Source organism: Aeromonas sp. FDAARGOS 1407 (assembly GCF_019048725.1).
In the GTDB taxonomy this organism is placed as follows: domain Bacteria; phylum Pseudomonadota; class Gammaproteobacteria; order Enterobacterales; family Aeromonadaceae; genus Aeromonas; species Aeromonas enteropelogenes.
In genome coordinates this window covers 2859702-2917248 of the sequence record NZ_CP077399.1, presented here as the reverse complement: position 1 = coordinate 2917248, position 57547 = coordinate 2859702, and the positions used below count along the sequence as shown (strand labels likewise).

The 57547-nt window shown below is 61.8% G+C and carries 48 protein-coding genes, 3 tRNA genes and 1 riboswitch (2 of these 52 only partly in view); of the genes, 26 read left to right on the top strand and 25 right to left on the bottom strand.

Translation table 11 applies throughout. The features are described 5' to 3' along the window. Positions 1-535: the final stretch of an MFS transporter gene (locus tag I6L37_RS13860; RefSeq protein WP_216992151.1), read on the top strand. It extends 683 nt beyond the left edge of the window; only the last 535 of its 1218 coding nucleotides appear in the window; its start codon lies beyond the left edge, outside the window; the stop codon is at positions 533-535. Positions 536-691: 156 nt separating this feature from the next. On the opposite strand, the gene I6L37_RS13855 is transcribed toward I6L37_RS13860, so the two are convergent. Then, positions 692-779 (bottom strand) — tRNA-Ser (locus I6L37_RS13855). Positions 780-962: 183 nt separating this feature from the next. Further along, complete coding sequence (gene dauA, locus I6L37_RS13850) at positions 963-2699, bottom strand: C4-dicarboxylic acid transporter DauA (RefSeq protein WP_216992150.1); 1737 nt, start codon at positions 2697-2699, stop codon at positions 963-965. A 485-nt stretch (positions 2700-3184) separates the two neighbouring features. Between dauA and I6L37_RS13845 the strand changes: the two genes are divergently transcribed. From I6L37_RS13845 to I6L37_RS13800, 10 genes are all read left to right on the top strand, one after another. After that, positions 3185-3260: transfer RNA gene (locus I6L37_RS13845), tRNA-Asn, on the top strand. A 2-nt stretch (positions 3261-3262) separates the two neighbouring features. Beyond that, positions 3263-3338: transfer RNA gene (locus I6L37_RS13840), tRNA-Asn, on the top strand. A gap of 289 nt (positions 3339-3627) precedes the next feature. Continuing rightward, positions 3628-4077 carry a hypothetical protein gene (locus I6L37_RS13835; RefSeq protein ID WP_026457379.1) on the top strand — a complete coding sequence of 150 codons (450 nt, stop codon included), beginning with the start codon at positions 3628-3630 and terminating at the stop codon, positions 4075-4077. Between the two features lie 4 nt (positions 4078-4081). Continuing rightward, positions 4082-7081 (top strand): YncE family protein, encoded by a 3000-nt coding sequence (locus I6L37_RS13830; RefSeq protein ID WP_216992149.1) that lies wholly within the window; start codon positions 4082-4084, stop codon positions 7079-7081. Further along, a complete protein-coding gene (locus I6L37_RS13825; RefSeq protein WP_042026019.1) occupies positions 7081-7926 on the top strand; it encodes an FTR1 family protein in 846 nt (281 codons plus the stop codon). The genes I6L37_RS13830 and I6L37_RS13825 overlap by 1 nt, the downstream gene beginning before the upstream one ends. Positions 7927-8022: 96 nt before the next feature. After that, positions 8023-9447, top strand: a complete 1425-nt coding sequence (locus tag I6L37_RS13820) for an FAD-dependent oxidoreductase (RefSeq protein ID WP_216992148.1) — start codon at positions 8023-8025, stop codon at positions 9445-9447. A 129-nt stretch (positions 9448-9576) separates the two neighbouring features. Next, positions 9577-10149 (top strand): hypothetical protein, encoded by a 573-nt coding sequence (locus I6L37_RS13815; RefSeq protein ID WP_216992147.1) that lies wholly within the window; start codon positions 9577-9579, stop codon positions 10147-10149. Positions 10150-10328: 179 nt separating this feature from the next. Continuing rightward, the gene (locus I6L37_RS13810; RefSeq protein ID WP_216994172.1) at positions 10329-11639 is read left to right on the top strand and encodes a hypothetical protein; all 1311 of its coding nucleotides are present in this window, start codon (positions 10329-10331) and stop codon (positions 11637-11639) included. Positions 11640-11714: 75 nt separating this feature from the next. Next, positions 11715-13433, top strand: coding sequence for a hypothetical protein (locus I6L37_RS13805; RefSeq protein WP_254203490.1), 1719 nt, complete (start codon positions 11715-11717; stop codon positions 13431-13433). 58 nt (positions 13434-13491) lie between these two features. Beyond that, positions 13492-14706, top strand: coding sequence for a Bcr/CflA family multidrug efflux MFS transporter (locus tag I6L37_RS13800; RefSeq protein WP_216992146.1), 1215 nt, complete (start codon positions 13492-13494; stop codon positions 14704-14706). A gap of 106 nt (positions 14707-14812) precedes the next feature. Here I6L37_RS13800 and I6L37_RS13795 read toward each other — a convergent pair whose 3' ends face one another. The 3 genes from I6L37_RS13795 to I6L37_RS13785 form a co-directional block, all read right to left on the bottom strand. After that, positions 14813-15379, bottom strand: coding sequence for a pyridoxamine 5'-phosphate oxidase family protein (locus tag I6L37_RS13795; protein WP_216992145.1), 567 nt, complete (start codon positions 15377-15379; stop codon positions 14813-14815). 27 nt (positions 15380-15406) lie between these two features. Next, on the bottom strand, positions 15407-16831 hold the full coding sequence (nhaD, locus tag I6L37_RS13790; RefSeq protein ID WP_026457062.1) for a sodium:proton antiporter NhaD: 1425 nt from the start codon (positions 16829-16831) through the stop codon (positions 15407-15409). Positions 16832-16940: 109 nt separating this feature from the next. Then, the gene (locus tag I6L37_RS13785) at positions 16941-17408 is read right to left on the bottom strand and encodes a DUF4357 domain-containing protein (RefSeq protein WP_026457061.1); all 468 of its coding nucleotides are present in this window, start codon (positions 17406-17408) and stop codon (positions 16941-16943) included. A 152-nt stretch (positions 17409-17560) separates the two neighbouring features. Between I6L37_RS13785 and I6L37_RS13780 the strand changes: the two genes are divergently transcribed. The 3 genes from I6L37_RS13780 to I6L37_RS13770 are packed head-to-tail and all read left to right on the top strand — an operon-like array spanning position 17561 to position 21792. Continuing rightward, positions 17561-18256 (top strand): ABC transporter ATP-binding protein, encoded by a 696-nt coding sequence (locus I6L37_RS13780; protein ID WP_216992144.1) that lies wholly within the window; start codon positions 17561-17563, stop codon positions 18254-18256. A 27-nt stretch (positions 18257-18283) separates the two neighbouring features. Further along, positions 18284-20722, top strand: coding sequence for an FtsX-like permease family protein (locus I6L37_RS13775; protein WP_216992143.1), 2439 nt, complete (start codon positions 18284-18286; stop codon positions 20720-20722). Next, positions 20719-21792 carry a lipocalin-like domain-containing protein gene (locus I6L37_RS13770; protein ID WP_216992142.1) on the top strand — a complete coding sequence of 358 codons (1074 nt, stop codon included), beginning with the start codon at positions 20719-20721 and terminating at the stop codon, positions 21790-21792. Before I6L37_RS13775 ends, I6L37_RS13770 begins: the two co-directional genes overlap by 4 nt. Here I6L37_RS13770 and I6L37_RS13765 read toward each other — a convergent pair. Next, positions 21786-21938, bottom strand: a complete 153-nt coding sequence (locus tag I6L37_RS13765; protein WP_216994229.1) for a hypothetical protein — start codon at positions 21936-21938, stop codon at positions 21786-21788. The genes I6L37_RS13770 and I6L37_RS13765 overlap by 7 nt on opposite strands. 289 nt (positions 21939-22227) lie before the next feature. Next, entirely contained in the window at positions 22228-23325 is a 1098-nt protein-coding gene (locus I6L37_RS13760; protein ID WP_010676219.1) for an ISAs1-like element ISAs1 family transposase, read from the bottom strand. A 382-nt stretch (positions 23326-23707) separates the two neighbouring features. Here I6L37_RS13760 and I6L37_RS13755 point away from each other — a divergent pair, with 382 nt between their 5' ends. Then, positions 23708-24661: a hypothetical protein gene (locus I6L37_RS13755; RefSeq protein WP_216992141.1), complete on the top strand. Its 954-nt coding sequence runs from the start codon at positions 23708-23710 to the stop codon at positions 24659-24661. 312 nt (positions 24662-24973) lie between these two features. Here the strand turns inward: I6L37_RS13755 and I6L37_RS13750 are convergent, their stop codons facing one another. From I6L37_RS13750 to I6L37_RS13730, 5 genes are read right to left on the bottom strand one after another with little or no spacing between them, the layout of a single operon-like run. Beyond that, the gene (locus I6L37_RS13750; RefSeq protein ID WP_216992140.1) at positions 24974-27766 is read right to left on the bottom strand and encodes an FAD-binding and (Fe-S)-binding domain-containing protein; all 2793 of its coding nucleotides are present in this window, start codon (positions 27764-27766) and stop codon (positions 24974-24976) included. Then, the gene (locus tag I6L37_RS13745; RefSeq protein ID WP_216992139.1) at positions 27766-28410 is read right to left on the bottom strand and encodes a lactate utilization protein C; all 645 of its coding nucleotides are present in this window, start codon (positions 28408-28410) and stop codon (positions 27766-27768) included. The genes I6L37_RS13750 and I6L37_RS13745 overlap by 1 nt, the downstream gene beginning before the upstream one ends. Position 28411: 1 nt before the next feature. Then, positions 28412-29848, bottom strand: a complete 1437-nt coding sequence (locus tag I6L37_RS13740; RefSeq protein WP_216992138.1) for a LutB/LldF family L-lactate oxidation iron-sulfur protein — start codon at positions 29846-29848, stop codon at positions 28412-28414. Beyond that, entirely contained in the window at positions 29841-30632 is a 792-nt protein-coding gene (locus tag I6L37_RS13735; RefSeq protein WP_216994171.1) for a (Fe-S)-binding protein, read from the bottom strand. Before I6L37_RS13735 ends, I6L37_RS13740 begins: the two co-directional genes overlap by 8 nt. A gap of 12 nt (positions 30633-30644) precedes the next feature. Beyond that, positions 30645-32342, bottom strand: coding sequence for an L-lactate permease (locus I6L37_RS13730; protein ID WP_216994170.1), 1698 nt, complete (start codon positions 32340-32342; stop codon positions 30645-30647). A 63-nt stretch (positions 32343-32405) separates the two neighbouring features. Here I6L37_RS13730 and I6L37_RS13725 point away from each other — a divergent pair, with 63 nt between their 5' ends. Both I6L37_RS13725 and I6L37_RS13720 read left to right on the top strand, forming a co-directional pair. Then, on the top strand, positions 32406-33383 hold the full coding sequence (locus I6L37_RS13725; RefSeq protein WP_216992137.1) for a LysR family transcriptional regulator: 978 nt from the start codon (positions 32406-32408) through the stop codon (positions 33381-33383). Between the two features lie 76 nt (positions 33384-33459). Next, positions 33460-33744 carry a ribbon-helix-helix domain-containing protein gene (locus tag I6L37_RS13720; RefSeq protein WP_042025999.1) on the top strand — a complete coding sequence of 95 codons (285 nt, stop codon included), beginning with the start codon at positions 33460-33462 and terminating at the stop codon, positions 33742-33744. Between the two features lie 53 nt (positions 33745-33797). Here the strand turns inward: I6L37_RS13720 and I6L37_RS13715 are convergent, their stop codons facing one another. Further along, on the bottom strand, positions 33798-34193 hold the full coding sequence (locus tag I6L37_RS13715; RefSeq protein ID WP_216992136.1) for a glyoxalase superfamily protein: 396 nt from the start codon (positions 34191-34193) through the stop codon (positions 33798-33800). Positions 34194-34292: 99 nt separating this feature from the next. Beyond that, on the bottom strand, positions 34293-35075 hold the full coding sequence (locus tag I6L37_RS13710; protein WP_026456517.1) for an alpha/beta fold hydrolase: 783 nt from the start codon (positions 35073-35075) through the stop codon (positions 34293-34295). A gap of 118 nt (positions 35076-35193) precedes the next feature. Here I6L37_RS13710 and I6L37_RS13705 point away from each other — a divergent pair, with 118 nt between their 5' ends. The 3 genes from I6L37_RS13705 to I6L37_RS13695 are packed head-to-tail and all read left to right on the top strand — an operon-like array spanning position 35194 to position 36422. Beyond that, a complete protein-coding gene (locus I6L37_RS13705; RefSeq protein ID WP_216992135.1) occupies positions 35194-35556 on the top strand; it encodes an MmcQ/YjbR family DNA-binding protein in 363 nt (120 codons plus the stop codon). After that, positions 35553-36029 carry a GNAT family N-acetyltransferase gene (locus I6L37_RS13700; RefSeq protein WP_124238833.1) on the top strand — a complete coding sequence of 159 codons (477 nt, stop codon included), beginning with the start codon at positions 35553-35555 and terminating at the stop codon, positions 36027-36029. The genes I6L37_RS13705 and I6L37_RS13700 overlap by 4 nt, the downstream gene beginning before the upstream one ends. Positions 36030-36086: 57 nt before the next feature. Next, the gene (locus I6L37_RS13695; RefSeq protein WP_201939978.1) at positions 36087-36422 is read left to right on the top strand and encodes a DUF3802 family protein; all 336 of its coding nucleotides are present in this window, start codon (positions 36087-36089) and stop codon (positions 36420-36422) included. A gap of 244 nt (positions 36423-36666) precedes the next feature. Here I6L37_RS13695 and msrA read toward each other — a convergent pair whose 3' ends face one another. After that, complete coding sequence (gene msrA, locus I6L37_RS13690; RefSeq protein WP_201978620.1) at positions 36667-37299, bottom strand: peptide-methionine (S)-S-oxide reductase MsrA; 633 nt, start codon at positions 37297-37299, stop codon at positions 36667-36669. Between the two features lie 269 nt (positions 37300-37568). On the opposite strand from msrA, the gene argA reads away from it, so the two are divergent. Both argA and lysC read left to right on the top strand, forming a co-directional pair. Then, the gene (argA, locus tag I6L37_RS13685; RefSeq protein WP_042071699.1) at positions 37569-38897 is read left to right on the top strand and encodes an amino-acid N-acetyltransferase; all 1329 of its coding nucleotides are present in this window, start codon (positions 37569-37571) and stop codon (positions 38895-38897) included. Between the two features lie 107 nt (positions 38898-39004). Then, positions 39005-39228: riboswitch (Lysine riboswitch) on the top strand. A gap of 89 nt (positions 39229-39317) precedes the next feature. Next, positions 39318-40670: a lysine-sensitive aspartokinase 3 gene (gene lysC / locus I6L37_RS13680; RefSeq protein ID WP_216992134.1), complete on the top strand. Its 1353-nt coding sequence runs from the start codon at positions 39318-39320 to the stop codon at positions 40668-40670. 65 nt (positions 40671-40735) lie between these two features. On the opposite strand, the gene I6L37_RS13675 is transcribed toward lysC, so the two are convergent. After that, entirely contained in the window at positions 40736-41821 is a 1086-nt protein-coding gene (locus I6L37_RS13675; RefSeq protein WP_216992133.1) for a hypothetical protein, read from the bottom strand. 255 nt (positions 41822-42076) lie between these two features. On the opposite strand from I6L37_RS13675, the gene I6L37_RS13670 reads away from it, so the two are divergent. Next, entirely contained in the window at positions 42077-44338 is a 2262-nt protein-coding gene (locus tag I6L37_RS13670) for an LTA synthase family protein (RefSeq protein WP_216992132.1), read from the top strand. Positions 44339-44432: 94 nt separating this feature from the next. Here I6L37_RS13670 and I6L37_RS13665 read toward each other — a convergent pair whose 3' ends face one another. The 8 genes from I6L37_RS13665 to I6L37_RS13630 form a co-directional block, all read right to left on the bottom strand. After that, positions 44433-44750, bottom strand: a complete 318-nt coding sequence (locus tag I6L37_RS13665) for a heavy metal-binding domain-containing protein (RefSeq protein ID WP_216992131.1) — start codon at positions 44748-44750, stop codon at positions 44433-44435. 133 nt (positions 44751-44883) lie between these two features. After that, on the bottom strand, positions 44884-45651 hold the full coding sequence (gene dedD / locus I6L37_RS13660) for a cell division protein DedD (RefSeq protein ID WP_042025986.1): 768 nt from the start codon (positions 45649-45651) through the stop codon (positions 44884-44886). 66 nt (positions 45652-45717) lie between these two features. Then, entirely contained in the window at positions 45718-46977 is a 1260-nt protein-coding gene (gene folC, locus I6L37_RS13655; RefSeq protein WP_216992130.1) for a bifunctional tetrahydrofolate synthase/dihydrofolate synthase, read from the bottom strand. Positions 46978-46979: 2 nt separating this feature from the next. Continuing rightward, a complete protein-coding gene (accD, locus tag I6L37_RS13650) occupies positions 46980-47843 on the bottom strand; it encodes an acetyl-CoA carboxylase, carboxyltransferase subunit beta (RefSeq protein WP_026458562.1) in 864 nt (287 codons plus the stop codon). 119 nt (positions 47844-47962) lie between these two features. Then, positions 47963-48772 (bottom strand): tRNA pseudouridine(38-40) synthase TruA, encoded by an 810-nt coding sequence (gene truA, locus I6L37_RS13645; protein WP_042025983.1) that lies wholly within the window; start codon positions 48770-48772, stop codon positions 47963-47965. 141 nt (positions 48773-48913) lie between these two features. Further along, entirely contained in the window at positions 48914-51118 is a 2205-nt protein-coding gene (locus I6L37_RS13640; RefSeq protein WP_216992129.1) for a FimV/HubP family polar landmark protein, read from the bottom strand. 287 nt (positions 51119-51405) lie between these two features. After that, positions 51406-52422, bottom strand: a complete 1017-nt coding sequence (locus tag I6L37_RS13635; RefSeq protein ID WP_042025981.1) for an aspartate-semialdehyde dehydrogenase — start codon at positions 52420-52422, stop codon at positions 51406-51408. A 155-nt stretch (positions 52423-52577) separates the two neighbouring features. After that, positions 52578-53699, bottom strand: coding sequence for a 4-phosphoerythronate dehydrogenase (locus I6L37_RS13630; protein ID WP_216992128.1), 1122 nt, complete (start codon positions 53697-53699; stop codon positions 52578-52580). Between the two features lie 251 nt (positions 53700-53950). Here I6L37_RS13630 and I6L37_RS13625 point away from each other — a divergent pair, with 251 nt between their 5' ends. From I6L37_RS13625 to I6L37_RS13615, 3 genes are all read left to right on the top strand, one after another. Next, positions 53951-54679 (top strand): phosphatase PAP2 family protein, encoded by a 729-nt coding sequence (locus I6L37_RS13625; protein ID WP_216992127.1) that lies wholly within the window; start codon positions 53951-53953, stop codon positions 54677-54679. Positions 54680-54760: 81 nt separating this feature from the next. Then, complete coding sequence (gene rnt, locus I6L37_RS13620) at positions 54761-55441, top strand: ribonuclease T (protein ID WP_216992126.1); 681 nt, start codon at positions 54761-54763, stop codon at positions 55439-55441. Positions 55442-55684: 243 nt separating this feature from the next. Beyond that, a complete protein-coding gene (locus I6L37_RS13615) occupies positions 55685-57007 on the top strand; it encodes a Na+/H+ antiporter family protein (RefSeq protein WP_042025976.1) in 1323 nt (440 codons plus the stop codon). A 388-nt stretch (positions 57008-57395) separates the two neighbouring features. Here I6L37_RS13615 and purL read toward each other — a convergent pair whose 3' ends face one another. Next, positions 57396-57547, bottom strand: partial view of a phosphoribosylformylglycinamidine synthase gene (gene purL / locus I6L37_RS13610; RefSeq protein ID WP_216992125.1) — the 3' end only. It continues 3754 nt past the right edge of the window; 152 of the gene's 3906 nt are visible here — the last part of the coding sequence; the start codon falls outside the window, past its right edge; the stop codon is at positions 57396-57398.

Sequence of the window (57547 nt, the reverse complement as noted above, 5' to 3'; positions counted from 1 at the left end):
GGTCTTTCTGAACCAGTTCAGCTATCTCACCTTCTTGCTGGCAGCCCCTCCATTCTCCCTGCCGACCCAGTGGCTTGGCATGCTGTTTCTGACCTACCTCTCCGGCACCGTCGCCTCTTCCTTGAGCGGGCGCTGCGCCAATCGCTGGGGAGCCCAGCGCATGTTGCTGACGGGGATTGCCCTGATGGCGCTGGGGAGTATCTGCCTGCTGCTAGGCACCCTGTCCGGGATCCTTACCGCCCTGCTTGTCTCCAGCTTCGGTTTTTTCCTGGCTCACGCCTGCGCCAGCGCCTGGGTGGGTCAGCACGTCGAGCACAACCGGGCGCTCGCCTCCTCCCTCTATCTTGTGACCTACTATCTGGGGGCCAGCCTCGGGGGGCTCTACCTTCACCCGTTCTGGGAACAAGGCAGGCTCGGAGGCCTGGTGGTGGGGATCGAGCTGGTGCTCTGCCTGACGGCAGGCCTGGGGATCTGGCTGGGGCGCCTGAAACAGCGCCATGAAAAGATGCTCCATCTCCCCTCCTCCCACCATTGATTGGATAAGGGAACTGGGAGCCTTGGGTCCCTTATCGGGAGTGAAAGATCACTGGCGCAGGCAGGGAGAAGGAGGATGCCGGGATCACATCAGTCATTGGTAATGAGAAAGCCCGGAAAAGCAAAAAGCCCGACCATCAGGTCGGGCTTTGCAATTTGGCGGTGAGGGAGGGATTCGAACCCTCGATACGTTGCCGTATACACACTTTCCAGGCGTGCTCCTTCAGCCACTCGGACACCTCACCAAATTTTGGTCTGTTGTTTAACGTGTTCAGCCAACACGCTGTTCGTTGCGCCGTTGCGCTGGAACGGGGCGTAATGTACGGGATACGCAGGCATTTGGTCAATGCAATTTTTTACTTTTTGCGTTCGTTCGCTTGATAGTCGAACAAAATGACCAAAAACATGCCGTTTTGTATCCCTTTTACTCAATTTTCCGCCGCTTCGTGCAAGTGTTCCCCTTTGAGGGCCTCTTCCAGCGAACCGTAGAATTCCAGCTTGCCGGACTGAGGACGCACCTTGGCACGGGCAAGCGTCTTGAGCGGCTGGAACTGCAGCTCGGCGACACGCACCTCGACCCCGGCGGTGGCCATCTGCTTGCCAAAGTGCAGGAAGGCCGACAGCCCGCCCGCATCCAGGATGGAGACTGCCTCCATCTGTAACACCAGCAGACGATGCCCCTTCACCTGGGCTTCCAGCTCACCAAAGACCCGCTCGGCCGCAGCGAAGAAGAGCGGGCCGTTGATCTTGTAGACCAGGCTGTTATCCGGCAGCTCCTTGGCATAGCGCTTATGCTCGGCCAAATCGTGCAAACGGGTCATCTTGGCGATCTCGCGCATAAAGAGCAGGGAAGCCAGGATCACCCCGAAGGTAATGGCAATCACCATGTCGAAGATGACGGTGAGCGACAGACAGACCAGCAGCACCAGCACATCGGATTTGGGGGCACGGCGCACCAGCTCCACCACCTTGTGAGCTTCGCTCATGTTCCAGGCGACGATGAGCAGCAGCGCGGCCATGGCCGACAGCGGTAACCAAGAGAGCCAGGGCGCCAACACCAGAATGGCCGCCAGCACCACCAGGGCATGAACGATGCCGGAAACAGGCGAGGTCGCTCCCGCCCGCACATTGGCGGCGGAGCGGGCGATGGCGGCAGTGGCGGTGATACCGCCAAAGAAGGGCGCCAGTATGTTGCCAAGCCCCTGCCCCACCAGTTCGGCGTTGGAGCTGTGCTTGCGACCTGTCATGCCATCCAGCACCACGGCGCAAAGCAGGGATTCAATGGCCCCCAGCATCGCCATGGAAAACGCAGCCGGCAGCAGGCGCTCGATGGCGGCCAGGTTCCATTCGACAGGGGCACCATCCGGTCCGGGCAGGGCCCATGGCATCACCAGGCTCGGCGCGATGGGCGGGATCCCCATCCCCTGGGTCCCGTCGGCCAGGGTATAGCTGAACTTGCTGCCGATGGTGGCCACATCCACCCCGAACTGATGCAGGCCAAAACCCAGGCCCACCCCCACCAGCACGGCAGGCAGATGGCCCGGCACTGGCAGGCGCAGTCGCGGCCAGAGCAGCAGTACCGCCAGGGTCGCGACCCCGACGAGGGTGTCACCCCACTGCCAGCTGGGCAGGGCATGTACCAGCGCCTCCACCTTGCCGACATAGGTTTCCGGCATCTCGGCCACGTGCAGGCCGAAGAAATCCTTGATCTGCAGGGTCGCAATCACGATGGCGATACCACCGGTAAAGCCCAGAGTCACTGAGGGGGGGATGTATTCGATAAGGCGGCCGAGCCGCGCCATCCCCATGGCCAGCAGGAAGAAGCCGGAGAGCAGGGTCGCCATCAACAGGCCACCCACGCCAAATTGTTGGGCCACCGGATAGAGGATCACCACAAAAGCGGCGGTCGGCCCCGAGATGGAGTAACGGGAGCCACCGGTTACCGCGATCACGATACCGGCGATAATGGCGGTGTAGAGGCCATGTTGTGGCGGCACGCCACTGGCAATCGCCAGCGCCATGGCCAGCGGAATGGCAATAATGCCCACGGTAATGCCGGCGATCAAATCGCGGCCAAAACGGGCAACACTATAGGGTTCATCGATACAGGATTGGCGTAAAGCAACGGCCAGCTTCACGCTATTCAAAGGTGCTTGCTTGTGCATGTATATCGTAATACCAGAAGAGGGAGATAAAGGCCGGATAAATCCGGCGCCCGATCATCATCAAGGGCCGGCAGAACTGTCGACGCGGCGATGGTATCCTGCGTAACCTTACTCCTGCCGCGCCGTTTTTTCGATGGTCAGGATCAATGAATGACACACTCGCCCACCATTTGGCCCATTCGCCACCAAATCCCCGATATTTATCCGGACTCCAGCCCTGTTAACCGCAAAGATTTCCATTTGAGACATCACATCAATTTTGCACGTTCGCAGCCGATAAAGGGAAGTTGCCCTCATCAGCACACCCCCTCTAGTCCCTCTTTGTGACCAGTGAAGCAAGTGCAAGAGACTGATTGTGTTCAAAATAAGCGGCAAAGACCAAGTTTTGGGCAAACAGGTCGAAAATCCGTTTTTAACAAAGATCGCGGGTTGACACCCGCCACCCTGGCCATTAATATCCGCCCCGTCTCAACGAGACAGGCAATTCCTCCTTAGTTCAGTCGGTAGAACAGCGGACTGTTAATCCGTATGTCACTGGTTCAAGTCCAGTAGGAGGAGCCAATTCCCCCGTAGTTCAGTCGGTAGAACGGCGGACTGTTAATCCGTATGTCACAGGTTCAAGTCCTGTCGGGGGAGCCATTTTCAAAACCAAAAAGCCCGGTCAATCGACCGGGCTTTTTGGTTTTATACCTCCCGGTTTTATCCCGTACGCCGCCACATCGCGACAACCCAAGCTCCTGACGCCCCCCCACCTCTCCGGCTTCGGTTCAGCACTTGTTGATATCCCCAACATCTGTCGTTCATCCTTTTTCCGTTCTACACATCATTCAGCCTTTATTCATCACCAATGGAATTGATAACTCTTTTCATTGCCTTTTCTGCGTTATAGACTGCTTCACCCAAACCGACCATCGGTGCCGGAGCATTCATGACAAGCCTTTCCCTCTCAGCACGCCCCTTCTGGCAATGGCTGGCCTATCACCATCAGGCCGCCGAGGGCACCCTCTACCTGATGTTCTTCTCAGGCCTGCTGCTGTGGGAGCCTCTGACTCCGCTCTGGTCGCTGGCGCGCTGGAACCTGTTTCTCCATGTAGTGCTCTCCCTGACCCTGTTTCCGTTGCTGTTCGGGGCGTTCTGGCTCTCCCATCGCAGCTTGCTGAAGAGAAGCCGCAAACCCTTCTTGCGCACCACGGGGCGTATCATTGAGGGCTTACTGCTGGTGTGTCTGGCCAGCGGGCTGCTGCTGGTATTGCACGGCACCCCGGGCGATACCACTGGCAACCTCGCCAGCTGGGCCCACTGGCTGAGCGCTCTAGCATTGACTCCCCTGGTACTGCGCCACGCCTGGCGCTGGACCATTCTCAGATGGCGTTCCTGATCCCATGTTGAAGTTGCTTCTCTCTTCGCTCTTTTCGGCCCTGCTCGCCACCATACTGTTGCCGGGGAACGCCTCGGCCCAGGAGATGGGCGCGGCCATGATTGCCTATGACGAGGGGAAAACCCCTCACCTGCTGGTAACCAACCAGAGTGCAGGCTCGGTCACCCTGCTGGAACGCGAAAGTGGTAAGCGTCTCAAGGAGGCTCGCTTTGGCGGCGATCTGCGCCAGCTGGCCCGTGCAGAGGGCGGCAATCTGCTGGTGACCGACTACAGCGGTGATCGCCTGCTGCTCCTGGACGAGGATCTCGACCTGGACAAGGCAATCCCCACCGGCCATAGACCCTACGGCGTCATCTACGATCCCAAACGCCACTGGTTCTGGGTCACCCTGTTCGAGGCGGGCCGCCTGCAGGCCTATGACACGGATGGCAAGCTGCAGCTGGATATGGCCACTGCAGAGACCCCGCGCGGACTTGCCCTGACCGACGATGATCGCCTGCTGCTCACCCACGCCATGACCGGCCAGCTCGCCATCTACGATCTCGCCAAGCTGGAGGGCGGCGTCAAAAAAGCTGCCCTGCCCACACCGCGCCTGATCACCCTCGCCGAGACCCAGAGCTCCACCCCAAGCGACTCTCAAGGCTTGCCGCGCCTGCTGGACGGCATCGCCCTCTCCCCCGATGGCCGCGAAGCCTGGCTGCCCCACGTGCTGTGGAGTTTCGACCACCCCTTCCAGTTTCAGAGCACCGTTTTCCCAGCGGTCTCCATCATCGATCTCGAGGAAGAGAAAGAAAGGGTCGACGAGCGCAAACAGCTCTTCTTGCAGATCAACTTGCCCAATGTCGGCAACCGCAGTCAAATCGTCTCCAATCCCTTCGCGGCGCGCTTCGCCGCCGACGGCAAGCGGGTCTACCTGACCCTGGCGGGTTCGGAGGATCTGCTGGTGTTCGACCTCTCGCGCAGCGGCAAGTCCAACAACAATCGCCACCGCCGCAAGAAGTTTCAGGGCGGCGCCAAGGCAACCCAGCTGCTGCGCCACCTGCCGGGCCAGAATCCGCGCGATCTTTTGATCGACGGCGACCACATTCTGGTACACAACGTCATGGGGCAGGATCTCACCCGCCTCAACACCGGCGGCAGCGGCCCCTTCGCCCGGGTCACCGTCGATGTGCCCCACTTCGCCAAACTGGTGGCATCCGATCCCCGCCCCAAGCCCCTCAAGCGTGGCGAGCGGCTGTTTAATCTCGGCAACACCGCGGCCAATAGCCGCTTCCCCATGGCGGGGGACAACTGGATGAGCTGCAACTCCTGCCATCTGGACGGGTTCAACTTCACCAACCGCTATCTGATGGCGGCCCATCGCCAGAAAAGCCGCGACAACGCCATCAACGGCCACGCCAACCTCGCCAACATGGTGGCGGGGGACTTTATCGGCGAATACCTGCGCATGACCCAGCAGACCCAGGGGGGCATGGGCCATGACACCCGCGATGGGGCCGAGACAGTCGATCCCGCCAAACCCCAACCCGAGGTAAAGGCGATGATGGAGGATCTGCACGCCTTCGTCACCGCCGATGGCAACCTCCCCTATCTCGCCAACTGGCTGCGACTCGATGCCCCACGCACGGATCCCGCCAAGGCGCCGACCACTCACCCGAAAGAGTGGCTCAACTCCGCCTCCTGCCAGAACTGCCACCAAAAGGCGTTCAAGGATTGGAGCGAGAGCAATCACCGACTGATGGGCAACTCCCACCCCTACTACAAGGTGGTACAGGCGCTGGCGCGCGAAACAGAGGGCGAAGCCTTCGGCCAGTGGTGCCAGGGCTGCCACATGCCCCAGCAGGTGCTGACTGGCCAGACGGAACTGCCCAAGGGTTCGAATATGTTCGAGCAGGGGGGCGCCTCGCTGATTGCCGCCCACCAGAAAGGCGAGCCAGTGGTGGAAGAAGGCACCGGCTGCGTACTCTGCCATCGCATCACCAAGGTAGAAGACGCCGGCGGCAACAGCGCCTTCACCGTGAATTTGAAAGACCGCGAGAGCTATGTGTTCGAGGATGCCCCGGGCGGCAGCCTCCAGCACTGGCTGGCTGAGCGGCAGATCAATGCCCGCCCGGCGGCCCATAAGGCCTCCTACCAGAAGGATTTCTACCAAGACGCGGCCCTGTGCAAATCCTGCCATAACGAGTTCGCCCCGGGCACCGGCGCCAATATCGTCAACACCTGGGACGAGTGGCAGAACTCCAGCTTCGCCAAAGCAGAGGATCCCGCCAAGCGGCGCACCTGTATCGACTGCCATATGAACCCGGAGCCGGGCAACGGCGGCGCGCCGGTGGCCGGCCAGTCCACCGAAAACGGCACTCTGAAAGAACGCCTCTATCGCCACAACTTCACCGGTGCCCAGCACCAACTGGTGGGGCTGCGCAATCCCGCACTCGAGCAGGAGAGCCTGGCGCTTTTGCGCTCCAGCGCCACCCTCTCTGCCCGTATCGAACAGGTGGCCGATTGCCGCCAACTGGTGGTACGGGTCGCCAATACCGGTGCGGGCCATGCCCTGCCCACCGGCGTGGCTGATTTTCGCGAGCTCTGGCTGGAACTGACCGTCACCGATGCTAGAGGCCTAATCGTGCTGCAAAGTGGCCAGCCGGTGGATGGCGCCGTCCCCGACGATGCGCGGCTATTCAGAAAAGTATTTGGCGATGCCGAAGGCAAGCCGGTGGGGCTCAAGTTCTGGCGCTACGCCAAGCTCCTCGAAGACACCCGCATCCCGGCCGATGGCTGGCGCGATGAAGCCTGGCCACTGCCGGCAGATGCCAAAGCCCCCTTCAAGGCCGATATCAGACTCAATTTCCGCACCTACCCCAAGTGGGTCAATGATGCGGTGCGCGCCGCCGAGCCGAGCTTGCCGGAGCCACCCATAGTGCTGCTCACTCGGCTACAACTCAATCGGCTGCAACTCACCTTGCAGCCCACCCCCAACATGTCCGTTACGGAGCCTCAAACCTGATGTTTGCAAGTTTTCTCATTACCCTGCGCGAGGGGCTGGAAGCCTTTCTGCTGGTGGGCATCTGCCTCTCCTACCTCGCCAAGCTGGGGGCGAGCCGCTACAACAAGTTCATCTATCTGGGGGTCGGGCTTGGGCTCGTCACCTCGCTGGTGGTGGCCTTTCTGTTCCAGGTGGTGGTGAGCCAGTTCGAGAGCGAGCGCTACAACCACCTCTTGATGGCGGGGATCCTGATTTTTGCCACCCTGGTGCTGAGCTACATGGCCATCTGGATGCAAAAGCAGGCCAAGTCCCAGGTGGGGGCCATGACGGCGCGCATCGACGCGGCGCTCGATAGTGGCAACCTGTTTGGCCTGGCCCTGCTCGCCTTCCTCGCCGTGATGCGTGAAGGGTTTGAAACCGTGCTCTTCTTCTCCGCCCTGCTCTACTCGGGTCAGGGAGTCGATCTGCAATCCGGCCTTGTCGGCGCGCTGGCAGGCCTGCTGGTATCGGTGGCGCTAGTGTGGGGGCTGCTGCGCTCCACCCGCAAGGTGGCCCTGGCCCCTTTCTTTCGCTGGACCGGCCTGCTTATCATCATCATCGCCGCCGGATTGCTCTCCTCTGCCGTCAACATGCTACAGGCGGCGGGGGTCATTACCCTCTGGACCGAGCCGGTGTTCAACATCAGCCACATTCTCGACGATCAGGGGATCTTCGGTACCTTTCTGCGCGCCCTGTTTGGCTACAATGCCTCGCCGGCCGGCCTACAGCTGCTGACCTGGGCCGTTTATCTGGTGGTCTTCGTTACTCTCTGGCAACGCAGCTACCGCCCCCAGCCACAGCCAGCGGGATCCGGCGCCAAGCCCTGATATGCTGAGGGCCCGATATGGCAAGGCGGCTCACCGGGGTGAGCCGCTTGTTCACCCGCCCCTTTTCTCTTTTGCCAGCCGTTTTGGAACACCGTCATGAGCGACAACAACAAACAACACATTGCGGTACTGGGCGCCGGCCCCGCCGGTCTGATGGCCGCCTGGCGCCTCTGCCAGGCCGGTTTTGCGGTCACCCTGTTCGAGCAGGAGAGCGTGGTGGGCGGCATGTGCGCCACCCAGACCTTCAAGGGGCGCGATGGCGAGTATCGCTTCGACTACGGCGGCCACCGCTTCATCACCAAGAACCCCGAGCTGCTCGCCTTTATCGACGAGCTGATGGGGGACGATCTGCTCCACGCGATGCGCAAGAGCGTGATCCGCTTCGGCGGGCGCACCTATGACTACCCCTTGAACCTGCCGAACCTGCTCAAGACGGCGCCGCTGTCCCTGATGGCCGGGGCGATGAAGGATCTGCTGCTGTTGCCCTTTGCCAAGAAACCCACCGATTTTGCCAGGGCAAGCTTTGCCGAGTGGATCCAGAGCCACTTTGGCCGCACCCTCTATCGCCAGTTTTTCGAGGGCTATACCGCCAAGCTGTGGGGCATCAACCCGGACAAGCTCTCCGCCGACTGGGCCGGCCAGCGCATCAGCCTCATCGACCTTAAAGATGTGGCGCGCCGCCTGCTGCCAAGGCGTAACGGCAGCATTTCTGTGCGCACTTACGCCCGCAAGTACCGCTACCCCAAATATGGCTTCGGCCAGATCTTCACCACCCTGGGCGAGCGACTGGTGGCAGAGGGGGTCGAGCTCAAGACCGGCGCCACCATCACCCGCCTCGAGCAGGTCGATGGCCGCATTGAGCGGGTCTACTGGCGTCAGAATGGCGTTGAGCAAAGCGAACACTTTGATCAGGTGATCTCCACCCTGCCGCTGCCGCTCACCTGCCAGCATCTGGGCTTGCCGTGCGATCTGCACTACCGTTCGCTGCGCTTCGTCAATATGCCGCTCAAACAGGAGAACCTGTCGGACAACACCTGGCAGTACCTCTCCGACCCCCATATCCTGGCCACCCGTTTGCAGGAGCCGCGCCGGCGCAGCCCCTTTATGGCACCCCAGGGCCAGACCTCGGTGATGCTGGAGATCCCCTGCAATCCGGGGGATGCCACCTGGCAGGCACCGCTGGCCGATCTGCGCGGCCGGGTCACCGCTGATCTGGCCAGCCTCGGCGTCGATACCCAGAAGCTTGGCGATGAGACCTTCGAGGCGCGCAGCGAGTACGCCTATCCCCTGATGGATCTGGGTTATCAGACCCGCCGCAATGCCGCCATCCAGGCGCTGATGCCGATAACCAACCTCATCATGACCGGCCGTCAGGGGACGTTTCGCTACATCTTCACCGACACCGCCATGGAGATGGGGCTGATGGCCGCCGACATGGTCATCGACGGGGTGGACAGACGCCACGCCATCTTCAATCATCGCAACGAAAATACCGTGATTGAGACCCAGAGCGTGGCGTGATGACAATTGCAGCTATTTGACAAGGCGAACAGACGCCGCACCGCCTTCAATCATCACAACGAAAATACCGTGATCGAGACCCAGTGCGTTGCGTAACGTCCGCGCTATAAGCAAACCAAGGAGAACAGGATGACCATACGCCACGGTTTTATTGCCCTCGCCCTGCTGGCAGGCCCCGTGTTGACTGGCATGGGACAGGCTCAGGCTTACTCCTATGCAGCGGCCGGCAAGGAGCCGCTGATCGATGCCCGTGAGGCACTGCTGGGCGCCGCCACCGACGGCAAGGATGCCAGCGCCACCTTGAGCGAGATCGCCGAGGAGCTGACCTATCTGGAAGAACACCACAAGGTTGAACTGCAAGCTCCGCTCGCGGCCGCCATCAAGGGCAAAGACGCGGCAGCCACCGCCGCCCTGCTCAATCGCGCCTACAAGGCAGAGATCGAGCGTCGCCTCGATGGAGCAAAGCAAAACCTTGGTGACTACCAGACCGCCAAGGTGCTGGTGGTCAAGAGCAAGCGCTTTCTGGATGTGATCCTCCCTTCCCTCAGTGAAGGGGATCGCCAGGCCGCGGATCAGGCGCTGGCCAAGGTGCTCGACGCCATCGGCAACCCTGGGGTGTTCGGGGTGGGCGCCAAGCCCGCCGATGCCAAGGCCTTCGCCGAGGCGGAAAAAGCGCTGATGGCCGTGCTGGCGCCGCTCTGATGACCTCCAGCCAATCATTGCTCCATCTCGCTGTGACAAACGGTGGGTTTCGCTTCGCTCTATCCACCCTACGCACGGCCTGCCGATAGATGCACCCGAACGCCGGTTTGCCCCCTTCTTCTCTTGTGGGAGAAGGGAGGGGTCACCACGGCCGATTACGCTTTGCTAATCGACCCTACCTGCTGATCCTGCTGCAATTGGCCTGGCTTGGCTGGCTGCTGGCTTTCCCAGTGGCGCTCGATTCAGACGATGCCCTGAACTTTGCCCACGGGGTGACGCGCTTTAGCGTGCTGGAGTTCGCGCCCCACTTTCCGGGTTATCCCGCCTTTATCTGGCTGGCCCGCCTTGTCAATCTGGTGGTGGATAGTCCCGCCGCCGCGGTGCAGTATGCCTGCCTGCTGGGCACCGGCCTGCTGGCGCCGCTCGCAGCCTTGCTTGCAGTCAGACTGTGGCAGCGTCCAAGCCTCCTGGCCCCCGTCTGGCTGCTGGTGCTGGCCCTGCCGCTCACCCCGACGCTCGCCCTCTCCGGCCTCTCTGACGGGCCGGCACTCGCCGCCTGGCTTGGCGCCCTGCTGGCGCTGTCACCCACTCAATCCGCATCCGGACATCAGGCTCGCCACCCGGCGCTGGCCGGTCTGCTGCTGGGCCTGATGCTGGCCCAGCGCCCCTCCTATTTCGTGCTGGCCCTGCTGCCGATCGCTCTGGGGTTGCAATACAGAGGCGAGCGGCTCAGGTTTGTGCTCCCTATCGCCCTGGTAGGACTCGTCAGTCTGTTGTTTGTCTGGCAGGCCGATGGCTGGGCCTATTTCAGCGAAGGGCGGCGCTTTACCGACGGCCACTTTACCTTGTGGGGCAACACGGCAGCGGCCCACGGCGATCGGCTGCTAAGCTGGGCGAATACCTTCAACAAGCAGCTCACCCCGCTTTGGCCTTTGGCTGTCGGGGGATTGCTGGCGCAGCCGCTGTGGCAACGATGCAAGGGCCACGCAGCCGCCCTCTCCCCCTGCTGGTCCCTCTACTGGCTTGCCCTGCTGCTGTGGACCCTGTTTGGCCAGAACCCGGACAATCCCCGCCATCTGGCCCCCATCACCCTGCTCGGCCTGGTGCTGCTGGCAGGCATGCTGCCACGCCGGGGCGAGCTGCCGGCCATGCTGGGGGCCCTAGTGCTGCTGCTCTGCACCCTCACCCCGCCGGCGGCACCAGCCATGACCCGGGCTACCAGACTGGCCGAACAAACGTGCCCGGCGCTTGTGACCCAGTGGGGGGTGAGGCTGCTGCGCGAGACCACGCGGCTTCCGATCACCGATGGCTGGTATGGGGGGGATGCGCGTCTGGTCCTGACGCAGGGCGCCTGTCGTCTCAGTCGGCGCCCTATCGACGCGAGCAGCCTGCCCGCGCCCTACCGGCAGTGGTGGTTTGCTCCGCGCTTTCGCGCCGAGCCCGGCCTCTGGCTTGCCATTCCCGACAGGCAAGCGGATGCTGGGCCCTGACGGCAGGATCAGGATGCAGAGGGAGTCGGCAACTCGACCAGACTCTCCTTGCGACCATAACCAGCGAGTCTCGACATGGTTGGATTGCGGACGCGCTACAGCATTCCTCTGGTATTGCTGATAGCCACAGCGATGATGTTGTTGCCCTTCTGGCTGCGCGGCGGCAGTCAGGGGCATGATCTTTTTCACCATCTGCTCTCCAGCCACTTTTTTGCGGTGCAACTGTGGCAGGGGGAACTCTATCCCCGCTGGCTGATGGCCATGAATGGTTCCTTCGGCAGCCCGGTTTTTTTCTTCTATCCACCGCTCCCCTACTATGTCAACGCCCTCTTCGCCGGCCCCACGCCCCTCGCTCACGAGGCCATGACGCCCCTGCTCTGGAGCAACAGTCTGGCGCTCTGGCTCTCGGGTCTGTTTGCCTATCTCTGGCTGCGTACCTTTGCCTCTCCCCGCCGGGCCATGGGGGCCAGCCTGCTCTATATGGCGCTCCCCTATCATCTGGCTATCGACATCTATGCCCGCTTCGCCCTGGCAGAAAGCTGGGCCTTCGTCTGGGCACCACTGGCGCTGCTGGGGCAGGACAGGCTCAGCAAGCAGGCCCCCTTCGGCCTGCTCCTGCTCGCGTTTGCCGTGGCCATGCTGGCCCTCTCCAACCTGCCGAGCCTGCTGCTCATCCTGGCATTGCTGACGGTTCGCAGCCTGGTGCTGGCCTGGCGCAACCAGACAAGCGACGCCATCTGGCCCACCCTGCTGGCACAGGGATGGGGGTTGGCCATGGCGAGCCTGCTGCTGTTGCCCGCCCTGCTGGATCAGGGAGGGATCTCCATGGAGCAGATGCGCACCGGCATCTTCGAATTCCAGCGCAATTTTCTCGATCGCCTGCCCCAGAGCCTGGATGACTGGCGTTTTCGTGGTCACCTCACCTGGCTGACCATACTGACCCTCGCCCTGCTGCTGGTGGCCTGGGCCGCCACCCGCGAGCCCCATCATCCCGAACTGCGGCGCTGGGGGGTGATCGGTACCCTCTGTTTTCTCATGACCCTCTCCGTGAGCGAGCCGCTCTGGCAGCTCCTCACGCCGCTGCAACTGGTGCAATTTCCCTGGCGCTTCAACCTGATCCTGGTCACCGCCACCGTGGCCGTGGTGGCCCTGGCGCCTCCCGTCCATCGGTTATGGCAGTGGCTCTGGTGGGGGCTGCTCGCCCTTATCATGGCCTCGCAGGCGCTCTATGTGCGTGAATCCCCCCTCACCCAGAGCCCTGACAAGGCAGCGATCGATACACTCTTTGACAGCAAGCGCAGTGCCCGGGAATACCGGCCAAGGCAGGTGCCCCGCGGCAACTTCTCGCCCACCCTGCTGGCCTGGAAGGATGAGTTCCAGCCCGAAATAACCACACAGAGGTCAGGCATCCAGTGGCAGATCCAGAGCTGGCGACCCCGCAACATTGTGCTGACCGTGAACGCCAAGACCCCGGCCACTCTGGTGATGCACCAGTATTACTATCCGGGCTGGCAGGCCTGGCGCGACGATGGCACCGAGTTGCCTGTCAGCAATACCCAGAACGGACTGCTGCAGGTTCAGGTGCCCGCCGGCGACTACCGGCTCACCGTGACCCTGAGTGCCCGCTGGCCTGAGCGCCTCGGCTACGGCCTGTCGCTGGTGACCTGGCTTGCCTGGTGGCTGGCCCTGGCGGGCGCCTTCATCAAGACCCGTTACCAATCGCCCAACACGGCCCGTCACCATGACAAACCGCCGGGCACGCCGGCGCAGGAACGCCATGCCCGGCGTGGTTAAAGCTGATAGACTCGTTATTTCCTCTTATTCGCAACCAAGGTCGACAACCGGACACCCTATGCCCCACGCCCCTGCTCCCCAAGCCGCCGCCCTCTCTCCCCGTTTTCTCTTTATCCTGCTCGGTGCCCTGGCGGGCCTGACGCCGCTCGCGGTGGACATGTACCTGCCCGCCATTCCAGCCATCGCCCGGGATCTGGCCACCAGCATCGACGGTGCCCAGCTCACCATCAGCGCCTTTCTCGGCGGCTTTGCCATCGGCCAGCTGTTCTATGGGCCGCTTGCCGACAATTTTGGCCGCAAACCGGTGATCCTGGCGGGATTGATGATGTTCGCCATCGCCTCGGTGGGCTGCGCCATGGCGGATTCGCTGCCCGAGCTACTGGCCTGGCGGATGCTGCAGGCAGCCGGCGGTGCAGCCGGCTCTGTGGTGGTCAACGCCCTGCTGCGGGATCTTTTCGAGAAGGATGCGTTTTCCCGCGCCATGTCCTTCGTCATCCTGGTGATGACGCTCGCTCCCCTGGTGGCCCCCGTGGTGGGCGGCTACATCAGCGCCCACAGCGACTGGCGGGTGATCTTCTGGCTGCTGGTGGTCATCAGCCTGCTTATCTGCGTGGTGATGCAGTGGAAAATTCAGGAGACCCTCAAGCCCGAGCACAAGCAGCCCCTGAAGATAGGCCAGGTGCTGCGCAACTACTGGGGGGTGCTCACCCATCGTGGCGCCATGGGTTATGTGCTGTGCGGGGCGCTCTCGAGCTCCGGCATGTTCGCCTTCTTAAGCGGCTCCCCTTACGTCTATATCGAGTATTTCAAGGTACCGACCGAGCACTACGGCTGGCTGTTTGGCCTCAATATCCTGCTGATGATGGTGGTCACCTTCGTCAACAGCCGGCTGGTGAAGGGGGTGGGCGCCGAGCGCATGCTGCAATATGGCCTGCTGGTGCTGCCCTGCGCCGGGGTCCTGCTCATCTACAACGCCTGGAGCCAGACCGGGGGTCTGTGGGGCATCGTTATTCCTGTGGTGCTCTTTGTCGGCCACATCAGCCTGGTGGGGGCCAACGCCATGACCGGCCTGATGGGCCACTTCCCGCAATCTGCAGGCACCGCCTCGGCGCTGGCAGGCACCCTGCGTTTTGGCATCGGCGCCCTGGTGGGCATACTGGTGAACCTCAACCCGCCAGCATCACCGCTGCCCATGGCTATCGCCATCGCCAGCTGTGGGGCGGGATCGGCCCTGAGCTACTGGTTGCTGGCAGGCAAGCGCAGCGCCTCCTGACGCTTTTGTCGCCATCACGCATGAGACATATGAAAAAGCCCTGCTTGTATCAGCAGGGCTTTGTGTATCACGGGGCATAGTTCCCTCTTTCACCGTCGCGCCTTCTCTAAGGTGTGGCCTCCAGCCCGCTGCGAGCCAGGATCTCGCTCTCCAGGCCATCCAGGCTCAGCTGATTCTTCTTGCGCCAGTAGGCCTCGATCCCTTCCCTGCCCTGACGCTCGGACCAGTTGGCAAGATCCGCCCTGTCCCCCTGGTACTCATACAGAGGCACCGACATACCGCAGGAGGCCTGCACCCGCTCGATGTCCAGCAAGAAGATCTGGCGGGCCGCGATACTTGCGGGAAAACGCGCCAGCGCGGCCTCCCACCCCGTGTCGCCACGGTGCAGTACCCGCGCCTGACCGTAGGCCCGCAGGATCAGCGGCGCCCCCTCGAAGGCGCAGAACATCATTGTCATGCGCGGATTGTGCAGCACATGGGCCGCCGACTCGTTGCCGCTGCCGGTCAGATTGAGCCAGGCCAGGGTATGAGCATCGATGACCCTCAACGAATCGCCCCCCTTGGGGGAGAGGTTGACCGTCCCCTGATCCGCCGCCGTGGCGACGAAGTAGATCTTCTGTGCCTCGATAAAGGCCACATGTTGCGGCGAGAGCGCCTCGAACAGTTGTCCCATTTTTCCTTCCCTGGAGAGTTATCGCCTTCAGAACTGGGCGCTATTGAGCCACAGATGCGCCCCTATGCTCACCAGATAGCCAAGCAAGATAGCGGGCAGCCACTTGAGGTGGCCAAAGAAGGTATACATGCCGTGGGCCTGCCCCATCAGCGCCACCCCGGCCGCCGACCCGATGGAGAGCAGACTGCCCCCCACCCCGGCCGTCAAGGTTACCAGCAGCCACTGACCGAGCGCCATGTCCGGGTTCATCGAGAGCACCGCAAACATCACCGGGATGTTGTCGACAATGGCGGAGAGCAGGCCGATGGCGATGTTGGCCTGGGTGGCATTGCCCCCTTCATAGAGCCAGGCGGAGACCAGCTCCAGATAACCCATAAAGCCCAGCCCGCCGACGCACATCACCACCCCGTAGAAGAACAGCAGGGTATCCCACTCCGCCTTCGCCACCTTGTTGAACACATCAAAGGGCACTACTGAACCAAGTTGTCTGAGACGTGCCTGATCGCCGTTGCGCTCGTAGATGGCGCGCTTGCGGGCAAGTGATGTGGGCAGGGTCTTGCGCAGGTAGAAACCGAAAAACTGCAGATAGCCGAGCCCCATCATCATGCCGAGCACAGGGGGAAGATGAAGGAAGTTATGGCAGGCGACCGCCGTCAGTATGGTCAGGATAAAGAGCGCGACTATGCCAAAGGCCCCGCGTTTGAGATCCACCACCTCGTTGACCGCCTTGGGGGCATGCTTGGGCACCATGAAGCTCATCAGCAGGGCCGGCACCAGAAAGTTGAGCACAGAGGGGATAAAGAGCGCGAAGAACTGGCCGAAATTGACCTTGCCCGCCTGCCACACCATCAGGGTGGTGATGTCGCCAAAGGGACTGAAGGCGCCGCCGGCGTTGGCCGCCACCACGATATTGATGCAGGCGAGGTTGACGAAACGCCGATCGCCGTTGGCCACCTTCAGCACCACGGCGCACATCAAAAGCGCCGTGGTGAGGTTGTCCGCCACCGGCGAGATGAAAAACGCCAGCACGCCGGTCAGCCAGAACAGGGTGCGCAACTGAAAGCCGGAGCGAATGAGCCAGGCCCGCAGCGCATCGAACAGCATCCTGTCCTCCATGGCATTGATGTAAGTCATCGCCACCAGCAGGAACAGCATCAGCTCGGCGTATTCGAGCAGGTTGTGGCGAAATGCCTGCTCCGCAGCCGAACTCATGCCCCCCTGGGCATAGACGATGCCGATCAGGATCCAGATCACCCCGGCGGCCACCAGCACGGGTTTGGACTTGCGCAGTTGCAGATACTCCTCTGCCATCACCAGGGCATAGGCCAGGGTGAACAGGGCGACACAAAACAGGCCGACCGTGGAGAAGGTCATTGGAATGGGGCCACTGCTGGCCTCGGCGGGAAACACACAGAACAAAAACAGAGGGACAAAGCGGGATAACGTAGACATGGAGCCTCTTCCTTTGGGAACCGTCTGGCTTTCATGCTAGCACCTGGATGAAAAAATAATTTCATCCAGGTCAATCAATTATCAATTGATCGGCAACGAGAACTCACCGTTATTTCTTGCCAAACCCCGACTGCTTGAGGGTGTAGCCGGCACTGTTCTGCCAGGCATCGAGGCCGCTGCGGTTGTTGCCCGCCACCAGGCTGGCGGCCAGGCTCGGGCTGTTGAACAGCTGATCGGCCACAAACACGAAGCCCCCTTCACTGCGGGGAGAGAGGATCCCCTTGCCAAGCAGCTCCTGGCGCAGTTCGATCACCGCCTCGCGCAGGGAGGCCGCATCCTCGCCGTTGGCGGTGGAGCCCGCCAGCACCATGAAGCCGGGGTTCTGTCGCTTGCCCACCGGATAACCGTGAGCTTCGGCCCCCTTGCCGTTGAAGTGGTAGAGCTCGCGCTCCCCCGGCTTGTTGTCGGAGAGCGCCTTTTGCAGGGTCATCAGCTCGTTGTAGATATCGATGGGGACCACGGCAGCCTGCTTGTTGCCCTTGCTGTCGACGATAAAACTGACTTGCTTGTGTAACATCCTTGCGCATCCTGTGACCCATGGAAGCCTCTATTCTAACCACCTCTTGCGAGCAGGATCCAGCCAGGATCCGCTTCGCTTTTGCAGCCGTGATCACTAACTGGCATAGTAGCGGGCATACTGAAAGCCATTGACCATCAACCGGTTATCCCATGCTGACCCTGCGCAACCTCTGCAAGAGCTTCGATAACGGCAGCGAACGGCTGCCGCTGTTCCAGCGCCTGGATCTTTCCCTGCCCCCCGGCGAAATCACCCTGCTGCTGGGGCAAAGCGGCTGCGGCAAATCGACCCTGCTGAGCCTCATCGCCGGCCTGCTTCCCCCCGATGAGGGGGAGATCTGGCTGGGGGAGACCCGTCTCGACACATTGCCGGCGGACGAGCGGGCCCGATTGCGCGGCCGCCATTTCGGCATCGTCTATCAGGACTTCAACCTGCTGCCGACCCTGACGGTGGAGGAGAACCTCTGCCTGCCGCTCGCCATCAACCAGCTCCCGCGCCAGCAGTCAGAGGTTGACGCCCTGCTGACACGGCTCGATCTCGCCCACAAGCGCCACGCCTGGCCGGAGCAGCTTTCCGGCGGCCAGCGCCAGCGGGTGGCGCTGGCCCGCGCCCTCATTCACAAGCCCCGGTGGCTGCTCGCGGACGAACCCACCGGGAGCCTCGATGAACACAATGCCGAGCAGGTGATGGCCCTGATGATGGCGGCAGTGCGCGATACGGGAGCGGGCCTCTTGCTGGTGAGCCACAACCCCGCCTATGGCGCCCTGGCGGATCGGGTGCTGCGCCTTGAAGGGGGCCAGCTGGTCGAGCTAAAGCGTGTACCCAGTACCGGAGCTCCCCATGGGTGACGTCCGCCCCGTGAGCGAGGGCTTACCATGCTGCCCCTAAAGGCGCTGCTGCGCCTCTATCGCGCCCACCCCTGGCTGCTGTTGATGAGCCTGACCGGGCTGGTGTTGGGGGTCTCCCTGGTGGTGGCCATCGAGCTTCTTAACCACAGCGCCCGCACCAACTTCGTCGCCGCCCGCAGCCAGCTGGCAGGGGAAGCGAACTACCGGCTGGCGCCGGACGGCGGGCTGGATGAGGGGCTTTACGTCAAGCTGGTGCGCAGCCAGCCCGACCTTGACGCCATGCCAGAGCTGCACGCCTGGCTCAAGGATGAACAGGGGCGCAGTTTTCAGCTGCTGGGGATGGATCTGTTCAACCCCGGCCCCCTGCGCCGCCTCTTTGGCGCAGAGCCAAACAGCAAGCCCGATTTTTCGTTAAGTCGCGCCGACAGCGTCTGGCTGGCGGCTCCCGAAGCCAGGCGGCTGGGCTGGCAGCCGGGTCAGTCGCGGACGTTTCTCCTAAGCGAGGCCTCGCCTGATGGCAAACGGGGTGAGCGAGCGCTGACCCTCACCCTGGCGGGCACCTTCGAGCCCGGCGCCGTGCCCATGGAACGGCTGCTGGTGACCGACATCGGCCTCGCCCAGCCCCTGCTGGGCAAGGCCGGCCGGCTCGATCGTATCGTCTTCAAGTTGAGCGACGCGCAGGTCACTGCCTTGCAACGCGCCCTGCAAGCCTATGCCCCCCATCAGCCCCTCTGGCTTGAGCCCATCAGCCCGGCGCTCGATGCCAGCCAGCTCGGCGATGCGCTGGCCCTCAACCTCACGGCGCTCTCCCTACTCGCCATGGCGGTAGGGCTCTTTCTGGTGTTCAACGCCCAGCGCTTCGTGCAGAGCGTGCGCCGCCCCCAGCTGGCCCAGCTCATTATCCTCGGGATGCCGCCGCGCCGGGTACTTGGCTGGCTCATTCTGGAGCTCTTGCTCCTCGCCACCCTCGGCACCCTGCTCGGGCTGCTGCTGGGAAGCCTCTTGGCCCTCGCCCTGATGGGGCAGCTCACTCAGGCGCTGGCCGATCTCTACGGCCCCAACCCCATCGATCTGCTGCGCCTCTCCCCCGCAAGCCTTGGCAAGGCGCTGGTGATTGGCCTTCTGGGGACGCTCGCCGCCAACCTGCCCGGCTGGTGGCAACTGCTGCGCCAATCCCCCCTTGAGCTGCGAGAAGGCAACAGCCGCCCGCCAGCTCATCCCTGGCGCAGGCGCCTGCTCGCCATCGCCATCCTGCTGCTGTGCGCGCTTTGTCTGTGGCGGCCAGAAACCGGTCTCACCGGCGCCCTCTTTATCGCCGGCGGCTGGCTGCTCGCCATGGCGCTCTGGCTGCCCGATCTCCTTCGCGCCGTGCTGGGATGGCTGCGCTCGCGCCCCGGCGGTTCCCTCACCGCCCGGTTGGCGGTAGCCGAGACCCGCTACCATCTGGATCGCACCGCCATTGCGGTGATGGCGCTGCAACTGGCCATCGCGGCGGCCATCGGTATCGGAGTCATGGTGTCGAGCTTTCGCTCAAGCGTGGAGATCTGGCTCGGCCAGCGCCTGGCCGCCGATCTCTACGTCACCGCCCCCAAGGGGGTGGCCGGCAGCAAGGGAACCCTGAGCGAGCCGACCCTCAACACCATCCTCGCCGCGCCGGACGTGCGCGCTGCCTCGCGCAGATCTGTACACCCCGCCCGCTGGCAAGGACACCCCATCGAGTGGGCGCAGATGGACTTTATCCCCGAGCTCAAAGCCGCCTATCCGCTGCTGGCCGGGCGCTGGCCCGCCACCCCGGACGAGGTGCTGGCCAGCGAACCGCTGACGGTGCGCCTCGGGGTCAAGGTGGGCCAGAGCCTCGATGTGACCGGCGAGCAGGGGCCAAGGCGGCTTACCGTCACCGGCGTCTATCAGGATTACGGCAGCGACAAGGGGCAGATACTGCACGCCTTCGAGGGCGGGGCCGTGCAATCCCTGGCCCTCTTTAGCAACCAACTGGAGCGCCTCGCCGATCGCCTGCGGGCGCAGTTTGGCGAGGGGGTGAACCTGTTGCCCGCCCCCGCCATCCACGCTGCCGCCCTCAAGGTGTTCGACCAGACCTTCGTGGTGACCGAGCTATTGAAATTGCTGATCCTGGGGATCGCCTTCGTCGGCATCGGCTCGGCCTTTATGGTGCTAGGGTTGGCCCGACGCGGCGAACTGCAGACCCTGCAGAGCTTGGGCGTAGGCCCCCGCCACTGCCGCCGACTGCTGGTGTGGCAGGGGGCGGGCCTCGGGCTGCTCACAGCGCTGCTGGCCCTGCCGGTGGGCTATGGCCTCACCTGGGTGCTCATCGAGGTGGTCAACCCCCGCGCCTTCGGCTGGCGGCTGGCCTTTGAGGCCGCCCCGCTGCACGCCGTCACGGCGCTCCTGCTCGCCCCCGTCTGTGGCGCGCTCGCCTCCTGGTACGCCGCAAGGAGAGTGGTATGAAAAAAATCAACGCGTGGCCGCTGGCACTGGGGGTGCTCTGGGCGCTGTATGGCGGGGCTGTCGGTGCCAGCGATCTGGGGACCATCCTCGGCGGTGGCAGCGATCACTTCAAAAAGGCTCTGCCGGGTCAGTCCATCCAGCTGCCCACTGATCACGGCGCCCATCCCGACTACCGCTCCGAGTGGTGGTATCTCACCGGCAACCTGAAAGACGAGCAGGGGCGCGGCTACGGCATGCAGTGGACCCTGTTTCGCCAAGGTATCGAGCAGGGGATCAAGTCGGAGAACCCCTGGCTCACTCCCCAGCTCTGGCTGGCCCAGTTCGCCATCACGGATTTGAGCAAAGGCAGCCACCAGCAGGACGAGCGCACCAGCCGCCAGGGGCCAGGGCTGGCCGGTGCCAGCGGCGGTCAGTATTGGCTGAAAGACTGGGTGCTTGCCTCCCAGGGGGAAGCGCTCTTTCCCGCCACCCTCAAGGTGCAAAGCAAGGCGGGGGATCTTGATGTGAAGGTGAGCACCGCCAAGCCGGCGGTGCTGCAGGGCAAACAGGGTTACAGCGAGAAGAGCCCGGGCAATGCCTCCTTCTACTACTCCTACCCACGCCTCACTTTAAGCGGCACTTTAACCCTGGATGGGGAAACCCGCACCGTGACCGGCCAAGGCTGGTTTGATCACGAGTGGAGCAGCTCGGTATTGGCCGAGTGGCAATCGGGCTGGGACTGGTTTTCGCTGCAGTTTGACGATGGCCGCGAGCTGATGCTGTTTCGCCTGCGCACCAAATCGGGCCGCGCCAATCCCGAGAACCGCTACGGCATCCTGATTGAGCGCGATGGCAGCAGCCGGGTACTTAGCCCAGACCACATCCGCCTTACCCCGGGCAAGACCTGGCGCGGCCCCAAGGGGCAAGACTACCCCATCGAGTGGCAGCTGGCAGCCGCCGATATGAGGCTCACCATCCAGGCGCGCCAGCCCGATCAGGCCATGACGGGGCGCTTCGACTACTGGGAGGGAGCGGTTTCTGTCTCGGGGGACGCCAAGGGTGTCGGCTATCTGGAGATGACCGGCTACTGAGCCTTGCCCCTGACCGCCATCGCGGCTGAGCAGGTTCGCCTCATAGATGTCGGCATCGGTGCGCGCTTGGCTATGCTGTTGACCGCCTTCTCGCTGTCGCAGGCGGACAGGGCGGCGGCCAGCATGGCTTTGTGGGGCATGTTCATGACTCTTGCTCCTTGAAATTGCTTTGATATGTGAGGTGCATTCAATCGCCGCCGAATTTACTGGAGGAAGGGTTAGCCGGTCGACGCAAGATCTGTAACCAGCTGTTACAAGGCATTGATTGATAAAAGAATGATTAAGTCCAAGAACCGTATGAATATGGGCCACTACTAACCTATTCATGCCCCCAATCACCCCCTGAACGGCTGCTTTGACTACTGGTAAGGGTTGGTATCCCTTTTGATAGACACCAGCGGCGTCGGCAGGGCGGGAGCACACTTTGTTGATATTTTAACCAAAGAATAACTGAGCCCGATAGTCGTCATTCCAGCCGGCTCTTTTTAGCTTGTTTCTCTGACTTCGAGCACCACAATTGCTCTGTTTTACGATATTCAATACGAACCGCCGGAATAGCGCCATATTCTCGACCGCATCCTCCATCGCTATCCTGGAAGCATCCTCGTTGAACACCACATCAAGAATGTAATGCTGGCTGTTCTCTATCCGCCAGTGCTGCCGTATATAGTGCCCTAGCAGCTTGTGCTTGGGGGATAACGAGCTGACATAGTAAGAGGTATCTACCGTTCCTTTTCCGTTGGCGCTGCGGTGACGCTCAACGGCAATGATGCTGCGGATTGTCGGCCATTTCTCCGTCAACTCTGGCGGTAATTTGGCTTTTAATTGAAACACATAACGCTCTTCCTGGCGGCCATGTCCACTCTCTTTGTGCTCGACGACAATCTTCTCTTTCTGGGCGTCAAACAGTGACTGGAATTGCGATTGAACCGCTTGATACAGCTTCGGTTGATTATTCTTGACCTGTACCACTACATGAGCCTTCTTCTCGCTGATTTTCTCCAGTGTCTCACGCTGACAATGCAACGCATCGAGTGTGACAACGGCTCCTTTTAGCTCAAGAATGTCCAGCATATCTTTGACGGTTTCGATTTCCCCCTTCTTGTTAGGGGTTGCTTTCTGGCTTAACACCAGCCCATTTTCGGTATCGTAAGCCGTGACCAACTGAAGCGCATCCTTGGCATTTCCCCGAAAGGAGCCGCGTAACACCTTGCCATCAAAGGCAATGATGGGTTTGCCCTGATGAGTGCGCTGTTCATTGACCCAGCACAGCAACGCTTCAAGCAAGGTATCGATGACAATGCAGCGCAGAATGCGGGCAACCGTGTGACGCCGCGGGATGCCGTTGGCAAAGGGGCGATGCTGACGCAGCCAATCGATCTTTGAATCGCCATAGGTTTCGATGTCATTCCAGCCCTCGGCACCACTCATGATGGCACTGATGACAAGGAACATGACATCAACCAGGTTATGTTTACGATTGATCTCAGAGCGAGTTTCTTCGACAAGGGTAAGGTGTTCAATCAACGTCATAGCGCGTGCCTCCTGCATGGAGACGCGATTAGATCACAGACGATCTGCCTGTTCAAATTTCATTAACAAAGTGCGATCCCGCCCTGGCGGCGTCGGCGATCTCGAGATGACGAGAGATTAAGGACTAGATGTATGAAAATCTGATCACCTTCAAAGAATCATTCAAATCCCATTCGTTTGGTGATTATTCGCTCAACAGACTAACAAGTGCTTGATATCATCCCCAAGCGGACCCTTTGGTGACTTGTCACATATGAACCAGAATATTAGCAAAAAAAATTATAAATTTGTGAAAGCCCCATTACGCTTCACTAATTGAACATATCAAAGCCACTGGGAATAGTCAGCCATTAAAATTTGTAAATATTAAAGAGAATGACGTATGAGCCATGCAGATAAATTAGAACTTCATTACTATTTTACCGATGATAGCCATAATATAGATGCGGTCATACGTAATCGTTGTGAGGCAGAAATATTAGCCATTCTGATTGAAGCTGCGGATATATTAAGCATCGATATATCAGTCAACAGTGAGGCTTATGCAGAAGGCGGATTCAGAGAGTTTTGGCGACTACTTGGGGCTCACGGGAACCAAATAACAATATTGCTGGTTATTATTTCAATAATATTGTCTCGCGTACCTGTTAGTGATCCAGAAATCGAAGCTTTAGAAAAAGAGATTAAGCAACTTACGATAGAAGAGAAAAAGTTAAACATTCAAAAACTGAAACTTGAGTTACAAGAAAAACCTGTAGAGAAAATTGATAAAGCAGTTATTGGAATGGCCGCAAGTTATGTAGACAAAAGCCTGAAATTTGTTAAGCGTCGTTCAAACCTATACGCTCACTTAAATAGATATCATAAAGTAAAAAAGGTAGGCTTTAACATCCTCGGCAAGGACTTTGAACCTATTGATAATGAAAGCATAATTGACAGGATTGATTTCAAAAAATTTATTTTATCCTCAAACAAGCTTAATTCCGAAGTTGATGAGTCAGCAGTGATAGAAATTGTATCGCCAGTATTAAAAGAAGGTCGCTATAGATGGAAGGGAATATATGAAGAAAAAACTATTACTTTTGATATGTTAGATGCTCAATTTAAAGAAGATGTTCTTTTAGAAAAGGTTGCATTCAAGCATGGCTCTGCTATTACTTGTGTGCTTCGTATAGGTAGAGAACTTGATGAAGTTGGTGATGTTAAAGTTACTGGGTATGCCGTATCCACAGTATTGGAAATCTCTGATGGCGTAGATGTCAGTAAAACTTCTCAAGGAAATAGGTATCTACACACGAAAAATCTCCGAGATTCACAAGGAGATCTATTCGCTTGATCCTACAGTAAGTTACATTGGCATGAAATATCGAATACCCTCCCCCACCCCAAATTTATATCAAGAGGGGGGGGACCTTTTTATCCTAAAAGTCCAAAAATAAATGCTGCCCCACCGTGTGTATGCAATTACGCTACTCGAATATAAATTAGACCATATGTCCAAACAACATCATCGTCACTTCCTTGTGTCGAGTGGGTTATCATCTGGTCCCTTTCATATTCATAGAAACTAAGATAGAACCATTGATATAACCGCTCCATTCATCAGTATTGAAAACGGCAGGATAATTATCCTGCCGTTGTTGTTTCCCTATCTCGCCGCCTGATCCACCAGATAGAGGATGCTGTGATAGGGAATGCCGGCGTGTTGGCTAAGCCCCATTTCGCAGGTGCGGCTATTGCTGAATCCCTGTCGACAATCCCTGGGCACCTGGGCGGGCAGGCTGGCAAGCGCCGCGGCGTTGAGCTCCGGGGTCATCAGCCCCTTGTCGCCGGCAAAGCCGCAGCACTGGATATGCTCAGGAACTATCACCTCGCGGGCGCAGGCGCGGGCCACCGCCAGCATCTTATCACCCAGCCCCATACGCCGACTGCTGCAGGTGATATGGAGCATCACTGTCTCATCGATGGGGGTCAGCTCAAGGTGGGGCTGCAAGTGTTCCAGCACAAAGGTAGCGGGCTCGAACACCCGTAGGCCCTTGCCGAGCGCCCCCGAGAACAGCCGCTGCACGCAGGGGCTGGTGTCGAGCAGCACGGGCCAGCGCCCCTGCTCGCTTGCCTGCCACAATACCTCGGCCAGCTCACTGCGCTTGGCTTCCGCCACCTCGACCATCCCCTTGCTGTCATAGGGCATGCCGCAGCAGAGCCCCTCAACTCTCACCGGCACTATGACCCGGCAACCTGCCTTCTTGAGCAGAGATAACACCACGTCCGGCAGTGACGGGGCTTCCTCCTGCTGGCCAAACACCCGGCTGGCACACGACGGCAGATAAACCACAGCGCGCTCACCGGATCCGCTATGGATCCCCTCCCCTTGCGACCAGCGGTAGCGGCTCGGCCCCGGCAGGGTCGGCAACCAGGCGGGTGTGCGCTGGCCGCTGATGTTGCGTGCCCCGTTCACCAGCCCTGCCAGCGCTTTTTCTCCCAACAGCTTGCCAGCAATGGCTTTGAGGCCGAGGGCCCCACGGGCCGTGCGGGTGACACCGGCGAAGTGATCGGCGCTCCAGCGGGCGATGGGCACGAAGCGCCGGTATTTGTCAGTGCGCAGCTTTTTGATCAGGCTGCCGGTGTTGATGCCGACCGGGCAACGATCGGCGCAGAGCCCGGTCGCGGCGCAGGTCTCAATACCCTGATAGTCAAACAGCCGGGCCAGCTGGTTGGAGGGCTCATCGGCACGATTGCGGCGGGCCAGTTCGCGGTAGAGCACGATGCGCTGGCGCGGCGAGAGCGACAGGGTGCGCGAGGGGCAGACCGCCTCGCAAAAGCCGCACTCTATGCAGGGGTCCACGATGGCATCGCTCGCCGGCATGGGCTTGAGGTGGGCCAGGTGGGCGTTGGGGTCATCGTTGATGATGACGCCGGGATTGAGCAGGCCATCGGGGTCAAGCAGCGCTTTGATGCGGCGCATCAGCGCCATCCCCTCCGGCCCCCATTCCAGCTCCACATAGGGGGCCATGTTGCGGCCGGTGCCGTGCTCGGCCTTGAGCGACCCGCCAAAGCGCACGGCGACGAGTTCGGCCACCGCATCCATAAAGGCACCGTAGCGGGCCACCTGGGCCGGATCGTCAAAGCCCTGGGTAAAGACGAAGTGCAGGTTTCCCTCCAGCGCGTGGCCGAAGATGATGGCCTCACCGTATTCGAAGCGATCGAACAGGGCTTGCAACCCCGCCACCCCCTCCGCCAGACGCTCGATGGGAAAGGCGACATCCTCGATGATGACGGTGGTACCGGTGGTGCGCACCGCCCCCACCGCCGGGAAGAGCCCCTTGCGAATGGCCCAGAGGCCGGCGCTCTCCTTGGTAAAAGGCACAGAGGCGACCTGGGCGAACTCGGCCGCCATGGCCGTCACCTGCTCGCAGCGAGTCACCAGCTCCTCTTTCGATTCCCCATGTACCTCGACAAGCAAAGCGCAGGCCGCCAGATCCAACGCCTTGATAAAGTCCGGCAGACCGGGCTTGCCCGCCACCGAGCGAAGGGATCGCCCATCCATCAGCTCCACCGCCGCCACCGGGGCGCTTTTCAGGCGCGAGGTGGCCAGACAGGCCTGCTCGGCGTCCCGGAACACCAGCAGGGCCGAGGCCTTGTGGGGGTATTCGGGCACGGTGTCGAGCACCACCTCGGCGATAAAGCCGAGGGTCCCCTCCGAGCCAATCATCAGGTGGGTGAGGATATCGATGGGATCCTCATGGTCGAGCAGGGCGTTGATGGCGTAGCCGGTGGTGTTCTTGAGCCGGTACTTGTGGCGAATTTTGGCGGCAAGCTCGGCGTTCGCCAGCACCTCGGCACGCAGGGCGGCAAGCCCCGTGAGCAGCTCCGGGCGCTTTGCCGCCAAGGCGGTGCGGCTGTGGGGATCGCCACTGTCCAGCACGGTGCCATCGGCCAGCAACAAGGTCATGGCGTGCAGGGTGTGATAGCTGTTGTGGGCGGTGCCGCAGCACATGCCGCTCGCGTTGTTGGCGGCGATGCCGCCAAGCTTGCAGGCGTTGATGGAGGCCGGATCCGGCCCAATCTTGCGACCCAGAGGCGCCAGATAGCGGTTGGCATCGGCGCCGATCACCCCGGGTTGCAGGGCGATGCGCGCCCCCTCGTCCAGAATGCGGTGGCCGCGCCAGCTGTCGGTCAAGGTGATGAGCACCGAATCGCTCAGGGCCTGGCCCGAGAGGCTGGTACCGGCGGCGCGAAAGGTGCACGGCAGGTTCAGCTCGCGGCACACCCCCAGCACGAAGCGCACCTCCTCGAGGGAGTCGAGGCGCACGATGCGCTCGGGCACCAGCCGGTAGAAGCTCGCGTCCGTGCCGTGGGCGAGGCGCAGATCCGGATCGCGCACCAGGCGATCCGACGGGATGCGAGCGAGCACGGCGGCGTCAAACTGGTTCCAGCCCATCAGCAATCCTCCACCAGCACCACCAAGAGGCGACTCGGGCCGTGGGCACCGTAGGCCAGGGTCTGCTGGATGTCGGCGGTCTTGGAGGGGCCTGAGACCAGCAGCAGGTTGGTGGGCATGGCCTGCTGCCAGCGCCCGGCGTCCACCAGCCCCGCCAGGTTGTCGGCAATAGTGGAGGCCGCCAGCAACGCGATATGGCAGGGGGGGACCAGGGATAAGGTGCGCGGCTCGCCACCATCCGGCAGCAACACCAGGGTGCCGGTATCGGCGATGGCGCCAGCGCAGTGGGTGATCCCCGCCTGACAGACGTCAAACAGCTCGTCTTTCCAGCTCGCGAACTCGCCAGAGGGGGTCAACACAGAGCGCCCGGCGCAGGCGGCCGCGACGTCGACTTGCCAGCGGCCCCCCTGGCCACAGGCCAGACTCGTCACGCCTTCTTCATCCAGCCAGGCGGTCAGCTCCCTGGCAAGGTTTGCCTGTTGGACTGTGAGGATCTCGGCGTGGCTGGCGCTGATCCCGGCAACAAAGCGCTCGCGCCGCGCCTGTTCATCCTCCCCACGCCAGGGCTGCCAGCCATGGGGGGCGTGGGCCATGGGGGTGGCGGCGCCGCGCAGGCGACTCAATATGGCCTCTTTGCTCGACATCTCAGGACTCCTTCTTCTTCTGGCGCAGCAGGGCGTGCAGGCTCTGGGGGGCGGGTTTGGGGGCTTCGCGGCACTGGGTCCAGGGGCCCAGGTGTTTGGGCATCAAGCCCCGCAGGCGACCGGCCACACCGGTCGCTGCGTGATAGAGGCGCGGGTGGGTGGCGGCAAAGGCAAAGCCCTGCATGGCAAGGGTCTCTAGCCGGCTCTTGGCCGCCCCCTGCCCCGCCAGCGGTTCGTGACCGGGCAGTGCGTCGTGTTTGGCCTCCCGACGCAGGCGCTGCAGCATGTCGGGAATGGGGATGCGCACCGGGCACACCTCGCCGCAGGCGCCGCACAGGCTGGATGCGGTCACCAGATCGCTCGTGCTTTCCAGCCCCAGCAGATGGGGGGAGATGATCTTGCCGATGGGGCCCGGATAGATGGTGCCGTAGGCGTGGCCGCCGATGCGGGTGTAGACCGGGCAGTGGTTCATGCAGGCGCCGCAGCGAATGCACTGCAGGGTCTTGCGCAGCTCCTCGTCCCGATAAGCCTGGCTGCGGCCGTTGTCGAGCAGCACCAGGTGCACCTCGTCCGGGCCATCCAGCTCCCCTGCCCGGCGCGGGCCGCTGATGACGTTGAAATAAGTCGTGATGGCCTGACCGGTGGCCGAGCGGGTCAGGGCGCTGTAAAGGGGCGGCACATCGCTGAAAAATTCCACCACCTTCTCGATGCCGGTGATGGCCACGTGGACTTTCGGCACAGTGGTACACATGCGCCCGTTGCCCTCGTTCTCGACGAGACACAGGCTGCCGGTTTCGGCCACCGCGAAGTTGACGCCGGAGAGCCCCATGCCGGCACGGCGAAACTCTTCGCGCAGGGCCCGCCGCCCGGTCTGGATAAGGGCGTCCACGTCCGTGGTGGGGGTGAAGCCTTCCAGGTTGCTTGCGAAGGTATCGCTCACCTCCTGCTTGTTCTTGTGGATGGCGGGCATGATGATGTGGGACGGAGTGTCGCCATCGAGCTGGACGATAAACTCCCCCATGTCGCTCTCGAGGCAACGGATGCCGTGGCGCGCCATCTCGTGGTTGAAACCCACCTCCTCGCTCACCATGGACTTGCCCTTGACGATGGAACTCACCCTATGTCGCTGGGCAATGCCGAGAATGATGGCGTTGGCCTCCGCCGGCGTCTGGGCCCAGTGCACCCGGATGCCGTTGCGCTCGCAGTTGGTTTCGAGCTGCTCCAGCAGCTCCGGCAGGCGCGAGAGGCAGCGCTGGCGAATTTGCTCAGCCGCATCGCGCACCGCCGCTTCTTCCTGCGGGTCAGCGAAGGCGTCGCGGCGCTTGCCGCGCAGGTAATCCATGGCGCCGCGAAAATTCTGGCGCAGCACGGGGTCGGCCAGGGCCGCCTCGGCCTGGGGGTGGAAGCGGCGCGGCGAATACTTGGCGTGATCACTCATGATGGGCCCCCTGTTTTTGCGCTTGTAAGCCCTGAGCGACCGGCTCGCTATGGGCGAGCAGGAAGCTCGCCAGATGGGTGGCAGGGAACGTCTTGCCCTGATAGGCCAGGGATCCCTTGATGTTCAAGAGGCACCCCCAGTCGGCGCTCACCAGGGTATCGGCGCCAGTGGCCAGCAGGTGGCGGGTCTTGTCCTCCACCATGGCCTGGCTGATGTGGGGATGTCGCACCGAGAAGGTGCCGCCAAAACCGCAGCACTCGCTCTCGTAAGCCTGCTCGTGCAAGGTGACCCCCTCGAGCTGCCCCAGCAGGCTGCGAGCCGTGGTGTGCACCTGCATCTCGCGCCGGGCCGAGCAGGAGGTGTGCATGACGATGCTCGCCCTCCCCACCCCGTGCCAGCGCACCCGGCAGACCCGGGCCAGAAACTCGGTGAGCTCGAACACCCGCTCGCAAAACGCCGCCACCTCGCGGCTCTCTGGAAAGAGACGGCGGTAGTGGTGGTGCATCATGCCGCCGCAGGAGCCCGACAGCACAACCACCGGCCAGGGCTCGGGGAAGAGCGCCATCTGACTTTGCGCCACCTGGCGCGCCTCCTCCTCGTGACCCGAGGTGTAGGCCGGCTGGCCGCAGCAGGTTTGTTTCTCGACAAAGTGCACCCTTATCCCTTCCCGCTCGATCAGGGCGATGGCATCGAGCCCCGCCACCGGGTCGAACAGGTCCACCAAACAGGTGGCGTAGAGATAGACATCGGCCGGCTTGGCCGGATAGACCCGCATTACCTTCATCACTTGCTCTCCTTACTTGAGCTGCAGCAGTGCGTCCGAGACATGGAAGCTGTACATGAGCGCCAACCCGATAAGGCCGGTGGCCAGCAGGTAGTAGAGGGTCGGCAGCGCGGTCTTGCGCAGCGTCGCCCCCTCGCGGCCGAGCAGCCCCACTGTGGCCGACGCCGCCACCACGTTGTGAATGGCAATCATGTTGCCAGCCGCCGCGCCCACGGCCTGCAGCGCCAGCATGGCGGCGGTGGAGACGCCGAGGGTCTGGGCCACTTCGAACTGGAACTGGCTGAACATCATGTTCGACACCGTGTTGGAGCCGGCGATAAAAGCCCCCAGCGCGCCTATGGTGGCGCTCAGGGCAGGGAAGAACTCCCCGACGAGCCCTGCGGCAAAGTTCGCCGTGGTCACCGGCATGCTGGCGAGATCCGCCCCGTTGACGCCGGAGTTGATGAAGATGCGCACCATGGGCACGGTGAAAATCAGCACGAAACCGGCGCCGATCAGGGTGCGGCTCGACTCGCTCACGGCACGGCCGAGGGGGGCCAGGGCGCGGGCCTGAATGAGGGTAGCGAGCAGGGCGCAGAACACCAGCAGGCCCCCCGGCAGATAGAGCGGCTCAATGGAGGCGCTAACCCCCTTCTCCCCCAAGAGGTCTGTGAAGGCGAGGCTCACCGACAGGAGGCTGGCCTTGAACTCCGGGCTCACCCGGCTCGCCACCAACAAGAGGGCCAGTGCCACATAGGGGAGCCAGGCCAGCAGCAGCGACATGGGGCGGCCGGCGGCCTCTTTGAGATCGAGCTTGAGGGAGCCCAGCCACTCGGCGGGCCACTCGTTCTCGGGGGCGAAATCCCAGGAGTTCTTGGGCACCAGAAAACCATGGCGCGCCGCCGTCACCACCAGAGCCAGCCCCACCAGGCCACCCATGAGGGACGGGAACTCGGGGCCAAGCAGCATGCCGGTCAGGGCATAGGGCACGGTGAAGGCGAGCCCGGCGAATATCGCGAACGGCAGGATGGAGAGCCCCTCGGTCCAGCTGCGGTTGCGGCCAAAGAAGCGGGTCAGCATCATCACCATCAGCACCGGCATCAGGGTGCCGACGGTGGCGTGAATGAGGGCCACGTTGGTGGTCACCTGTTGCAGGTAGATGTCCCAGCTGCTGCCACCGGCGCTCAGGGTGTGGCCGATGGCCTGGTTATCCAGCCCCTTGTTGATGCCCACCAGGATGGGGGTGCCCACCGCACCGAACGAAACCGGGGTGGACTGGATCATCATGCCGAGCAGCACGGCAGCGAGCGCCGGGAAGCCGATGGCCACCAGCAGGGGCGCGGCGATGGCGGCCGGGGTGCCAAAGCCCGAGGCTCCCTCGATAAAGGCGCCGAAGCACCAGGCGATGATGATGGCCTGGATGCGCCGGTCCGGCGAGATGTTGGTGAAACCGCCGCGAATGGCGCTGATGGCACCTGTGTGTTTCAGGGTATTGAGCATCAGGATGGCGCCGAACACTATCCAGAGCACGGTCACCGTGATGATGAGCCCCTGCAGGCTGGAGGCGAGCACCCGGGTCGGGCTCATCTGCCAGCCCCACAGGGCGATGAATACGGTCAGGATAAAGGCGATGGGCATGGCGCGCTTGGCAGGCCAGTTGAGGCCGACCAGCAGCACGGCGGCCACCACGATCGGCGAGAAGGCCACCAGGGCCAACAGGGTGTCTGTCATCATTGCATCCTTGTCCAGAGGTCGTGCGACGGGCGCACCTTGTTGTTGTTTTGTTAAGCGAACGTGACCTTACCCTGTTCCTTTTTCGCGATATATGGAAATAATGAACAACATTCATTCCTAAAATCGACAAATATGGCCAGTACCGACGACCTCATTCTCTTCGCCCAGGTGGTGGAGGCAGGCTCCTTCAGCAAGGTGGCCGAACAAAATTCCCTGACAAATTCAGTGGTTAGCAAGCGGATTGGGCGCCTGGAAGAGGAGCTCGGGGTGCAGCTGCTCTATCGCACCACCCGCCGGCTGACCCTGAGCGAGGCGGGCAAGGAGCTCTATCTGGGTGCCAAAAATGTGAAGGCCGCCGCACTGGACGCCTTCGATGCAGTGGCGGGATTTGGTGAAAAGGTGAGCGGTCATGTGCGCATGTCGGTGCCCACCATCTCGGGGGAGCTGCTGCTCGCCGACGCCGTGGCCGATTTTTGCCAGCAGCACCCCGGGCTCACGGTGGAGATGTCGCTCGACAACCGCTTCGTCAATCTGGTGGAAGAGGGGTTCGACCTGGTCATTCGCACCGGCTATCTGGATGACTCGAGCCTGATTGCCCGCCACATCCTCGACTCCCAGTGGGTGATCTGCGCCGCCCCCGCCTACGTGCGCCGCTTCGGGGCGCCGCGCGAGCCGTCAGACTTGCTCACCCACAACTGCCTGCGCTACGCCTACCAGAGCACGGGGGCCTCGGAGTGGGCCTTCAAGGGGGAACAGGGGGACTATCTGTTGTCGGTGTCGGGGAGCTTCTCCACCGACAACGCCAGCGCTTTGCGCAAGGCGGCGCTGGGGGGACGCGGCATCGTCTATGTGCCTCGCTGCCTGGTCTATCACGACCTGATGAACGGGGATCTGGTGGATCTCTTCCCCGACCGGGTGGGCAAGAAGCTCGGCATCTACGCCGTCTACCCCTTCACCCGCCAGCCGCCGAGAAAGATAAGGTTGCTCATCGAGCATATCCGCCAGCGCTACCTCGACATCGCCCACTACTTCGTGTGAGCGAACGGGTTGGCGACTTTGACCTGACGAGAGGCCTTGCTTACCATGGCCTCCCCGTTTACCCAGGAGGCGCCCCATGTGCACCGTTTTCTCCGGCCAGGATCCCTACAACTACACCAGCACCACCCGCTCGGTGCGGATCTGTGGCCATAGCACCAGCATCCGGCTGGAAAACAAGTTCTGGGATATTCTCGAGCAGCTCTGCCACGCCCAGGGGCGCTCCATGGGGCAGTTTCTCTCCGAGCTCTATCAGGAGGCGCAGGGCAATGGCATGGAGATGGGCAACTTTGCCTCCCTGCTGCGCTGCTCCTGCCTCATCTATCTCGAATCCAACCCCGCAACCGCTCGGAACGCCGCCTGAAAAAACGGCCAGAGGATCCCCTCTGGCCGCCAACAACCTCTGTTCGTTTCGCGTCAGGCGAAGCGCCCGCCGCGCTCGATAAATTCAATCTTGTAGCCGTCAGGGTCGGTCACGAAGAAGAACCGGGCCAGCAGGTTGCCCTCGTGCTGCATCGCCTTGACCGGCGCGGGCGTGAGCCCAAGCGCCGTCAGCCGTTGATGGGCCGCCTCTATATCCTCCACCGCTACCGCCAGATGGCCGTAGCCGCTGCCGTGGCTGTAGGGCTCGGCCTGCCCGTGATTGTGGGTGAGTTCGAGCTCGAAGCCGCTCTTTGCATTGGCAAGATAGGTGAGGGAGAAGCCATCGAAGGGGAAGTGATCCCGCACCTCCAGCTCGAGGGCATCGCGGTAGAAACGGGTGGAGGCATCCAGATCGCGAACCCGGATCATGGTGTGGATGAGTTTGGTCATATTGGCTCCTTATCAATGGGAGCCACAGGGTAGCGAAGCGCACGGCGCGCCGGGTAGTAGCGGAGTACCACAGCGGTCGGCAACCGCAAGGCGCCCGATTCAGGGGCGCTGGGCGGTGAGAAACGCCAGGGTGGTGCGGTTGAACTGCTCGGGCTGCTCCACGTTGCAGACGTGACCGCACTGCTCGATCACCATCAGGGAGGCGCTGGCATCGCGGGCCACCTGTTCGCGCACCGGCGCCAGGAACATGTGATCCTCCTCCCCCATCACATAGAGGGTGGGAATGGGCAGGGCGCGCTCGCGGAAATAGCGCATCAGGGGATTAACCTCGGTGGCGAGGCGAAACCAGCGCTTGAACTCTTTCTGGCAGAGCTTGCGCGCCTCGCGCACGAAGAGATTGCGGGACTCCTGATGATGCTGGCGCGGCATGATAATGAAGGCGAACAAGCGGTAGAGCCACATGTAGGGCAGGATGTGCTGGCCGAGGCGACCGAGCTGCACCAGCACCCGGGAGCGGATGTCGAGGCGCAGGATGGCGCCCCCCAGCACCATGCTCTTGACCCGCTCGGGGCAGAGCTCCGCCAGATGGCGAATAAGGATGGTACCGAGAGAGATGCCGACGAAGTGGGCACGGCGGATATTCAGATGATCGAGCAGACGAACGATATCCTCGGTCACGGCGCGAAAGCTGTAGTGGCCCTGGATCACCTGCTGCAGCTTGTGGGACTGGCCGTGGCCGCGCAGATCCAGCAGCAGCACGTTGAAGTGCTCGCGATAGGCGCGCAGCTGTCTGAACCAGATGGAAGAGCTGCCGCCCGCCCCGTGCACGAACACCACCCAATCCCGTTCGGGACCCAGCTCGAAGGTCTTGTGGTACAACATCCAATGGGCTCCTTCTGTGATGGGGGGTATACTCGGCAGCGCGCATAGTACCAGAAGCAAACCCCTGATAGATATGCGCAAACCATGACCAGGATCACCCCTTACGCGAGAACCCACCATGGATCTGACTCACTTGCGCCAGTTTCTGCTCACCCTGCCGGGCGCCACCGAAGACACGCCCTTTGGTCCGGAGATCCTGGTCTACCGCATCGCCGGCAAGATGTTTGCGCTGGTGGACTGGCAGGCGGAGCCCCTCACCATCAACCTAAAGTGCGAGCCCGAGTTGGCTCTGCTGCTGCGAGAACTCCACCCCGAGGTCAAACCGGGTTGGCACATGAACAAACAACACTGGAACACGGTCATCTTGAGCGACAACCTGGCCGAGGATCTCTGGCAGGGCTGGGTACACCACTCCTATGAGAGGGTCGTCGCCGGCTTACCCAAGGCAAAACGCCCGCAGGCTCCTCAGGCCAAGTCATGACGTCGCAACTTCATATCGTCCCGCTGGGTGAGCAGCATATCCCCGCCCTCATCACCCTGTTCGAACAGACGGTGCGCCGCGCCGGCCCCGAGCACTACAGCCCGGAGCAGGTGGAGCAGTGGGCTTTGGGAGCCCATCATCCCGGCTTTGCCAATCAGCTTCGCGAGCACCACGGCTGGGTCGCCTGCTGGGGCGACACGCCCCTGGGTTTCGTCACCTTGAGCCAGGACGGACAGCTGAGCCTTCTTTATGTGAGCGCCGAGCATCAGCGCCAGGGACTTGGCAACCTGCTGCTGACCACGGCGCTGGCAAACGCCCCTCTGCTCGGGCTCAAAGCGGTGACCACCGAAGCCAGCGCCTTCAGTTATGGGCTATTTTTACGACATGGTTTTACCCTGACCGGGATGGAGTGTGTGGAGCGTGGCGGGGTCAGTTTTACCCGATATCGCCTGTTCTGCCGCTTGCCAAGCTAGGTCAAGCCACTAAAATACGCCTGATTTTCGTATTGTTACTGTATTGAGGCTGCACCCATGGTGGTAGAAAGTGATGGCTATATCTCGCTGATCGAGTATCTGGTAGAGCGTTTGGGACTGTTCGAGACCCAACAACAGAGTGAAGGGGGCGAGACCATCGAGGATCTGGTCAGTGGCCGTGTGGCCAGCAACCTGATGGCCATCTGCGAGCAGCATCCCGAGCTCGATCCCAAGGTGCGTTTCGTCATCATGCAGGAAGCGGATGCCGTGGTGGCGGATCTGGAAGAGGTCCTCTCGGCCGTCTGGCTGCGCGCCCCGACCCCGGAACAGCAAGCCTTCCTCGAAGAGTTCATCGATCTCATCAAGAACCTGTTTGACAGCGCGATCGCCTGATCCGCGCCTGTTCCAACTCTCCTTCGCCAGAAAATGAAAAGGGCCGCCTTGTCAGGCAGCCCTGCTTGCTATCATTTTCAACCCACCCGACCGTTCACTTATCGAGTGGTTCTCAAGGCATGAAATGTGTCTGGACTTTGCATCCGATCCCTGGACGCTAATCAGTTAGTCAGCGGTCGTCGCAGTAAGTTCCAGACTTTGATCTTATATTTTTACTTTTTTTAAAAACCAGCTACCGCTTGCCTCAACGGTTGAGCGACGGCGGCAGGCACACCCCAATTCCCCCCAGACCACAGTAGCCATCCGGGTTCTTCTCCAGGTACTGCTGGTGATAATCCTCGGCGTAATAGAAGGGAGCATAGGGCAGGATGCGGGTGGTAATGGCGCGACTGTCGCCGCTGGCCACCATGGCCTGCTGGAACGCGGCCAGGCTCTGCTGGGCGATGGCCTGCTGGCTCTCGTCGGCATGGAAGATGACCGACCGGTACTGGGTACCGATATCGCCCCCCTGGCGCATCCCCTGGGCCGGATCATGCTGCTCCCAAAAGAGCTTGAGCAGGTCGCCGTAACTAATCACCTTGGGATCAAACACCACCTGCACCGTCTCGGCGTGGCCGGTCAGGCCGCTGCACACCTCTTTATAGGTGGGATTGGGGGTCAACCCGCCCTGATAGCCGGCGGCAGTGGAATAGACTCCCGGCTGCTGCCAGAACAGACGCTCGACACCCCAGAAGCACCCCATGCCAAACCAGGCGATCTCCATCCCTTCAGGCCAGGGGCCCTGAGTCGGGTGACCGTTCACCGCATGTTGCTGGCCAATCACCATCGCCTCGCGGCGGCCCGGCAGCGCATCTGCCGGCGAAATAATCTGTTCCATGAACCCTGTCCTTGTATAAAACCCTGTGTCATCGCACAGCTGACGAAAAGGAATATCGAAGATAACAGTTTATCGCCCCGGATCAACCAGAGCTCCCCTGCATAATCCAGTGATGGCTCACTCCCCTCCTCTACACCAGCCGCCAAGGCAGCAGAACAAGGGAAACAACAGCGGGACAAGAAACCCTATAAATCAATATTTAGTCTTGATTTGTGAATTTATTTTCATATATTGAGCGAATCGCTGTTTTTTTATGGAAGATCCCTCAAGTGCGTGAACGCGAACCCAGTCTGGTCAATGCTTTCCGGCAATCCACCCCCTATGTCAACGTGCATCGGGGTGCCACCTTTGTCTTGATGATCGGGGGCGAGGCCATCGCCCACCCCAACTTTGCCAATATCGTCAGCGATATCGCCCTGCTGCAGACCTTAGGGATACGCCTGGTGCTGGTGTTCGGTTCACGTCCGCAAAATGACGAGGCGCTGGCCCGCGCCGGCATCGACGCCCAGTATCACAAGCGCACCCGAGTCACCGATGACGAGAGCTTCGCCCTCATCAAACAGGTGTGCGGCGGCCTGCAATACGACATCACGGCCCAGCTCTCCATGGGGCTGGCCAACACCCCCATGCAGGGGGCCCGCATCAGCGTGGTGAGCGGCAACTTCGTCACCGCCCAGCCGCTCGGGGTGGATGACGGCATCGATTTTTGCCACAGCGGCCGGGTACGCCGCATCGACGTGGAGGGGATCTCCCGCCAGCTGGATCAGAAAAGCCTGGTGCTCATTTCCCCCATCGGCTGCTCGGTCACCGGCGAGAGCTTTAACCTCAGCTCCGAGGAGGTGGCGCGCCGGGTGGCAGTGGATTTGAAAGCGGACAAGCTCATCTGTTTTAGCAGCACCCAGGGGGTGATGGACAGACACGGTGAGGCCATCTCGGAGCTCTTCCCCGAACAGGCCGAAGAACTATTGGTGGAGCTGGAGCAGGCGGGGGCCGAGATGTCGGGTACCGCCCGTTATCTGCGCGCGGCGATTGCCTCCTGCCGTGGCGGCGTACCCCGCTCCCACCTGGTGAGCTACAAGGAGGACGGCGCCATGCTGCAGGAGCTGTTCAGCCGCGACGGTCTCGGTACCCAGATAGTGCGCGAAAGCGCCGAACAGGCCCGTGCCGCCACCATAGAGGATATCGGCGGCATCCTCGACCTCATCCGCCCGCTGGAGGAGGAAGGGATCCTGGTACGCCGCTCCCGCGAGCAGCTGGAGATGGAGATCGACAAGTTCACCATCATAGATCGCGATGGCCTCATCATCGGCTGCGCCGCCCTCTACTGCTTCCACGAGGAGGCGATGGCCGAGATGGCCTGCGTCGCCATCCACCCCGACTACCGCAACTCCAATCGCGGGGATCAGCTGGTGGCCAAGGTGGCCGAGCGGGCCAAGCGGCTCGGGATCCGCAGCCTGTTCGTGCTCACCACCCGCTCCATCCACTGGTTCCGGGAACGGGGTTTCGAGCCGCTGGAGGTGGAAGAGCTGCCGGTGGCGCGCCAGCGCCTCTACAACTGGCAGCGCCGCTCCAAGGTTTTGTCAAAGAGCATTGCGTAACTTGTTGATTCTGCGTTTGGTTGAAGACTAATTTGAACTTTTTCACAAACTCGATTGACAGTGTAATCCAACGCAGGTTATTTCTAATTGTACTCCACCGCCACGGTGGAGCCAGAAGAGGAGCGCTGCCCAGGCAGCCCGAGGGAGGACGCCAGAGTCCGGTGAACTTGGGTCAGGGGGAGCAGCGCCGAGATGGACGAGGTAACTGGATGCCTCGCTGTCGGCTGCGGGGGCTGAATCCCCCGGGTTGTCATCGGTAGTGGTCATCCCCCACCGCGCTCTCACAGGGCGGGTACGGGATGGGCTCTGCGGATGGAGTGCTTCTGGCCGGGATAGCTTCGATCATTCCTGCCATTTTCAGCCTCCTCCTCTCTTTTTGCCCGATGGAACCGGATTTTTATATTAAGACAGGAGTACGCAATGAGCCCGATCAATGTCGCCAAGTTTGGCGGAACCAGTGTCGCCAACGCCGCGGCCATGAACAACTGCGCCAATATCGTGCTGGCCAACCCCGCCACCCGGATGGTGGTGCTGAGCGCCAGCGCCGGCGTCACCAATCTCTTGGTAGCGCTGGCCCAGGGCGAGCTGGATGAGGCGGGCCAGGAGGCGCAACTGGGCAAGCTGGCGGAGATCCAGCACGCCATTTTGGCCGATCTGGGCCACCCGAACGACGTGAGCGAGTTCATCCGGGCCCAGCTTGGCGAGATCCGCACCATGGCGCGCCAGGCCAGCCAGCAGACCGACGCCGAGCTGGCCGATCGCCTCATCGCCTGTGGTGAGCTCATCTCCACCCGCCTCTTTACCGAGCTGTTGCACCAGCGCGGCGTCAAGGCCCACTGGCAGGATGTGCGCCAGCTGATGCGCACCGACAGTCGCTTTGGCAAGGCCACCGTGGATATCGCTGCCACCCGCACCCTCTGCCAGCAAGCCCTGGCCCCCATGCTCGGGGACACCCTCATCATCACTCAGGGCTTCATCGGCGCCGATGGCGACGGCCGCACCACCACCCTGGGCCGGGGCGGCTCCGATTACAGTGCTGCCCTACTCGCCGAGGCGCTGGACGCTGGCAGCATAGAGATCTGGACCGACGTGCCCGGCATCTACACCACGGATCCGCGCCTCGTCACCCGCGCTCGTCCCATCCCGGAGATCAGCTTCGTCGAGGCGGCCGAGATGGCCACCTTCGGTGCCAAGGTGCTGCATCCAGCGACCCTGCAACCTGCGGTGCGCCAGAACATTCCGGTGTTTGTCGGCTCCAGCAAGGATCCGGCGGCGGGAGGTACCTGGATCCGCTCCAGCACGGATTCGAGCCCGCTGTTTCGCGCCGTGGCCCTGCGCCGCAACCAGGTGCTGGTCACTCTGCACAGCCTCAACATGTTCCACGCCTATGGCTTTCTGGCCGAGGTGTTCGGCATCCTGGCCCGCCACCGCATCTCGGTGGATCTCATCACCACCTCGGAGGTGAGCGTGTCGCTCACCCTGGATCACACCGGCAGCCAGAGCAACGGCGAGCCCGTCTTGAGTGACAAGGTGCTGGCGGAGCTGGGGCAGTTGTGCAAGGTGGAAGTGGAGACGGGGCTTGCGCTAGTAGCCCTCATCGGCAACCGCATGAGCGAGGTGAACGGAGTCGGCAGTCAGGTCTTCTCGACTCTGCGGGATCACAACATCCGGATGATCTGCTACGGCGCCAGCGCCCACAACCTCTGCTTCCTGGTACAGGAGTCGGACGCCGGCAACATAGTCAACTGCCTCCATCAGGAGCTGCTGGATTAAACAGCTTCCATAGCAGAGGGCACCCCGGGGTGCCCTCTTTTTTTGCCTTCACGGTTGACCCTGTTTCAGGCCGGCGTCGCCACCGGCAGCTGGCAGGCCATGGCCTCGCGGCGCTGTCGCTGCAAGCGCGCCAGCATGTCATCCTGGCTGGTGCCCTCCTCCTGCCCAGGCAGGTTATCCACCAGCAAGGGATAGTGATCGGTGACCGCCTGCTCCAGCCAGTCGAGGCGGCGCAGGGTGAGCGGGCCGCAGCTCTGGCCGCTCAGATCGTCCGCTACATCGAGCTTGTGGCTGCGATACATGTCGCGCCACCAGTTGGCGGCCAGCGCCTCGTCACTGGCCAGCGCCGCGCTCCACTCCCCCTGCAGGGCATGCAGCCGCGCCAGCACGGGGGCGCTCGCCCCCTGGCGGCCGAGATGGAGGATCTCCTGCTTCACCCAGGCAAGGCAGAGCTCGCGCCAGTAGCGAAACTGCGGCAAGGGATCGGGCTCATCGAGCCAGAGCCCGGAGAGGGTGCGGGTCTCCAGCCGCTCCGGCACATGAAACTGGGGGTCAACCAGCCCGTTGGAGTTGTATTCAAAGCGGGGATCGAAGGTCCACATGTAGCCAAAATCGAAGACGCTGATCTGCTCGCCGTCATCGAGCAGGTTGCCGGGGCTCGGATCCCAGTCAAACCAGCCCCAGCGGGCCAGCTCCCCCTCCACCTCCAGCATCTGGGCCAGATTGCGCTCGTTGAGGCTATGCACAGGTACGCCACGCAGCCAGGGAGAGACCAGGATGCCGGCCCGGGCCGAGCCATAGCTGGTGCAGACCACATGGGAGAGAATAGTGGGATGGAGCTCGCGCAGTGCTTCTATTTCCCGGCGGCGCTCCAGCTCGGTCAGAAAGGCGGTCTTGCCATCGAGATTGGCGACCAGTGAATCCTGACGGCGCCGCTTCAGGCACCAGTGATGGCCATCGACCTTGAGGTGGAACACCTCGGCCGTCAGGCCATGGCGATAGACCTTGAGCACGGCGGGATGCGTCTCCTTGAGATTGACCAGTTGCCCCACGGGCAGCGGGCAATCGCGCTCGCGCCCGATCCGCACCTCCTCCTTGCTCTCCAGCATGCGCAGCAATCTGGCCTGACGCGCCATCACTTTAGGATTCATATATGTACCTCCCGGCTCTATTGAGAGACTAAACAGCCCACTCTCCCCAAACCAGCGGCAAAACATCATGATGACGCTTTCATCACAGAATCCGTGCAGCCTCTCGATCAGGATCACAATTTGCAGGGATGTATCGTCACCCAATATTCATCAAGCCGTCATTAAATTGACAAGCAGGAACAAGGTCAGCACCATCGGGTCAAACAGTATGCGGATACACGCTTTCTCTCTCACTCGCTCAAAGGACGAGCTCATATGAACGTCTCCTCCTCAGGTCACCCGACGGGCCGCATCCTGAGTCTGCCCACCCTGCTGCTCGCTCTGCTGTGCGCACTGCTGCTGTTTACCCTGGTGTTGCCCCTCATCAATCCGGGCAGCTGGCTCGGCCGTGCCCAACCGCTGGTGCTGGGGCCCGCCGATCAGCCCCTGGCCACCCTCACCCGCCACTCGCTGCTCTATAAAAGCGACAGCCGTGGCCTCTATCTGGTGGTACGCAGCCAGTGGCAACTGCTCAAACCGCTGCAACCCGAGGACAGGGTGCGCGTCGAACTGCTCAATGACAAGGGGGAGCGGATCGACCAGCTGAGCCAGCGGGTCGACAAGCGTCAGCGTTGCCGGCATGCCCGCTGCACCCTTGACCTCAACAGTACCTTGCGGGCACCGGACGATGCCCTCGCCAGCCGCTATCAGCTGCGCATCGGCCTGTTGCTGGCAGACCGCCCCGAGAGCGCCGAGTTCAGCCAGATCCTGCAAACCCTGCCGGAACGGGGGTTCAATCTCACCTATCTGTTCACCAGCCTGGTGCTGGTGCTGACCTTCAGCGCCGTCGTGCTCAGGGTACTGATGCCCAGACTCAGGCGCAACATGCGCTGGCGGGTGCTCGGCAGCCTGCTGCTCGGCAACCTCACCTTCGTGCTGCTGCACGGCTTCGTGGTGTTCAAGCTGGGGGAATTTCTGCTCTGGTCCGGTTTTCGACCGGAACACTACTATCTGGCCTGGGCCAGCATGGTGCTGGGTTGGGGCCTGTGCGCCCTGGCGGGGTTCAACCTCTATATGGGGCTGGTCTTCACCGCCCTCTCCGGCATCGGCCTCTTGGCCAACTTCATGAAGATTGCCATCTATGGGGTACCCCTTGGCGGTGATGACCTTGGCAACCTGCTGGCCCTGGTGCGGATCCTGCTCGATCAGCACCCTGTGCTGCCGATATTAGCCACTTTGCTGGCGCTGTTTCTCTGCTGGCGCTTCGCCCTGTCACGCTGGGTGCTGCGCACCGCCGCCGCCACCGCCGCGTTTTTTGCCCTGTGCGTATTCGCCACCCAGACCGGCAACAAGCTGCTGGGAGCCAACATTCGCTACGTGGACAGGGCGGTCAACTATCACAGGGACATCATCCGCTCCGGCCCCGGCCTCTATCTGTTCAACCTGGTGGACGAGATGCTGCAAAGCGGCAGCGTGTTTCGCTATCCGCTGCAGATCAACGAGCTGACGCCGCAGTTGAGCCACCCTCCCCAAGGAATCGCGCCGCGCTGGGACCTGGTGATCGTGCTGCAATATGAATCACTGATGCTCGACTGGCAGGGACGGATCTGCGCCCCTGCCCCCACCTTGCACCTGCCCGCCAGCGTGCAGCAGTGGCGCAAGACCATCCACTCCCCCACCACAGGGGGCATGACGGTGCTGGCGGAGTTCGAGATGAATACCGGTCTGCCGGTGGGCCTGCTCAAACAGGGGGTGGTGCCCTACTACTACCTCTCTGAGCAGGTGCCCGGGCTGGCCCAAAGCGCCAGGCAAAGCGGTTACAAAACCCTGTTCGCCCACCCCTATGTGGAGAAGTTCTGGGGCCGCGCCAAGGCCATTCCGGCCCTTGGCTATGAGGAGCGCTGGTTCGATACCCGCTTCACCACCCTGGAGCACAAGGGACTCTATATCTCGGATGATGCGCTGATAGACCATCTGCTCAAGCGCAGCGAGCAGGACAGCCAACCCCTGTTTGCCTATGCGGTCACCATGCAGGGGCACGGCCCCTTCGATGGCCCCCGCTATCAGGGACAGGAACTCAATGGCGCCTGCCCGACCCAGAGCGAGTCAGACAAACAGCTGCTCAACACCTACTACACCGGGGTGGTGGATGCCATGGCATCCCTGGAGCGGCTGCTCAAAACGCTGGATCAATCGGGCAAGCGCTACCTGGTGGTGGCCTTTGGCGATCACCAGCCCTTCCTGATGTCGGCGGGCAAGGGCATTCACGGTGACAAGCCGCCGCGCGATGCCAGCTACCAGATCCCCATGATGGCCTTTGCCCGGGCCGACGACCCGCTGTCGCTGGCCCAACAGTTCGCCCCGGTGCGCCAGCTCTACCAGATGGGCCAGGCCACCCGCCAGCTGCTGGCAGGGGACACCACCCCCATCACCGACCGGCCCCTGCTCCACCCGGTACTGGGAGAAGAGAAGGGGTTCGAGGTCTCTCCACTGGTGCCCCAGATCCGTGCCAGCTTCCGGCCAGACGCCTTGCCCTGAATCTCCTTCAGCTGAATACACAAGAGGCCGCAGTTGCGGCCTCTTTCATAAAACGGCGATCTATTGCTCCGGCTTTGGCTGGAGCATCACTGGCTTACACCACCACGGCGGTACCGCTGATGCTGACCATCAGCATGCTGCCACTCTGGCCCACCACTTCGTAATCGATATCGATCCCGACCACGGCGTTGGCGCCGAGCGTCGCGGCGCGCTCCTTGAGCTCATCGAAGGCGATCTCCCGGGCCCGGGCCAGCTCCTTTTCATAGGCACCGGAGCGCCCGCCAATGATGTCGCGGATCCCGGCGAACAGATCCTTGAAGACGTTGGCCCCGAGAATGGCTTCGCCAACCACGATGCCGCGATATTCACGTATGCTCTTGCCTTCCAGAGTGGGGGTGGTGGAGAGGATCATCTTGTACTCCTGCAGGTAACGAAGGAGCCAGCCTACCCCAAGTGGCCGCAAATCCCAACCCGCACGCCAGCTGCACACTGGCGGATAAAAACACACCGCGCACGGGGCGCGGTGTGTTTGTCGTTGGCTGGCGTTACGGATTGTAGGAGACGACCGAGCCACTGAGGCCCGTCATCTGGGCGATCCGTCCCTGCATCCCCTGCAGCTTGGCCTTGGAGACATCCGGACCGATAAAGACCCGGTTGAGCTGACCCTGCACCGGCGTGCGCGGCGAGGTGTGGGCCGAATAGCCCGCTGCCCGCAGCTTGCTCACCAGCGCATTGACGCTGTCGACATTCTTGAAGGCCCCGAGCTGGAGGATCCAGCTGCCCTGTGCCGGCGCGGGAGCTGGCTGGGTCGGCGTGTTCATCTTGCTCTCGATCAAATCGTCGAGGGACTTGATCTGGCCAGCCTGCGGCTTGGGCGGCGTCTTGACCACTTCGGCCGGCTTGGCAGGCTCGGGCTTGACCACCGGCTTGGGTGGCTCGACCGGTTTCTTGGCGACCACCTCGGGCTTGGGTTGCGGTTTGGGTTGTTCGACTGGTGCAGGTGCCGTTGGCTGAGCGGCGCTGCCCTGCCCCTGGTTTGCCAGGGTCATGGGATCGGCGATCTCTTCCACCTGCCACTGCTGGGCCGCCGAGGCCTGCTGCTGGCTGGCCTGATGCTCGGCAGGCAGGGTGCTGGCCGCAGAAACCTGCAGCTCGGGACGAGCGGGCTCCAGTTCAGGGCGCAGCGGGATCTTGGCGAATGCCTCCTCCTTTTGCGCCAGCTTCTGCCCATCCAGCAGATCCGGCAGGAAAATGACGACCAGGGCCACCAGGATGACGGTACCCACCAGACGGTTTTGAAACTTCGAGGCCAAGTTGACTCCTAGCTTTACTTAACTCGATACGCGGCAGGCCCCCGCAAGCGGGGGCAGGAGACTGCCCTAGCGGGGGACCTGCGCCAAAATGTCGGCGACAGTGTAAAACGAACCAAACACAATGACCATATCATCCGGACTCGATGCAGCCAGGGCAGTCCGATAGGCGTCAACCACGGCATCGTGAGTCTGTGCCGGGCCTCTGCCCTCCCCCAGCGCATCGCGCAGCTGGGTGGCGCTGGCCGCACGCGGCCCGGTGAGACTGGCCAGATGCCACTCGTCAATAAGGCCATCGAGTTCGGCGAGCGATCCCGCCATGTCCTTGTCTTTCAGCATGCCGACCACGGCCCGGCGCACGCCTTTGCATGGGATCTGGCGCAGCTGGCTGGCCAGATAGGCCGCCGAATGGGGATTGTGGGCCACATCGACGATGACCAGCGGCGCAGTTTGCAGCCGCTGCATCCGCCCGGCCAGGCGGGCATTCGCCAACCCTTCGCGGATGGCAGACTCCGGTAGCGGCAGACCCAGGGATTCCAGCGCGGCCAGCACGGTCACCGCGTTCATCAGCGGCAGGGCCGGTTTGGGCAGATCGCACCAGTGGTTGAGACCGTGATAATCCCAACCGCTGTCGTGCTCATCACCACGAAAGTCGATGCCGACCTGACGCAAATTGGCGCCGATGCGCAGTGCCTCGCTGGCAATGGTAGCTGGCGGATTGGGCTCACCGCTGATGGCGGGTTTGCCGGCGCGATACACCCCGGCCTTCTCCACCGCCACCGCCTCCCGGGTATCCCCCAGCCAGTCGCAGTGATCGAGCGCAATGGAGGTGATCAGGGCCACATCGGATTCCACCACATTAGTGGCATCGAGCCGGCCGCCCAGCCCCACTTCCAGCAGCAGTACGTCCGGCGCGGCGCGGCGAAACAGCCAGAGCCCAGCCAGGGTGGCAAACTCGAAGAAGGTGAGAGCCGTCTCGCCACGGGCCGCTTCCACTTCGGCAAAGGCGGCGCAGTGATCGCGCTCACTCAGCTCCTCGCCGTTGATCCGTACCCGTTCGGTAAAGCGCAGCAAATGGGGAGAGGAGTAGACACCGACCTGATAGCCCGCCGCCATCAGGATGCTGGCCGCCATGGCGCAGCTGGAGCCCTTGCCGTTGGTGCCCGCCACCGTGATCACCTTGAACGGCAGCTCGGTGAGCTCCATGCGGCGGGCGACGAGACCGACCCGATCCAGCCCCATGTCGATATTGACCGGGTGGATCTGCTCCAAATAAGAAAGCCAGTCGACCAGCGACCGGCTTTGGGATTGTTGCATGTTTGAGCTCATCTTTACTCTTCGATGACGTGCGTATTCATCAGTTTGGCAAGCAGGCTGGCCAGACGATTGCGCATCTCGCGACGGTCGATGATGAGGTCGATGGCGCCCTTCTCCAGCAGGAACTCGGAACGCTGGAAGCCTTCCGGCAGTTTCTCGCGCACTGTCTGCTCGATGACTCGCGGACCGGCAAAGCCAATCAACGCCTTGGGTTCGCCCACGTTGACGTCACCCAGCATGGCGAGACTGGCGGAAACGCCACCCATGGTGGGGTCGGTCAATACAGAGATATAGGGCAGGCCCGCCTTGGAGAGGCGATCCAGCGCCGCGCTGGTCTTGGCCATCTGCATCAGGGAGAACAGGGCCTCCTGCATGCGGGCACCGCCAGAGGCAGAGAAGCAGACCAGGCCGCGACCATCCTTCAGGCACTCCTCGACGGCGCGCACGAAACGGGCACCGACCACGGAGGACATGGAGCCGCCGATGAAGGAGAATTCGAATGAACAGGCAACGACCGGCACCCCTTTGAGGGTCCCTTTCATTACCACCAGCGCATCTTTCTCTCCCGTCTCTTTCTGAGCGGCAGACAAACGATCCTTGTAGCGCTTGGAATCCTTGAATTTCAGTACGTCATGGGGCTCCAGCTCGGCACCGACTTCGGTCCGATCCTGCTCGTCGAGGAAGCTCTCGAGACGGGCACGGGCGCTGATGCGCATATGATGATCACACTTGGGGCACACTTCGAGGTTGCGCTCCAGTTCTGCCCGGTAGAGCACCTGTTCACAAGCACTGCACTTGGTCCACACCCCTTCCGGAATGTTGTGACGACGAGGGGCAGTGATCTTGCTCTTGGGAAGAATCTTCTCAAGCCAGCTCATGGAATTCCTTAATGCTTTTGTGCCTGACAACACGCATCGAGCCTTGGTTGTTCAATGACTTAATAGCTCGATGGCAACAAATGACGGGTCATTAAACCACAATTTTTCGGGCGCAGTTACTAAAAACTGGTCGTACCCGGTGCCGAGTCCGGCAGCCACAGCGGACCGAGCGGCACCCGCGGCAGGGCAAGCTCTGCCGGGTAATCCACGTCCACCAGATAGAGACCACCGGCCTTGGCTGTCGGCCCTGCCAGGTTGCGATCTTTAGCCGCCAACACCTCGGCGATCCACTCCACAGGTTTGAGCCCCTGCCCCACCAGCAGCAGTGAACCTGTGATGTTGCGCACCATGTGGTGCAAGAAGGCGTTGGCGCGGATATCGAGCACCACATAGGGCCCCTGACGGCTGACGCACAGGTGGGTCACATTGCGCCACGGGGTCTTGGACTGGCAACCGATGGCCCGAAACGAGCTGAAATCCTGCTCACCAAGCAGATACTGGCCAGCCTGGTGCATCAGCTCGGCATCGATGGTCTCGTGGTAGTGGCTGACGCCGCTGCCGAGGATCGCCGGGCGATAGTTGTGGTTGTAGATGACATAACGGTAGCGGCGGGCGGTGGCGCTGAAACGGGCGTGGAACTCCTCGTCCACCTCCTTGACCCAGCGCACGGCGATGTCCGGCGGCAGGTTGGAGTTGAGCCCCAGGGTCCAGGCGGACTCGCTGCGGATCGCGTGGGTATCGAAGTGGATCACCTGGCCGGTAGCATGGACACCGGCATCGGTTCGGCCCGCACACTGGATAGAGACCGGATGATTGGCGATGCGGCTGAGGGCTTTTTCCAGCTCTTCCTGCACGCTGATCACTTCGCGCTGACGCTGCCAGCCAAAATACCGGCTGCCGTCATATTCAATACCTAGGGCAATTCGCATGGATAAACTTGTCTTGTTGTAAAAGGACGGTGAAAGAAAACTGGCGGATTATACGCGCCTCGTCTCAAAAATCCCAAAAAGCCGAAAGAAAAGAGGCAGCCTGCCGGCTGCCCCTGTCGTTATTGTCTTGCCGGCGCTGGTCTAGCCAAGGCGCTTGAGCAGCTTCTCGGCTTCGGCGCGCTGGTGATCGCTCCCCTGCTCCACCGCCTCTTGCAGCAGCTCGCGGGCGCTATCCTTGTCGTCGATCTCGAGGTAGGCGCGGGCCAGATCCAGCTTGGCCCCCACGCCGCCATCGTCGGCGTCCACGTCAAACCCGGTGGATTCCGGCAACACTTCGGGGAAACCGTCCAGCCCCACGTCCAGGGAGAAGTTCTGGTAAGGCTCCTGCTCGGGCACACCGGCATCGGCTTCGGCCAGCAGCTTGTCAATCTCGACGTAGCCGTTCTCCTCGGCCTGCTCGCGCGGCTGCACATCGCTCGGATGAGACTCCACCTCGGTGAAGGCATCTTCGAAATCGGCCAGCGCCAGTTCGTTGGGATCCCACTCCAGATCCGGTTTGGCATCCTGGGTACCGGTAGGCTCCAGGCCAAGCTCAGCCAGCATCTCGTCGGCACTGCTGTCTGCGCTCAGTTCGATCGCCTCGTCCCCCTTCGCCTCTTCACTCTTCACCTCATCGGCGGGCGCGTCGAAGGCACTCTCGAAATCGCTGAGATCGAAGCTTGCCAGCTCATCATCCGCCTCTTTATCAGTGGCCTGCTGGTTCAGTTCGGGTTCGATATCCGCAGCAAGATCGGCATCCAGCTCGGCAAACAGGGCCGCTTGCAGCTCCTCTTCGCTCATGATCTCGTCGGCGGCATCCGGCTTGGGATTGAACTCGCCGGCCAGATCCATGGCGGGTTCACTGTCCAGCGCCACCGGTTCGTCATGCTCCAGATCGAGGTCGGGCACCAGATCCGGATCGCGGCTCGCACTCTGGGCCGGCATCCGCTCGGGCTCGAAGCCTTGCAGCTCCATCTCGCCCTCATCGCTGAACACCAGATCCACATCCGCTTTTTCCGGCTCGTCCGGTGCAAAGCCGTCCGGGGTGTTGAGATCCGGCACCACGGGGCGCACCGGTTCGTTGTCGGTCACATCGACGCTGAGCAGGTCGTCAAACTCGTTGCGATCCTGATCCATCATCATGGCGGTGGATTCGGAGAGGCTCTTCTCCTGCTCTTCCAGCTCGCGGCGGGCACGGGCACGCAACCACAGGGTCACCATCGCCAATACCAGCAACACCGGCAGCAGGATGATCATGGCGAGGTTGAGCGGCGAAGAGAGCAAGTCCATCAGCCAGTTCTGCTTGGGTTCTGGCTCGGCCGCCACCGGCGGTACCGGTTTGGCCTTGAGTTCGGCAATCTCTTTTTGCAGCGCGGTCTGATCCTGCAACTGGGCCTTGAGGGTTTCCACCTCCTCGGTCAGGGATTGCAGACGCAGCTTGAGCCTGTGGTTCATCTCGGTCATCTGGCCGAGCTGGGCATTGGCATCTTCCAGCGCCAGCGCCATCTCGGTCGCCGGTTGGCCCACCGGCTTGTCGAGATCGGACGGCAGCGGGGTCGGCGCCGTTTCGGCTGCCGCACTCGGGGCCGGGACCACCGCCCCTTTCGGGGCGGGTTCGCTTACCTTGGCCACTTCCTGCGGTTGTGCCTTGGGTTCGACGACAGGTGCAGGAATGGGCGCCGGCTTGACGACCGGAGCGGGAGCCACAGGCGCTTTCACGGATTCGGGTTTGACCGGCTCAGGCTTGGCAGGGGCCGCCTTGGCCACCACGGGCTTGGCGGTATGAGCCTGCTTGTCAGCCAGATATTTGGGGCTCAGCCCCTTCCAGCTGGCGTTGTCACTGCGGAACTTGGCGCGGGCCTCGGCATCCGTGATGACGCTCGCTTCTGCCGCCGTGGGCAGCAAGATGCGGGACCCCACCAAGATATGGTTGATGTTGCCATCGGCGAAGCTACGGGGGTTTTTCTCGTAGATGGCGACCATGGTCTGGTAGACGCTGACCCGGCTGGAGGGGCGGTACTTGTTCGCCAGGCTCCAGAGGGTATCGGTCGGACGGATCGGGCCATAGCTGCCCGCATTGGCGGTGGCGACCTGACGAACCACGGGCTGGGCGGTGGCACGCACCGGTTGTGCCACGGGTCTTGCTGCCGGCTCGGCCTGCTGCTGAGTATTGACGGCAGGTGCTTCAGGCTGATCAGGGCCTTTGAGCTCGACAAAAAAAGGCGCGCGCGCAGGATCTTCGGCCTGGGCCGGGCCCAGCAGGCCCAGTGCGAGTAGCGTTGCCAACGTTATGCGGGAATGTCCCATATTCGTTCCTTCGTATGACGGCCCTATCACATTGAAAAATCTGGATAGTTACCCCAAAACAATCGGTTCAATATAAATCAGGCTTGCATCGCAAGCCAGCAGTCCGACACATTTAGCACCCAACTTGTTCCTGAGTGTAGGAAAAAACTTAATCAGTTGATATCACAACAGAATCTGGATGCAACGTAGTGCGGCCCCGGTCACACCCGGATCAGGTGCACCAGTGCCGGTATCGAGTGCCCAGGTACGCGGCGCTCCCTGCCGCGTCCCCATACTGCCTTCAGCCCTTACAGATAGTCGCGCACCAGCAATTCGGCAATCTGTACGCTGTTGGTGGCGGCGCCCTTACGAACGTTATCGGCCACGATCCACATATTTACACCACAAGGGTGAGAAATATCCTGGCGAACTCGGCCCACCAGCACCTCATCCTTGCCGGTTGCGTCGCGCACCGGGGTCGGATAATCCTCTTCCTCGTCAAACAGGGTCACGCCGGGAGCATGGCGCAGCAGATCCTTGACCTGCTCGGCATCCAGCGGCTGGTGCAACTCGACATGGACCGCCTCGGCATGGCCGTAGAACACAGGCACCCGCACGCAGGTAGGGTTCACGGCGATACTGGCATCCCCCAGGATCTTCTGGGTCTCCCATACCATCTTCATCTCTTCACGGGTGTAGCCATTGTCGGTGAAGCTGTCGATCTGCGGAATGAGGTTGAAGGCGATCTGCTGCGGATAGAGACTCGGTTCCACCGGACGGCCGTTGAGCAGCTGCGCGGTCTGGCCGGCCAGCTCGCTCACCCCCTCCTTGCCGGAACCGGAGACGGACTGGTAGGTCGCCACATTGATGCGGGCGATGCCCACCTCGTCGTGCAGGGGCTTGAGCGCCACCAGCATCTGGATGGTGGAGCAGTTCGGGTTGGCGATGATGTTGCGGTTGCGAAAATCCGCCAGGGCGTCCGGGTTCACTTCCGGGATCACCAGCGGAATGTCTTCGTCGTAACGGAAGCAGGAGGTATTGTCGATGACGATGCAGCCGTGCTCGGCGGCAACCGGCGCCCACTTGGCGGACGCCTCGGCACCGGCGGAAAAAAGGGCGATCTGCACCTGGCTCCAGTCAAACTCCTCGACATCCTGGATCTCGAGGTTCTTGCCATCAAAGCGCACGGTTTCCCCGGCGCTGCGGCTGGAGGCCAGCGGATAGAGGGTCGCCACCGGGAACTCGCGCTCCTCCAGGATCTCGATCATCGCCTGACCCACGGCGCCGCTTGCGCCCAATACCGCTACGTTAAACTGCTGGCTCATTCTGTTCTCCTCTGAAAATGGTGCGATGGCGCCGACAGGCACCATGGTCGGCAGACTGGTGTCTGCCTGAAATGTCCGAACCGGTGCAAGGACCCCGACACCAGTTCGGTAATAACTTGGCAATCACGCGCGAATGGCCGCTTCGTGCCACCCGATCAGGGCCGGGAGATATCGAATCCCAAGGCCCCCAACGCCGCGCTGGCATGCTCCCCGCCGATCTGCAGGGAGGATAGTTCACGGCGCTCCGGGTAGTGCTTGCGCTGGGCATCGAAACTGCCGGGCTGCCCCAGCCGGTTGCGAAAACGGGCATCATCGCGGCGCACGTCATAAATAAGGTGCACCAGCTGCTTGATCAACGCCTGATCCGGCGCCCGGCCCGGCTCGACCAGCCGCACATCGGGCGGCGGCAGGAGGCGGCGCAGATCCTGGCGCGGCTCGCGCCCCAACTGGCGGCAGAGCGCCTCATAGAGCATCCAGGTGCCACGGGCCTTGCCCTCCAGGCTGTAGCCCGCAATATGGGGCGTGGCGATCTCGGTATGAGGCACCAGCGCCTGCAACGGATCGGGCTCCCCTTCCCACACATCCATTACCAACCGCAGTGGTTCAGGCCCCTGTTGGCGAGCAAGCAGCGCCCGGTTGTCCCACACCTCGCCGCGGGAGGCGTTGATAAGGATCTGGCCTGCGGGCCGCCTGGCAATCTCCTGCTCCCCCAGCAAATGGAAGGTGGCATCCGGCCCCTCGCGGGTGATGGGCACGTGGAAGCTGATGATATCGGCGCCAAGGGCGCTCTGGTAATCTACATACTCCCCCGCCGCGCCACTGCGGGCCTTGGGCGGATCGCAGCGCAGCACCTTCATGCCGAGCGCCTCGGCCTTGGTGGCCACGCACTCGCCGGTGTTGCCGGCACCGATCACCGCCAGGGTCAGGTTGGCGAGCACCAGTTCGTAGCGCTCGGCCAGCACCAGCAAGGCGCTCAGCACATAGTCACCGACCGAATACTTGTTGCAGCCGGGGGCACTGAAAAAGGGGATGTGGCGACTCGCCAAGAGCGCCTTGTCCACATGATCCGTCCCTATGGTGGCGGTACCGACGAAGCGCAATTTGGGACAATCCGCCAGCAGGGCCGCGTCGACCCGGGTGACGGAGCGCACCAGGAGGACGTCCGCATCCTGCAGATCCTGCGCCTGCATCTGCCGCCCTGGCAGGGGGACGACCTCACCGAATTCGGCAAACAGCTCCACGGCGTGGGGCATATTCTCATCAACGACTATTTTCATCGGGCTCTCTTTGGTCAATACCGCCAGCGCGCGCCATTCTAGCCCAAAGCCAGTCAGTATTTCAGCCCGTTACGCAATAACAGTGCCAGCGCGTCCCGATTTCAGCGCTGCGGTACACACAACAACCAGATGGAGGACGCTATGTGGCCGATTGTGTAAGCAGAGGTAACAAGGAGGCAACAGACTTTGCCCTCCCGGTTGCCCGCTGGCACAATGACCCTCTTTTGCCATCGCCCTTGTCTCTTTTCTTTATGTCGCCACAGCTTCACGCCACCGCCCTCACTCGCCGTCAGGTAGCCGGTTTCAGCGCCCTGCTGATCCTCCCCCTGCTGCTGCTCGTCTGCCTGCCCTGGCAACCTTTTATTCCCGCGCTGCTGCATGAGGACTGGCTATGGTGGCTCTACGCCCTTACCCGTACGGTCGATCTCCCCGGGATCGCGGTAACAGGCGCCGTGTTGCTGCTATTGACCCGCCACAAGCTCAAACTGGATCACGCCGCCTTTGTGGCCCTCGCCGGCGCCCTGTTTGCCCTGCTGGTCTGTGACTGGCTCCTCAAGAGCCTCATCAAGCACCTGACTGAGGAGCCCAGGCCCTATCTGCTCTGGCTCGAGAGCCAATCCCTCATCCCGGCGATCAAGGCCTTCTACGCCAGCGCCACCGAACTGCGCAGCGAACAGGTCCATGCCGCCAGCCAGTTGCTGGCCCTGCCCGACTGGCTGAGTCATCACTGGCAGGCGGAGGTGAACTACGCCTTCCCCTCCGGCCACAGCATCGCCGCCATCGCGCTGGCGCAGTTTTTCGGCCTGATCTGGCTGGCCTGTGCCCCCGGGGGAGTCTGGCTGCTCCCCCTGTGGGCACTGGGAATTGGTCTGTCGCGGATGCTGCTCGGCATGCACTGGCCCATTGACGTGCTGGCCAGTGCCCTGCTTGGTGCCTTCACTGCCCTCATTGCGGCGCGCTGGTGGCTGCGCCGGTACTAGGTCGCCCCCTTGGCCAGACGGGGGGACAAGCACCGGCTTTTTTGCCATAATGCCGCCCTGTTTTACGCCGACCGAGATCCCATGACCGACGCAGTTCATACCCTCAAGGGCCGTTTTCGTGGTTTTTACCCCGTCGTCATCGATGTTGAAACCGCAGGTTTCAATGCCAAAACCGATGCCCTGCTCGAAATCGCCGCTTATACCCTGAAAATGGATGAGCAGGGCTGGCTCGTGCCCGACCAAATCTTCCACTTTCATGTCGAGCCGTTCGAAGGGGCCAATCTGGAGAAGGCCGCGCTGGAGTTCACCGGCATCGACCCCTACAACCCGCTGCGCGGAGCCGTCTCAGAGAAAGAGGCGCTGACCGAGATCTTCAAGGGCATTCGCAAGGGGATGAAGGAGCAGGATTGCGGCCGCGCCATCATAGTGGCCCACAACGCCACCTTCGATCATGGCTTCGTCATGGCCGCCGCCGAGCGGGCCGGGCTCAAGCGCAATCCGTTCCACCCTTTTGCCACCTTCGATACCGCCGCCCTGTCCGGGCTGGCCCTCGGCCAGACAGTGCTGGCCAAGGCGTGTCAGGCTGCCCGCATCCCGTTTGACAACAAAGAGGCCCACTCCGCCCTCTATGACACGGAGCGCACCACGGATCTCTTCTGCCATATCGTCAACCGCTGGAAGAGCATGGGGGGCTGGCCTCCCGCCCAGGTGAATGAAGAGACCACCGATGCCCCTGCCAACAACGATGCGCAGGAGGCATAAACAAAAGGCTGCCATGGGCAGCCTTTTTGCTGTTGGCCATAAGGCCGGGGCATCTTCCTGACCCCATTCTGACCAGCATAGAGACGAACTGCGGAGATAAATCCCGTACAGGATCAACTTTGTGCCAGATGCCGCTACCAGATGCCCCTCTCTCCTGATTTTTTTCTCGACATTTGTCACATTTTTCGCAAACTAGCTCTCTTTCATATGACAGACAGCAATCACAAACTATAAGGAAATCAAATGAATCCTGTTGTTGTCGCAGTGGGGCTGATGCTGGTGCTCAGCCTGCTGCGGATCAATGTGGTGGTCTCCCTCGCCCTGGGCGCCATTGCCGGCGGCCTGGTCGGCGGGCTCTCGCTGACCGACACCCTCAGCACCTTCAGCGGTGGCCTGGGTGGCGGTGCCGAAATCGCCCTCTCTTACGCCATGCTGGGTGCCTTCGCCGTCGCCATCTCCCGCTCCGGGATCACCGACTTGCTGGCCCGCAAGGTGATCAGCCAACTGGGCAAAGATGCCAGCAGCTCCCGTATCCTCTGGGTCAAGGCTCTGCTGCTTTGCTCCATCCTGGCCGTCGCCATCTCTTCCCAGAACCTGATCCCGGTTCATATCGCCTTCATTCCGATCCTGATCCCGCCCCTGTTGCACGTGATGGCACAGATGCGGATCGACCGTCGCCAGGTAGCCTGTGTCATCACCTTCGGCCTGACCGCGACCTATATGCTGTTGCCGGTCGGCTTTGGCGGCATCTTCCTGAACAACATTCTGGCCAAGAACCTGATCGACAACGGCGTCGCCATCACCACCAGCCAGATCCCGATGGCCATGGCCATCCCGGTCGGCGGCATGGTGCTGGGTCTGCTGGTGGCCGTCTTTATTAGCTACCGCAAGCCCCGTCAGTATGATCTGGCCAAGATCCTGGATGCCGAGCCGGAAGCCGTCGAGCTCAACCTCACCCACATCTGGGTTGCCTTGCTTGCCATCGCCGTGGCCCTCGGCCTGCAGCTGATGACCAACAGCATCGTCCTGGGTGCCCTGGCCGGTTTCGTCATCTTCACCTGTGGTGGCGTCATCAAATTCCGCGAGAGCCAGGATGCCTTCACCCAGGGGGTGCGCATGATGTCGCTGATCGGCTTCATCATGATCTCCGCCGCCGGTTTTGCCGCCGTGATGAAGGCCACCCACGGGGTCGAAAGCCTGGTGCAGGTCGTTGCCTCCAGCATTGGCCAGCACAAAGGGATTGCCGCCTTCCTGATGCTGCTGGTGGGTCTGCTTATCACCATGGGGATTGGCTCCTCTTTCTCCACCGTGCCCATCATCGCCACCATTTATGTGCCCCTCTGCCTGCAACTGGGCTTCTCCCCCATGGCGATCATCGCCCTGGTCGGCACCGCCGGCGCGCTGGGTGATGCTGGCTCCCCCGCCTCTGACTCCACCCTGGGCCCGACCTCGGGTCTCAATGCCGATGGTCAGCACGACCATATCTGGGACAGCGTGGTGCCCACCTTTATCCACTACAATATCCCGCTCATCATCTTCGGCTGGATTGCCGCCATGGTGCTCTAAGCGCGAGATATCCGGCTGGATAAAGAGATGCAAAAGGCGACCTCGGGGTCGCCTTTTTACTGCCTGCCGCCGACTACGAATGGAAGAGTGCCCGCACACTCAGGCTTTGCCTCATGTCAGGGGAACAGGCAAGCTGGCCCCCTGCATCTTTTTATGTTCCTCTTCATGCCCCTCTTCTCTTGTTTCTCTTGTCGCTCGCTCGTTGAGGTCACAAGCGCCCCTTCTCCTTATTCCCTTTCTTGCCATTGCAAGTGCGGCAACAACCACAGGGTAAATCCGTTGCCAACAAGGCACTCTCGATCCTGCACTACCAGCCTTATGGCAACTCCCCCCATCAAGATAAAAAAAGGCCGCTCATTGAGCGGCCTTTTGATGGGTAGTGTCGGGATTAACCCAGACGAACCCGGGCATTGCGGAACATCCGCATCCAGGCGCCATCCTCGCCCCAGTTGTCCGGGTGCCAGGAGTTGGCCACGGTGCGGAACACCCGCTCCGGGTGCGGCATCATGATGGTGGCGCGGCCATCCGTAGTGGTCACGG

Excerpts from the sequence above, each read along its gene's own strand:
- I6L37_RS13825 (WP_042026019.1), top strand. The coding sequence starts at position 7,081 with ATGTTTGCAAGTTTTCTCATTACCCTGCGCGAGGGGCTGGAAGCCTTT.
- I6L37_RS13720 (WP_042025999.1), top strand. The coding sequence starts at position 33,460 with ATGTGCACCGTTTTCTCCGGCCAGGATCCCTACAACTACACCAGCACC.
- dauA (WP_216992150.1), bottom strand. The coding sequence starts at position 2,699 with ATGCACAAGCAAGCACCTTTGAATAGCGTGAAGCTGGCCGTTGCTTTA.
- I6L37_RS13740 (WP_216992138.1), bottom strand. The coding sequence starts at position 29,848 with ATGAGTGATCACGCCAAGTATTCGCCGCGCCGCTTCCACCCCCAGGCC.
- I6L37_RS13805 (WP_254203490.1), top strand. The coding sequence starts at position 11,715 with ATGGTTGGATTGCGGACGCGCTACAGCATTCCTCTGGTATTGCTGATA.
- I6L37_RS13705 (WP_216992135.1), top strand. The coding sequence starts at position 35,194 with ATGGATCTGACTCACTTGCGCCAGTTTCTGCTCACCCTGCCGGGCGCC.
- I6L37_RS13700 (WP_124238833.1), top strand. The coding sequence starts at position 35,553 with ATGACGTCGCAACTTCATATCGTCCCGCTGGGTGAGCAGCATATCCCC.
- truA (WP_042025983.1), bottom strand. The coding sequence starts at position 48,772 with ATGCGAATTGCCCTAGGTATTGAATATGACGGCAGCCGGTATTTTGGC.
- I6L37_RS13770 (WP_216992142.1), top strand. The coding sequence starts at position 20,719 with ATGAAAAAAATCAACGCGTGGCCGCTGGCACTGGGGGTGCTCTGGGCG.
- I6L37_RS13730 (WP_216994170.1), bottom strand. The coding sequence starts at position 32,342 with ATGACAGACACCCTGTTGGCCCTGGTGGCCTTCTCGCCGATCGTGGTG.
- I6L37_RS13775 (WP_216992143.1), top strand. The coding sequence starts at position 18,284 with ATGCTGCCCCTAAAGGCGCTGCTGCGCCTCTATCGCGCCCACCCCTGG.
- I6L37_RS13760 (WP_010676219.1), bottom strand. The coding sequence starts at position 23,325 with ATGACGTTGATTGAACACCTTACCCTTGTCGAAGAAACTCGCTCTGAG.
- I6L37_RS13695 (WP_201939978.1), top strand. The coding sequence starts at position 36,087 with ATGGTGGTAGAAAGTGATGGCTATATCTCGCTGATCGAGTATCTGGTA.
- I6L37_RS13710 (WP_026456517.1), bottom strand. The coding sequence starts at position 35,075 with ATGTTGTACCACAAGACCTTCGAGCTGGGTCCCGAACGGGATTGGGTG.
- I6L37_RS13640 (WP_216992129.1), bottom strand. The coding sequence starts at position 51,118 with ATGGGACATTCCCGCATAACGTTGGCAACGCTACTCGCACTGGGCCTG.
- I6L37_RS13670 (WP_216992132.1), top strand. The coding sequence starts at position 42,077 with ATGAACGTCTCCTCCTCAGGTCACCCGACGGGCCGCATCCTGAGTCTG.
- accD (WP_026458562.1), bottom strand. The coding sequence starts at position 47,843 with ATGAGCTGGCTTGAGAAGATTCTTCCCAAGAGCAAGATCACTGCCCCT.
- I6L37_RS13800 (WP_216992146.1), top strand. The coding sequence starts at position 13,492 with ATGCCCCACGCCCCTGCTCCCCAAGCCGCCGCCCTCTCTCCCCGTTTT.
- I6L37_RS13715 (WP_216992136.1), bottom strand. The coding sequence starts at position 34,193 with ATGACCAAACTCATCCACACCATGATCCGGGTTCGCGATCTGGATGCC.
- I6L37_RS13735 (WP_216994171.1), bottom strand. The coding sequence starts at position 30,632 with ATGAAGGTAATGCGGGTCTATCCGGCCAAGCCGGCCGATGTCTATCTC.
- I6L37_RS13675 (WP_216992133.1), bottom strand. The coding sequence starts at position 41,821 with ATGAATCCTAAAGTGATGGCGCGTCAGGCCAGATTGCTGCGCATGCTG.
- nhaD (WP_026457062.1), bottom strand. The coding sequence starts at position 16,831 with ATGTCTACGTTATCCCGCTTTGTCCCTCTGTTTTTGTTCTGTGTGTTT.
- rnt (WP_216992126.1), top strand. The coding sequence starts at position 54,761 with ATGACCGACGCAGTTCATACCCTCAAGGGCCGTTTTCGTGGTTTTTAC.
- I6L37_RS13635 (WP_042025981.1), bottom strand. The coding sequence starts at position 52,422 with ATGAGCCAGCAGTTTAACGTAGCGGTATTGGGCGCAAGCGGCGCCGTG.
- I6L37_RS13780 (WP_216992144.1), top strand. The coding sequence starts at position 17,561 with ATGCTGACCCTGCGCAACCTCTGCAAGAGCTTCGATAACGGCAGCGAA.
- folC (WP_216992130.1), bottom strand. The coding sequence starts at position 46,977 with ATGAGCTCAAACATGCAACAATCCCAAAGCCGGTCGCTGGTCGACTGG.
- I6L37_RS13830 (WP_216992149.1), top strand. The coding sequence starts at position 4,082 with ATGTTGAAGTTGCTTCTCTCTTCGCTCTTTTCGGCCCTGCTCGCCACC.
- I6L37_RS13755 (WP_216992141.1), top strand. The coding sequence starts at position 23,708 with ATGAGCCATGCAGATAAATTAGAACTTCATTACTATTTTACCGATGAT.
- lysC (WP_216992134.1), top strand. The coding sequence starts at position 39,318 with ATGAGCCCGATCAATGTCGCCAAGTTTGGCGGAACCAGTGTCGCCAAC.
- I6L37_RS13820 (WP_216992148.1), top strand. The coding sequence starts at position 8,023 with ATGAGCGACAACAACAAACAACACATTGCGGTACTGGGCGCCGGCCCC.
- I6L37_RS13815 (WP_216992147.1), top strand. The coding sequence starts at position 9,577 with ATGACCATACGCCACGGTTTTATTGCCCTCGCCCTGCTGGCAGGCCCC.
- I6L37_RS13750 (WP_216992140.1), bottom strand. The coding sequence starts at position 27,766 with ATGGGCTGGAACCAGTTTGACGCCGCCGTGCTCGCTCGCATCCCGTCG.
- I6L37_RS13625 (WP_216992127.1), top strand. The coding sequence starts at position 53,951 with ATGTCGCCACAGCTTCACGCCACCGCCCTCACTCGCCGTCAGGTAGCC.
- I6L37_RS13630 (WP_216992128.1), bottom strand. The coding sequence starts at position 53,699 with ATGAAAATAGTCGTTGATGAGAATATGCCCCACGCCGTGGAGCTGTTT.
- I6L37_RS13615 (WP_042025976.1), top strand. The coding sequence starts at position 55,685 with ATGAATCCTGTTGTTGTCGCAGTGGGGCTGATGCTGGTGCTCAGCCTG.
- I6L37_RS13785 (WP_026457061.1), bottom strand. The coding sequence starts at position 17,408 with ATGTTACACAAGCAAGTCAGTTTTATCGTCGACAGCAAGGGCAACAAG.
- I6L37_RS13795 (WP_216992145.1), bottom strand. The coding sequence starts at position 15,379 with ATGGGACAACTGTTCGAGGCGCTCTCGCCGCAACATGTGGCCTTTATC.
- I6L37_RS13745 (WP_216992139.1), bottom strand. The coding sequence starts at position 28,410 with ATGTCGAGCAAAGAGGCCATATTGAGTCGCCTGCGCGGCGCCGCCACC.
- I6L37_RS13835 (WP_026457379.1), top strand. The coding sequence starts at position 3,628 with ATGACAAGCCTTTCCCTCTCAGCACGCCCCTTCTGGCAATGGCTGGCC.
- I6L37_RS13765 (WP_216994229.1), bottom strand. The coding sequence starts at position 21,938 with ATGAACATGCCCCACAAAGCCATGCTGGCCGCCGCCCTGTCCGCCTGC.
- I6L37_RS13665 (WP_216992131.1), bottom strand. The coding sequence starts at position 44,750 with ATGATCCTCTCCACCACCCCCACTCTGGAAGGCAAGAGCATACGTGAA.
- msrA (WP_201978620.1), bottom strand. The coding sequence starts at position 37,299 with ATGGAACAGATTATTTCGCCGGCAGATGCGCTGCCGGGCCGCCGCGAG.